Raw genomic sequence first — 56,592 nt, 5'->3', positions numbered from 1 at the left:
TTGGTCAGGCCAAGCGCGATCAGCAGCGACGGCAGGCCGGGGCCAAGCACCGCCATCACCGCGAGCGCGAAGATCAGCGAGGGGATGGCCAGCATCACATTGGTCAGCCCGCTCACCAGATCGTCCCACCAGCCGCCCCAGTAGCCGGCGGTCATGCCCAGCGTCACGCCGATGATCGAGTTGATGACCTGCGAGACGATGCCCACGGTCAGCGAGATCTGCGCGCCGTAGAGGATCCGGCTGTAGACATCGCGGCCCTGCGCATCGGTGCCGAACCAGAAGGTCGCGTTGGGCGGCATCTCGGAGTTCATCAGGTCGGCGTCGAGCACCGGATCGAAGGGCGCGAGCCAAGGGGCCAGCAGCCCGGCAAGGATGACCAGCGCGGTCAGGAAAGCCCCGAGGACCAGGTTGAAGCGGAGGCGCATCGCGGTCTATCCCTGCTTGATGCGCGGATCGATCGCGGCATAGATCAGATCGACGGCAGTGTTGATGACCAGGAACCACAGCACGATCACAAGGATGGTGCCCTGAACCACGGGGATGTCGCGGATCGCCACACTGTCGACCAGCAGAGAGCCGATGCCGGGCCAGGAGAATAGTTTCTCGATCACCACGGCCTGACCGATGAGCGAGCCGAACTGCAAGCCGACGGTGGTCACGATCAGCACCAGCGCGTTGCGCGCCACGTGCCAGCGCACCACCTGCGCCTCGCTCATCCCCTTAGAATGGGCGGTGCGGACGAAATCCGCGCTCATCACGTCCAGCACTCCGGCGCGGGTGGTCCGGGCCAGCAGCGCCAGGGGGGTCACGCCAAGCGTGATCGCCGGAAGGATGATGTTGCGCCAAGACCCGTCGCCATAGCCAAAACTGGGCAGCCAGTTCAGTTGCAGTGCAAAGACATACATCATCAGCAGGCCGAGCCAGAACTGCGGGATCGACAGACCCGAAACCGCGCCGATCATGGTAACGGTGTCGAGCAGCGAGCCGGGGCGCAGGGCCGCCAGAAACCCCAGCGGCACCCCCACCGCTACGGCAAAGACCATGGCCGCCACGGCAAGCTCCAGCGAGGCCCAGATGCGGCTGTTGATCAGTTCGATCACCGGCTGGCGGGTGCGGAAGCTGGTCCCGAGATCGAACTGTGCGAGATCGACGATATAGGTGATGAACCTCTCGAGAAGCGGCTTGTCGAGGCCCAGCTCGCGGTTGATCCGCGCCATCAGTTCGGGATCGGCAGCGGTCCTGCCGTCGGCGAAGAGGCTGGCGGCGAAACTGCCTGGGACGACGCTGAAGATCACGAAGATCAGCAGCGCTACCACGAAGACTGTGGGAACGATCTGCAGGATGCGGCGGAGGATGAAGAGAAGCATATACCCTTTCCGGACCCGGCGCGACAGCGCGCGGGCCGTGCGACGAGGCCGATAGTGAGCAGGGCGGTCGCTTCAGGGCAACTCCGATCGCGCCCGCCCCTCGTCTTCAGTTGCGCGAGTCTGGTGCGGTGTCGTCGATCCAGATCTCGTCATAGGGTTGCAAGGCGAGCTCGGTTGCATTCGGCACCAGACCGTGCACCCAGGGCTGATAGGCCATTACCGCCTTGTTGTAGTTGAAGAACCAGACTGGAGCATCATCCTGCACAATGTTGTTGGCCTGACGCAGCAGGTCGATCTGCCTGGCCGGGTCGCGTTCCTTCTGGGCTTCTTCATAGAGCGCGTCGAACTCGGTGCTGGCGTAGCTGCTGTAGTTGCACGCCGATTGCAGTGTCTTAGAGTAGAAGCAGCGCAGCGCGTTCAGCGGGTCGGGGCCGGACTGGTTCGACCAGATATAGCCTTGGAAGTCGTTCGACGTGATGGCGTCGCCAAGGGCAGCGCTTTCGACCGGACGCGGTCTGACGGTGATGCCCACCTTCTGCAACATCGGCAGGATGGCCTCGACAATCGGCACACCCCAGCTTTCGTTCGGGCTGGCGGTCACCTCGAAGGTGAAGCCTTCGGCATATCCCGCTTCGGCCAGCAGCGCCTTGGCCTTCTCGGGGTCGAAATCGTAGCCGGGCTTGTCCGCGTCGAAGGCGGGCGAGGAGACGGGCAGCCAGCCGGAAGCGGGATAGGCCTTGTTCTTCACCAGCCGCTCGATGATCAGCGGCGCGTTGATGGCATGGTTGATCGCCTGCCGGACGCGCTTGTCCTTGAACGGCTCGAAGGCCGGGTTGAAGCCGATGTTGCGGGTGAAGACCTCGGCCACTTCCAGAATGTGATCCTTCAGCGCGTCATCGGCCTGATAGGCCTGATACTGGGTCGGGCCAAGGATCGACACGTCGATCTCTTTGTTGCGGAAGGCCACATCGCGCGCGGCATCCTCCCCCATCAGGATCAGGTTCACCCGGTCGAGGTAGGGCCTGCCCTCCTCGTAATATTTGTCGAACTTCGTCACCACGACCTGCGAGCCGGGCACATGCTCCTGAAACTGGAAGGCTCCGAGGCCGACGGGGGCGGTTGCGAAGCTCGCCTCGTCCACATTCGAGGGAAAGATTGCCGTGGTGTTCATCATCAGCGCAAAGCCGGGGTTGATCGGCGCGACGAAGGTGACCTCCAGCGTGTGATCGTCGATCTTCTTCAGCCCAGAGATGCTGTCGGCGGTGCCTGCGGTGTAGTCGGCGGCACCGGCGATATTGGCGATATAGCTGGCACCCGGAAAGGCGTTCTGCGGCGCGGCGATGCGCAGGTAGCTGTAGATGATGTCATCGGCGGTCAGCGGCTTGTCGTTGTGGAACATCGCGTTCTCGCGCAGATGGTAGGTGTAGACGGTGCCGTCTTCCGACACATCGGCAGAGGTCGCCAGTTCAAGCACCGGCTCGTTCTTCAGCGAGTCCCAGCTGTAGAGCGAACGGTGGATCGCTTGGGTGATGAACTCTTCCTGGGTATTCGGGCTGGCTTGGCTGTCCAGTGTCGCGAAGCTGGAGCCATAGGGCGCGGTGAAGTTCAGGGTGCCCCCGGAGCGTTCCCCCTCCGCGATGGCGAGCCCAGAGGTGCCGAGGCACAGGATGGCGGCGAGTGACAGGCGTGTCAGCATGGGGTTCTCCTTGTTGAGATCGCGCCGGTTATCATCCGGCGTCTGGTCGGTGTTTCAGGGGCGCGCGTCGTGGACGATCTTTCCGGCCAGCAGCGTCATCAGGCAGCGGGTGTCGCTGAGCAGGTTTTCCGGCGCGGTCTCAATCAGGTCGGTGCTGAAGACGGCGATGTCGGCCCATTGGCCGGGGATCAGCCGGCCCTTCACGTCCTCCGCCTTCTGCGAGAAGGCGCCGTATTCGGTGAAGGCCTGCAGCGCCTCCTCGCGGCCCAGCGTTTCAGAGGCGTCCAGCACGGTGCCGCTGCCGGTCTGCCGCGTGATCATTGCGTGCAGGTTGGGGAAGGGGTTGGGCGAACAGACCGGCGAATCCGACCCAGTGGAGGGGCGCAGCCCCATCCGCTCCCACGTCCCGATGGGATAGGAGCGGCGGGCCCGCGCCTCGTCAAGCACGCTGACGTAGCTGTCGCCGAAATCGTGGATGAAGGCCATCTGGGGCGCGGGCAGGATGCCTGCCGCCAGCATCCGCGCTTCCTGCGCCGGAGAGGAAAAGCCGCAATGCTCGACCCGGTGACGGCGGTCGGGATCGGGCGAGGACACAAGCGCCTTTTCATAGGCGGTGATGATCTGCCCGATGGCCCCATCGCCGATGGCGTGGCAGGCCATCTGATAGCCGCGGTCATGGAAATCCTGCACCATCGCCTCGACCTGCGCATTAGGCAGCATCCGCACGCCGAAATTGTCCGGCTGATCCTTGTAAGCTTCGGTCATCCAGGCGGTGCGTCCCCCGGCCGATCCGTCTAGGAAGATCTTCACCCCGCCGATCCGCAGCATGTCGTCGCCCGCGCCGGTTACGAGCCCGGCGTTCCAGCAGTCCTCGACAATGGAGGTGCCCGGATCGCCCAGGAGCGTCAGCCAGGTTCGGACCGGCAGGCGGCCCGAGAGTTTCGCTAGTTCATAGGCCCTGATCTCGGCAAATCCGGCGACCTGACCCACCGCCGCATCCATGCAGCTGGTGATGCCGAAGGACAGCAGGTGGTTGCCGCCGCGTTCAATCCCGTCGATCAGCTCCTCCACCGAGGGCTCGGGTATGATGGACGAGATGAGGTTCTGCGCGTTTTCGGCGAGGAAGCCGTTCAGCCGACCCTCAGTGCGCCCGATCACGCCGCCTTCTGGATCGTTGGTGCCGTCTGAAACCCCGGCCAGCTGCAGCGCCATGGAATTGGCGATCGAGACATGGCCGCAGGCGCGGGTCACTAGGACCGGATGGTCGGGCACGGCGCGGTCGAGTTCGTCCCGCGTCGGGTGGCGGTTGGTGTCCAGCTTCACCTGATCATAGCCGCGGGCGCGGACCCAGCCGCCCTTCGGGATATTCTGCGCTCCTTCGCGCAGGCGATCCAGCAGAGCATCCGCCGTCGGCGCGGCCTGCGGCGTGATGTCGACCCATCCCATCACCAGCCCGGTGGAGATCAGGTGAAGGTGATTGTCTAACAGACCGGGACCGGCGAAGCGCCTCTCAAGGTCGACGACTTGGGTCTCGGCACCCTTCAGGACGAGCATCTCATCATCGGTGCCGAAGGCAAGCACCTTGCCCTGCCAGATGGCCAGCGACTGGCAACGCCCCTCGGCGCGGCCGCGCCAGATGTTTCCATTGATAAGTATGAGGTCGGCGACGACAGGACAGGCCAAGTGCAACTCCTCAGGTTCGGACAGTATCGGGGGGATCTGCCGCAGGGGGCCGGCGCGACGGCCAAGAGCCGCAGTGGTGAGCACCTCCCCTTGACTGTCTCTCCTCGCGCCCACCGTGGCGGAGAGGGTGCGGCATTGGCCAATTCGCTTTTGGCAAGACGTGATACCCAATTTGCATAATGTAATAAAATCATGCTACTGGTCGGCGGGCGGCCAAGCGGATGGAGGGTTGAAGATGGAAGTGAAGTGGCTGGAGGACTTCGTCACTCTGGCCGACACCACCAGCTTTTCGCGCGCGGCGGAGGCCCGGCATGTGACGCAATCGGCCTTTAGCCGTCGCATCAAACAGCTTGAGGCCTGGCTTGGCGCGACCCTGATCAGCCGCGCCACTATGCCCGCCGAACTGACCCCGGCGGGGCGGGCGCTGCTGCCGGTGGCGCAGGACACCATCCGCACTTTCTATGCTCTGCGCGAGACGCTGCGCCCTGCGGGAGAGTCTGGGCTGGTGCGCTTTGCCGCGTTGCATACGCTGACGGTCACCTTCTTTCCCAGCTGGCTGCAGCACCTGGAGGCCGATCCCGCGGGCTTTGCCACCTCGCTGATCGCCGACCGCGGTGGCATCGAGGCCAATCTGGAGGCGTTGATCAGCAACGAGGCCGATTTTTTTCTCACCTACGCCCATTCCGAAGTGCCGTTCCATCTGGACAAGACTCGCTTCGAAGGGCTGACCATCGGGCAGGACCGGCTGATGCCGCTCGCGGCCCCCGAGGTTCGGATCATGGGCGAGCTACACCGGGGGCAGGGGCTTCTGGACAGGGCGCTGCAGGACAAGCTGACCTTGCCGCTGTTAAGCTACGGCTACAGTTCGTTCTTCGGCGTGGCTCTTGGCCGGCTCTTTGCACGGCGCCCGTCGTTCAGGCATCGAACCCTGCACGAGAACTCAATCAGTGCCGGGCTGATGAACCTGGCTGTGACCGGCGCCGGGGTGTGCTGGCTGCCCAACAGCTTGGCGCGCGACGAGATCGCCGCGAACCGACTGGTGGCGGCCTCCGAGAACCCCGAATGGGAACTGGACCTCGACGTGAGGCTCTACCGCAACTTGGAGAAACGCGGTCGCGCGGTCGAGGCGCTGTGGCGGGCGGCGGTCCAGGGCAGTCGACAGACTGCCGTTCCTCCTCGGGTCTCAGAGACAGCCGTTCAGCCGGCACTGCCCTGAAGCCAGTCGGAAAGCGCGGGAAAATGCTGGCCCGCGCGACCCGGGGTGGCGGTGGCATGACAGAGGCTGTTCAACACAGCCTCCTGAGTGGCCTCGGCAGCGGCGCGAAAGGGCAGGTCGATGAGCCCATCCGAAAGCCGGCGCTGCGGGGCAAAGGCAGACTCCGGATCATGCAGGACCGGATCCGCCGTGGTGAAGGCCAGCGCGATGTCGCCCGACCCATGCCCCCAGAACGCCCCGAGCCGGGCCAGCCCGGCCCCCGCCCGTCGCACCACCCGCTGCAACTGGCGGTCGCCGAGCGGCAGGTCCGTGGCAAGCACAACGATCACCGAGCCACGCTCCGCTAGTGTCGGGCCACGGGGGTCGGGCCGCCGGCCATCTGGCAGCACCAGATCACCACGCGTGCCGAAATTGGCCAAGACAAGTGCGCCGAGAGTATAGTCCGCTCCGCCGATTTCCATCACCCGCGAGGCGCTTCCAATCCCTGCCTTGAAGCCGAAGGCCGTCATGCCAGCGCCCGCTCCTACACAGCCTTGCTCCACATCACCGCTTCGCGCCGCCTCGATGGCGATGATGGCATCGGCAGGGGTGAGCGCCAGAGCCTGGATGTCGTTGATCGCCCCGTCATTGCATTCGCAGACCACGGGGTTGACGGATGACGTCTCTCGACCGATGCGGGGGTTTTGCAGGATCGCGCGACGGATCAAAGCTTCTACACAGGCGGCGACGCCAAAGGTATTTGTCAGCAGGATAGGGGTTTCCAATGTCGCCAACTCAGCCACCTGCAGCAGCCCAACGGATTTTCCGAAGCCGTTGATCACCTCGACGGCTGCGCGCGGTTTCAGGCGGAAGAGGTCGCCGTCGTGCGGAAGGATCGCGGTCACACCGGTGGCTAGCTCGGAACCTTTCAAGGTGCGGTGCCCTACGGACACACCAGCTACGTCGGTGATGGCGTTCCATCTTCCGACCTGTAGGCCACCCGTAATCAGACCTATATCGCGTGCGCTCGTCATGATAATCCCCCATCTCAAGAACTTTATAGTTGTAGGCCTTTGATAATCTCCAGCCCCATCGACGGTGCGCTTGCATCGCTCGCGAGGGACCAGACGCGCGGAATGCTGAATGAAAGTTGGCGGCAGCGATGACGGCGGGCATCCGCGAGGTGGCGCGGGCCTCAAACCAGCATCCTATGATTGTGCAGGGGGTGAACTCGATGTTCCAGATCTTCTTCACCGATCGCGACGAGATCACCGATTTCCGCGATTTCTGCACCCATGTGGACCGAGTGATTCCGTGAGTTCGCGCTGCGCCTCATGGACAAGGGGATCTATATGAACCCCTCGGCCACGCTGCATTCATTGTCATCGATCGTTCATACCGAGGCCGACATTGCCGCCACCGCCCGCGCGATGGCCGAGGTGCAGGAGGAGATGCCGTGACGACCATTGGCCTTCTAGGCTGCGGGCACCTGGCGGATTTTCTGTAACGGGCGTCTCGCGCGCTTTGGACTACCGCTTCCTGCTACCGCGGCGCGGAGCAGGGGTGGTGGCGCGGCTGGCAGCGGCTTACGGGGCCGAGGTGGCAGCAGGCAATCAGGCGGTGGTCGATAGCGCAGACATGGTGCTGGTCTGCTTGCCGGCGAAGGAGGGCCTGGCGATCCTGAAGTCGCTGCAGTTCCGCAACGCGCAGAGCGTGCTGTCAGCGATGGCTGGCGTTGGTCCTGCTGGGGCGGCCCAAGCCGTTTTTCCGGCGGAGGCTCATGCCGCCATGATGCCCGGTCACGCGAATGCGAAGGGGGTTGGGCCCTGGATTCTGTATCATCGCACTCCCAGGGCCCTCTCTATCTTTCGTGCTGGGCCTTCTATTGTTTTTGCAAGAGTGGGTGCCGGGTTAGTTCGGCGTTGCTGCAAAACTCTGTCTCCCAAGGATTCACATCGTGAATCCATGCGGTTAGACGGGACACATGAGCAAGCCATCACCCGCCCGCTACCGCACGACGAACTGGCCCAGTTACACGGCGTCTCTGCGCAAGCGCGGATCCCTACTGATCTGGCTGGACAAGGACATGTCCTGGCTTGCGCCGCATGACGGCAGCCCCGGTCGGCCTGCGGTGTTTGCGGACGCGGCGATCCAGTTCTGCCTGACGATAAAGGTCTTGTTCAAGCTGCCGCTCAGGCAGACGACCGGGATGGTGGCCAGCCTGCTGAAGATGGCTGGCCTGGACTGGGCCGTGCCAGACTATACGACCCTGTGCCGGAGGCAGAAGACCTTGGCCGTCCAGATCCCCTATCGGCGCGCCGATGGCCCCCTGAACCTGCGCGTGGACAGCACCGGTATCAAGTTCCTCGGTGATGGCGAGTGGCAGGCCCGAAAGCATGGTGTTCAGGGCCGACGCCAGTGGCGCAAGGTGCATCTGGCCATGGACACCGCCACCTCGGACATCCGGGCGGTGGAGTTCACCTCCAGCAGCGATGGCGACAGTCCGGTCCTGCCGGAACTGCTCAACCAGATCCCCGAGGACGAAGACATCGGCACCGTGACCGCCGATGGTGCCTATGACACCCGCCGCTGTCACACCGCCATCATCGATCGCCAGGCCACCGCGATCATTCCGATCCGCAAGAACGGTCGACCCTGGAAAGCGAACTGCCCGGCCGCAATCGCCAGAAACGAAACCCTGCGTGCCTCCCGGCAATATGGCCGGGCATTCTGGAAGCGCTGGACGGGATACCATGTCCGCAGCCGCATCGAGGCGAAAATGCGGTGCCTCAAGGCCTTCGGTGAACGCATCGCAGCAAGAGACCCTGACCGCCAGACCGCTGAAATCCAGATCCGCATCGCACTGATGAACCGCTTCCCAGCCCTTGGAACGGCCGAGATCATTCGCGTGGCCTGATGCTGACGGGGAAAGGGGCCATCATGCCTCAGGCGTGACTTACGCAACAACGCCGATCTACCGTCGCAGAGGGCTCAGAGTTCAGACTCCGGTCTCACCCGAAAGGAAAGCAGTTAGTAAATCCTGCACCGGCGCCCGCATCGGCTCGTGGCGGCGATGGAACGCGATGATCGAGACGCTGGGCATGTCCTTGATAGGGCGCCAGACCAGCCCGTGCATACCGTAGTCATGCGCAGTCATTGCGTCGACTATCCCTATACCACCGCAAGCCCGGACCATGCTGCAGACGTTGGCGCAAAAGGGCACAACGCAGGCCGGATCGTAGTTCAGCCCCTGAGCTAGGAAGGCCTCGTGGATCTTGTTGCCCATCGGAGACCAGTCCTTGTTGTAGCAGACCAGCGGGAACGGCGCGATCGCCTCGCAGGTCAATTCCGGCAAGGTGGCCAAGGCATGCTGCTCGGGCAGCACTGCCACGAGCGGGATCTGTCCCACCACATGGGCTTGGAACTCGGCTCGCGGCGGCACCGCCATCTGCAACCCTATGTCGGCCTCGCCTTTGCGCAAATCGTCCTCCGGTGAGTGAACACGCAGGATGATGCGCTTCTTCCAGTTTTGATAGCCTGCCCGGATCAGGATCGGGCCGATGAAGCTCTCCACCAGCGCCGGCGTCGCCGAGATGGCAACCGGCCTTTCCGCCAAGTCGCGAAGCCCGGGAAGTTTTGCCCGGACATCGGCATGCGTGCCGAAGATTGGCTGCGCCATGGCGAAAAGCTCGTTGGCCTCGCGCGTAGGTTCCAGCCGGTTGCCGGTGCGATGAAAGAGCGAGAAACCCAGACGCGTCTCCAGTCGCTTTAGCTGCCCGCTGACGCCGGGTTGAGATATGCCGAGCAGCCGCGCCGTCTCGATCGTCGTGCCAACCCGCATCAGCGTGCCGAACAGTTCCAGTTCCCGTAGGTTCATCATCAATCCAGTGATAGTGGGCAGTATATTTACTATTATTCGGATAACTGCGGGGATGTCTAACATGATGTCGAAACTGGACACGGCTGCGCGATCGCTGTCCGGGACAAACAACAACGCGCTTCCCGACAGAAAATGGAGAACCAGTCGATGATCCCCGGAATGACGATGAAAGCGCTGCTGCTGGCCACTGCCGTCGCGATGAGCGGTCTGGCAGCCCAGGCCGAAACCTTGCGTGTGGCGATGGGGTTCGACCCGCTGAGCCTCGATCCGATCGCCACCAGCGACAACGGCTCGATCTGGACTCAATTGCTGATCTTTGACACGCTGATCCGCCCGGACCGGACCGGGGAGGGGCTGGAAGCGGGCCTTGCGGAAAGCTGGACGGTTTCGGAAGACGGGTTGACGCTGAACTTCAAGCTGCGTGACGCCAAATTTTCCGATGGCACCCCGGTTACGGCTGAGGATGTGCAGTTCTCCATCGAACGTGCCGCCTCGGAGGATTCGAGCTGGGGCCGCTTCTACCGGCCGATCACCGGCTTTGAGATCGTGAACGACCACGAGATCGTCATGACGCTGGCGGAGCCCTTCACGCCAGCCTTCAACAACCTCGCGCTCTTCGCCGCGGCGATCCTGCCGAAGACCAAGGTCGAGGCCCAAGGGGATACCTTCTTCGAGGCTCCGGTCGGCTCCGGGCCGTTCATGCTGAAGACGTGGGCCCGGGGCTCGAAGATCGAGCTGGAGAAGAACCCGCACTACTGGCAGGAGGGCAAGCCGCATGTCGACGCGGCCGTTCTGGAAGTTGTGACCGAGCCCTCGGCGCGGGTCATCAAGCTTGAGGCGGGCGAGGTAGATATTGCTCTAGATCCGCCGCTCAACCAGCTGGAGGCTCTAGATGCTGTTGAGGGCATCACCGTTGGCCAGACCATTCCCTACCGTGCCGATTTCGTGCAGCTGAACACCACGAAGAAGCCGTTCGACGACGAGCGGGTGCGCCAAGCTCTGAATCTGGCTGTCGACAAGGACGCCCTCGTGCAGGGCGTGCTTTATGGAGCGGGCAAGCCTGCCGCCTCCGCCATGCCGGTCATGGCCTATGCGGACCCTGACCTGACCCCCTATGCCTACGATCCTGCCCGGGCCAAGGAACTGCTGGCCGAGGCCGGCTATGCGGACGGCTTCGAAGCCGAGCTTGTGGTGGACTCTGGCGCCGCCACAAGCCGCAATGCCGCCATCGCGCTTCAGGCGATGCTGCAGCAAGTCGGTGTGAAGCTGAAGGTGCAGATGCTGGAGGGCGGCACGCAGTGGGAAACCACGAAGGCCGGCAACTACGAGATGTCCGTCTCCTACACCACTTCAGATACGATCGATCCGGACCAGATCATCGGCTTCGTCGGTGTGAACCCCGAGCGGGCGAATGCCTATCACACCGAGTGGCAGAGCGAGCGGTTGAACGAACTCTACGTGGCAGAGCGCAAAGAGCTCGATGGTCCCGAGCGGGGTGAAATGTTCAAGGAGATGATCCAGCTCTTGCATGACGGCGCACCCTACATTTTCCTTTATCATCCGGCTTCCGCTTGGGCAGTGAAGGATGGGGTGAAGGGGTTTGAAATTCTGCCGACGTCGAACTTCCGTCTCGAAGACGTGTCGATCGAGAACTGAGGCCTACCGCAGCCCCCGGCACGGGGGCTGCGGTCCGCACTTCGTCGCCCCCTTCACATGCGGGCCCCCTGCCGCGCGCTACGCTGATCCGAGAGCCCATGATCCTCGCCATTCTCAAGCGTCTGCTGATGCTCATTCCCGTGTTGATCGGGATCACCCTGGTCAGCTTTCTTCTGCTGCAGATCATGCCTGGCGATCCAGCATCGCGCGCCATGGGAACGCGGGCCAGCGCAGAGGATTTACAGGCGATGCGAGAGCTTTGGGGGCTCGATCAGCCGCTCTGGGTGCAATACCTCTACTTCCTGCGGGATTGCCTCACCGGCAGCTTCGGCATCTCGATCTTCCACAAGCAGCCAATCATCACTCTGGTCGCCGAGCGGCTTCCTTACACGCTGGCAATCGTCGCTTATTCAACGGTGATCGCGCTGGTCATAGCTTTGCCTGCTGCCATTCTCGCCGCAGCGAACCGTGGGCGCACGGTCGACGTGGTGATCCGGCAAGTCTTCGTCGTGCTGATCGCGGTGCCGCCCTTCTGGCTCTGTTACGTGCTCATCCTTTGGCTGGCTCTTGGGATGGGCTGGTTCCCAACCGGCGGCGTGGGCGTGGGGATTTCAGAGAACCTCTACCGGCTGTTCCTTCCCTCTCTAGTAGTGGGCCTCTCGACCTCTGCCCTAATTCAGCAAAGTCTGCGCGCCGCGCTGATAGACACGATGCAGGCCGACTACATCGATACCGCCCGAGCCAAAGGCCTGCGGGGGTGGGAGGTCTTCCTGCGTCACGTGCTGCCCAACAGCCTGATCTCGACGATCTCGATCATCGGTGTCCGGGTCAGCTGGATCATCGGAGGCACCGTGGTGGTCGAGAAGATCTTTTCGGCTCCGGGGCTCGGCTCCCTCCTGATCGACGCCATAGTCTCGCGGGATCTTCCGGTGATCAGGGGGCTTACCGTCTTCTTTGCCATAATGGTCGTGATGGTGAACCTGATCACCGACATTTGCTACGCGCTGGCCGATCCTCGCGTTCGGCTGGAGTGATCGATGACCGTTCTCAAAAACCTCCTGCGTAGCCCCGCCGGGGCGCTCGGCCTGCTGATGCTGGTGCTGACCGCTGCCGCGACCGCGCTGACCCCGCTGCTCTCGCCCCATGATCCCTTCGCCCTGGACTTTGCCAACTCCATGCAGAGCCCCTCGGCGCTGCACTGGTTCGGGACCGACAACTTCGGCCGCGACATCTTCACCCGGGTGATGGCCGGTGCAGTCTATGATCTCCGCCTCGCGCTGATCTGCGTCTTCGGCCCTATGGCGATCGGTGTGCTGATCGGCTTGACTGCGGGTTTTTTCGGCGGTCGTGTCGATGCCGCTCTGATGCGGGTGACCGACGTGGTCTGGGCCTTCCCGTTCTACGTGCTGGTTTTGGCGATCGTCGGCGTGCTCGGGCCCAGCGAGACCAACCTCTACATCGCCTTCTTCATCGTGAACTGGATCGGCTATGCCCGGATCGTTCGCGGCGAGACGCTGCTGATCGCACGGCTGGAGTTCATCGAGGCTACCCGGGTCCTGCGATACGGTCGACTGCGCGTCATGCTGCGCCACATTCTGCCGAATGCGATCACTCCGGCGCTGGTCTACTCGATGTCCGACGTGGTGCTGACTGTGCAGGCGGTGGCGGCCATGTCCTTCTTCGGCCTTGGAGTGCAGCCGCCGGCTCCGGAGTGGGGGCTGCTGATTGTCGAGAGCATCGACTTCATGCGCGAGGCCCCCTGGATGACCATCTTTCCCGGCCTCGCGATCATCTGGATCGGCATCGCCTTCTCGCTGCTGGGCGAGGGTCTTTCCACCGCGCTGAAGCCGAAGGGATAAGCGATGAGCCTTCTGAGCATCCGCAACTTGCAGACCGAGTTCCGAAGCCCCTCCGGTGTGGCGCGCGCAGTCGATGGTGTCAGCTTCAACGTCGAACCCGGTGAGATCTTCGGCATTGTTGGCGAAAGCGGCTGCGGCAAGTCCGCCACCTGCCGCTCCATCCTGCGGCTGTTCGGCGGAGCCCAAGCAAAGGTGGCCGGTGGACAGGTTCTGCTGGACGGCGTCGGTGATCTGGCCGCGATGCCGGAACGCGAGTTAGCGCAGGTCCGGGGCCGTGACGTGGCCTTCATCTTCCAAGACCCGCTGACCGCGCTGAACCCGACAATGCGGATCGGCAAGCAGATCGCGGAAGTGATCCTGCGCCACCGCAAGGTTGGGCGCATCGCGGCGCGTGCCGCGGCTTTGCAGCTCCTGCGGGATGTTCATGTCACTTCGCCGGAGCGGCGGCTCGATGCCTACCCGCACGAGCTCTCCGGCGGGCTACGGCAACGGGTAGTCATTGCCATGGCGCTGGCATTGCGCCCGCAGCTGATCATCGCCGACGAGCCGACCACCGCGCTGGATGTGACCGTGCAGGACCAGATCCTCCGGCTGCTTCGGGAACGCCGCGACAGTCTTGGGACTTCGATTATCTTGGTTACCCATGATCTCGGTGTGGTCTCCCAGATCTGCGACCGCATGGCGGTGATGTATGCGGGTCGGCTGGTAGAGACGGGCAGGGTGCGCGACGTCCTCGATACGCCCTCGCATCCTTACACCAAGGCGCTGCTGGCGGCCTTGCCGGGGCAGATCAGCCGGGACGAAGAGCTGACCCCGATCGAGGGCGCGCCCCCCAGCCTGATCAGCCCGCCGCCCGGCTGCCGCTTCGCCCCCCGCTGTGTATTCGCGCGTCCCTGCTGCACGGACGGAGGTCCGCCACCGCTTCGGCCGCGCGCCGGGCTTGCACCCGACCATCTTGACGCCTGCGTTCTGGACGAGGTGGCCCATGTCACAGCTTGAGTTCCGGCAGGTCGAGCGCCGCTTTCCGGTGAAGCGCGGATTGCTTGATACCCTCGCCGGGCGGCCGGGGATCTCGCTTCACGCGGTCCGCCGCGTCGATCTGGACGTGCGCCCCGGCGAGATCCTCGGTATCGTTGGTGAGAGCGGCTGCGGCAAGAGCACGCTGGCGCGGATCGGAGTCGGCTTGCAGCCCGCCGACGACGGCGCCGTGATCTTCGACGGCAAGCCGCTCAACGGTCCGGACCCTGCAGGACGGCTGCAGATGGTGTTCCAGGATCCGTATTCCTCCCTGAACCCTCGCATGACGATCGGCGCTCAGCTTGAAGAGGTGGTGGCGCGCTATCAGCCAGGTTTGTCCCGGGCTGAACGCCGCGCGAGGGTCCAGGATGTTCTGGCCGAGGTCAGTTTGGTGCCGGAGACCGCGTTGAAGTTCCCGCACGCGCTGTCGGGCGGCCAGCGCCAGCGGGTCTCGATTGCGCGGGCGCTGTGTCCCGGCCCGGAGATCCTTGTGGCCGACGAGCCGGTCTCGGCGCTGGACGCCTCGGTGCAGGCACAGATCATCAATTTGATGAAGCGGCTAAACCGCGATATGGGCCTGACGATCATCTTCATCTCGCATGACATGAACGTAGTGCGCTATCTCTGCGACCGGGTGGCGGTGATGTATCTCGGAGAGATTGTCGAACTGCAGGAAAGTGCGGACCTGTTCGCCGCGCCGGCGCATCCCTACACCCGGGCGCTGATCGCCGCCGTGCCGGACGTGCGCCGGAAGCAGTCCTTGGCCGAGCCCATTGTTGGCGAGATCCCGGACCCGTTCGCCGAGCTTCCGGGCTGTCGCTTCGCGACGCGCTGCCCGCTGGTCGAGGCCGCCTGTCACAGCCCGCAAGCCATGACGCCGACCTCACAGACGGGGCTTGTCCGCTGCTGGAAGGCCGCGAGTTTGCCTGACCCTTCTTTCCCGGAGAGACCCGAACATGTTCTTCAAAGATGACCCGGACTGGACTGCGCGCTGCGAGGGCCTTGCTAACGAACTGGTCCGGCGCCATCGCGACAAGGGATTGGACCCCGAAAATTTTGGCTTCGTCGCGTATCGCGAAAACGGTCCTGGGCAACGGCCCGACGGTTTCGCCTACCGTGGTGACTGGCGCTGCTATCCCTGCAGCCTCGTGAAAGCGTTTCACCTTGTCCATGTTCTGCACGACATCGAGCAGGGCCGCATCGCCGAGCACGAAGACCTCACGCGTGCGATCCGCGACATGATCCGGTGGTCGTCCAACACCGGCACCAATTACGTAATCGACCTGATCACCGGCACGACGGGTGACACCCTTCTGGCGGGGGCTGAGCTTGAAACCTGGCGAGATCGACGGGAAGGCCTGAACCGCTTCTTCACCACAGGAGTCTGGGCGGAGTTCGAAGCCGACTTCGCCCAGTGCAACATCTCACAGAAGCTCATGGACGACGCGCGCTATGGCCGCGAGTCGCAGTATGCAGGTCGCACTGGCGCGTATCTGAACGCGCTGACACCCCTCGCCGCGGCCCGGCTCATGTTCGAGATATTCGCCGGAGACGTGCCGCTCTCGCCCGCCGGGCGCGGTCGCGCGCAGGCAGCGTTGCTGCGGGACCGCAAGAGCGCGGAGGCGAAGATGCCGCATTTCCAAGTAGACAAGTTTCTCGGCGGCGGCATGCCATTGGAAGCGAAGATATGGAGCAAGGCGGGACAGAACTCTTGGACCGGCGACGAGCGCGCCTCCTATTACAAGCACGATCTTATACGCGTCGAAATGCCCGGTAGCGCACCGGTTGGGCTTTGCCTGATGACGCAGGGCAAGGGGATTTGCGAGGACAACCCGGGCGTTTTCCCCGAGATTGGCGCGCTGCTGTCGGAGCGTCTTTTGCTTTGATGGCACCTGCCCTTTTCTCTGCAGCAGCGGCGACGCGCTCAGTGTCGAAGCGCAAGAGTTAGGCGGTCAGCGGCATGCTGCTGCCCTCGTCAGCGGGTTGACCATTATAGACCCGCCCGGAAGATGCCTTGGGCGTCATCGCGCGTGCCCGCCAAAATGTCGTCGTGGGCGATCAGAAGCAACTGCCGCCGACCTCCTTTTTCGACCGTCTGGTGGATGAGGGCGAGAACCCCGAAGACGAGGAAGAAGAGATGCCGGTCGGCGCGACGGCGGCCGACATGGAAAGCATCCTGTCCTTGTGTGAAGCGCGTGGACTTCGGTCACGCATGCTGGAGTGGCACTATCGGTCGCGGGATCCGTCCCTGATCCGGGTCTCAAACGCCGAGTTCTATGGTGACAACCTGGTGTTGCCACCATCCCCGCTACAGCTCGATGAGAACTACGGGCTGAAGTTCAAGCGCGTTCCCGGCGTCTACGCGCGCGGCAAGGGCACTAGCATGAGGCCCGGCACCAACAAGATCGAGGCGCAGTTCATCGTGAAGGCGATGGCCGACCACGCCCGGACCAGCCCTGATCTGTCGCTTGGCGTCGTTGCCTTTTCGAAGGCGCAGTCCGACATGCTGACCGAGGTGCTCGAGCACGAGCGTCGTCAGGATGGAGTTCTGGACGCGTTCCTGCGCGAGGGTCGGGCCGAAGACGTCTTCGTTAAGAACATCGAGAACGTGCAGGGCGATGAGCGGGATGTCATCCTGATCTCAGTCGGCTACGGCCCGCAGGAGCCAAACGGTCGCCTGGCGTCCATGGCCTTCGGGCCGATCAACGGCGAGGGCGGGGAACGGAGGCTGAACGTGCTCTTCTCGCGCGCCCGCGTGCGGTGCGAGGTCTTCGCCTCGTTCGATCCCGGCGATATCGACCCCAGCCGATCTGTCCGCGCAGGGACACGGGTGCTGAAGCGGTTCCTCGACTATGCGAAGACGGGCATCATAGACGTGCGCACAGTCACCGGCCTTGAAGCGGACAGTCCGTTCGAGGAAGACGTGGCCCGCGTCATCAGGGACCTGGGATATGAGGCCGACTTGCAGGTCGGCAGCGCGGGATTTCGCATAGACATCGGCGTTCGCCATCCGGACCGTCCGGGCCAGTATATTGCTGCGGTCGAGTGTGATGGCGCCGCCTATCACGCGGCTCTCTGGGCCCGCGAGCGGGATCGTCTGCGACAGGACGTTCTAGAAAACCTCGGCTGGACGTTTCACCGGATCTGGAGCACGGACTGGTTCCTTCGGCGTGAGCACGAGATCCGCAGGCTGAGCGATGCGCTGCTGCGGGCGCGAGAGGAGGCCTCCGACGGGATCGCGGTCCGCGGCGCGAACATGGGCTGCCACCTGCAGATCCCGGTTGGTGATCCTGTGGCGGACGAAGCGATCGACATCGAGCACCTGACACTGACGGCCCCGCCCTATCAGCGCGCCCGGGTCATGTCGCATCGCATGGAAGAACCGCACGAGGCTCCCCTCGGCCATCTCGCCGATCTGGTCCAGCAGATCGTGGCAGTCGAAGGGCCGATCCACGTTGACGAACTGGCGCGCCGGGTCTCGACCGCGTTCGGCAAGTCCCGCACCGGCAATCGCATTGTCGAAGCGACGAGACGCGCGGTCAGTTCGGCGCGTCAGCGGGACGTCAACCTCCGGCAGGCCGGGGAATTCGTGCTGACGGCGGAGCAAGACGAGGCCCCGCCGATCCGTGATCGTCGGGCCGAAACGGGTGCCTTGCTGAAGGTGGAATATCTCCCCCCGATGGAGATCGCGGCGGCCGCGCATCGCGTCCGATCTGAGTGCGGGACGATGCCGCCCGACGAAATGACGCGCGCTGTTGCCCGGTTGCTCGGTTTCCAGCGGGTCGGCGCGGATCTTTCCAAGGCAATCCTTGCGGTGGTGATGCAGGACTGAGGATCCTCGCTGGAGACGATCGGCCGGAGGAGGAAGGCCCGGAGCGGAGATGCTCCGGAGCCGATGTCGGCACGACCGCGGACAGCCCAACAGTCTCGCGTAAGATTGCCCCATCAGAACAAGATAATCCTCAGATAGAGCAAGCTCCGGTCCAGCAGGATGCTGGCCGCAGGACCTGCGATACGGCGCAGCCGTAGAGCAGGTCCGAGGAGGGGATCGAACGGGGGTATCCCCCTTCGCGAGCAGTGTTGTTGCGATCCGGGCCTGCCCGGATTGCAACAACACTAGTGAGTAACGGACCGACAAATCCTGTCCGTGCCTGTGCGATGATTTTCTAGGGGTGACCTTAGCCTGAAGGAGAAGTTCTTCTTCAGCAAGGCCTAACTGTCATGAACGCCATCACCTCCATCACTGCGATCCAGTTCTTCCAGCCAGCCCCCGCAGTTGTCGAAGGCCCGCCAATTGTTCTGAGGTTCGAGAGCTTGCATCCTGGTGACCTCAGGAGGCTTGCTATGCATGACCAGCGTGCCGGTGGCGATCTCCTGCATGTTGACCTTGAACAGACCGAAGCAAATCGGACAGAGGTCGGTGAGACGAGCTGGATCGAGGATCTGAGGCTCGAAATTGATACCGCGTCACGCCAGAACCTTGATGCCCATCTCGATGCGCTCGTTGCGAAGTCACGGAAGAAGGACGCGGCCAAAGTCAGGGCGGCGGGTCTCTCTGACCCGTGGAAGCGTTGCACCGGCGGCCCGCTTCGGGAGGGTATTCTAACGGTCAACAAGGGGTGGTTCGGCGGAACAGGCTTGGGCGCGTGGAAGGGTGATCGGGTCGAGGACTTCCGCACCCATGCCGTGGATTTCCTGCATCAGCACTTTCCGAACGGACAGCTTCGGTTTGCCTCCTCGCATTCTGACGAGGAGGCGTTTCATCTGCACTTTGTCGTCGCGGTCTGGACCCAACGAGAGACCGCGAACCGCGGCGTGCAGCGGCTGCTGCAGGCGGCGGCAAATCCTCTGCTCGCCCACTATGAACACGCACAGGATATGGCCGGCCTCCATTTCGAACAGATTGGCCTTCGCCGCGGCGAGCGGCATGCCGCCGCACGCCGGGCCGCCCTAGCCGCTGGTGAGCCTCCGGAACCGAAGCGGCGGCATGTGCCGCCGAGCCAATATCGGGCGGAGGAGAAGCAAAAGGCGGAGGCGGAAAAGGCCCGGATCATGGCCGAAGCGCGCGTCCAGGCCGACCGTGTTGCTGAGAGCGCTCGGACGCTTGGCCACGCGGCCATCCGCAAGAGCCGTAAACGCGCGGTGCGCGAGGCGCAGGCTCGGAGGGCGGAATCAGGAAAGGAAGAAATCAGTGCCGTCCGCCGCCGCGATGCGGCGATGGCGGAAACACAGAAGGCAGAAGAGGCGGCTCGCGCCGCCCGACTCCGGAAAGAAGAGGATGAGGCGAAGGCCGCTGCGGTGATCTCCCGTGCTGGTGCTTATGTCGAAGCAGCCGAGGAGGCGGTCGGGAAGATGCAGTCCCTGAGGCAGGAGACTTCAGAGATGGAAGCGGCATTGATCTCGAGCCGGGGCGAGGTCGAAGCTGTCGAGCACAGGAACCGCGTTGCCCAGATGGAGCTGGAGCAGGCTGAGGCTCGGAAGAAGTCGGCAAATGAAGATGCAATGAAGGCGCGGATCGCGCAGCACCTGTCGGAGAAAGCGGTTGGCGACGCGAAGGCGGAGGCCCAGAAAATCCGCGTGGCCACCATGAGGGAGGCTCGGCGCGTCGATGCTCTAGCCAGTGGCCTCGAGCTGTTCAGAGCAGGTGTTCTGGCGTGGCGGCCTGCAACAGCGGAGCGCCCCGAGGGAATTGCATTCGGACCGGCAGTGCCAAAGGAGGAGAGCAAGCGGCAGGCGGTTATGGAAACGGTTGCGGGGGCGGGCCCCTGGCTGAGGCGGCTGATGCAGCTGGTTCGCTCGACCGTCGACGCCGTGCTCGGTGGAGAGCGCAAGAAACTCGCGAAGGATGCTGCGGATCTCGCCGCCGTCAGGGAGGAGATGGGTCTGTTGGCGGACGAACGTCTTCAGCGGATCCGTGACGCCCACAGTTCTGATGAAGACCCCGGGAAGGAGATGTGAGATTGGGGCAGGCGCTGGAAACCCATCCCCTGGAAGATTGGGGCTTCGGCATCTTGATGAGGCCGGGGCCGACTCACCGCACGGTCAGCGTCCCATCGGGCAGGGGCCGCTGCAGCATCTTGGCTTCGGCCCACTCGGCAGTAAGCCAGGTAATCCAATCCGCCGGATCCGTCAGGATAGCTGGCATCGCCTTCGGGTGGATCGTTGCCACCTCTGCATTTGGCGTCGTGGTCAGGAATGCATAGAGATCGTCTGTGGTCTCGCCGTCCTTGGCCTTGCGCGTCGAGGTCCAGCCCGGCACCTGAATACCGGCAAAGAACATCGGCACGTCGGCCGATGCGGAGAACCACGCGTTCCCAAGACCGGTCCCGCGCGGCTCGGCAAAACGGGTCAGGGGCACAAGGCAGCGGTTCGCGGGCCAAGCCAGCGGCGCCAGTGCGGGCTCGCTGTGTTGCGAATGTTCGTCACGCCGCGATCGGTCTTCTTGCCGATGAGATACTGCGGCGGCGTGGGAAGGCCCCAGCGCGCCATGGCAAGTTCCAGGCCGCCATCGGCCGCATGCCGAACAATCGGTGCCTTCTGGTCGGGAAAGATCTCGGGCAGCGGAGCAAGGTTGCCAGTCAGGTCAGTGAAGGGCAGATCGAAAAGCTGCCGCATCGCGTCCTGCGATTTCGTCTGGCTGTAGAGATTGCACACCTCTTCCTCCTCCCTCCGACCGAACGGCATATATGGCGAGGAGTATGTCGGGCTCATCGTTCCGTCTGCAAGCACCAGGTCCGGGTAGGCCTCACGGAACAAACGTGCATCCTCGATGTCGCGGAAATGCACCTCGAGTGCGTCGCCGAGGATCGATTGACCGGGTGTCGTCGCATACTCGGACTGGCCAACGGTGTGAAGCAGCCAGAGATGAGGGTCCCGAGCAGAGGTTAGGCTGAAGAAACCATGCTCGGGAATGAGCACGCGGAGCGTGACTGGCCAAGCATGCCGGTCATTTTTACCTGCGGTGTGGATCGACGACTCATGCGAGGCTCGGTTTGTTCATGATGCGTTCTATTTCATCCATCTCAGACGGCAAGGATGATTGAGGTGGCCTCGCTTCTGCCTGGCGCATCAATCCGTCGGTCCGGAGTGCCCATCTTTTGCGAGCGGGACTACCTTTGCCCGGAGCCCAAATACCACCTGCAGCGCCGTTCTGAGTGGCACCTATGAAGTAATCTCAATGTTGGTTGGCGGCTGCTCAGATAAAATGATGTTTACCCTGTCGTTACCAATGCCCGTATGGTCCACCGCACCCGCGACGAGGCGCAAGCCGACGTCTTCGACTACATCGAGAGCTTCTACAACCCGCGCAGACGGCAGTCGAGACTGGACTACCTCAGCCCAATGGAGTTCGAGGCCCGCGCTATGCTAGCTTTAACGCGCTGTCCACAAAGCCTGCAGCAGCTCAAGGTCTCCGGTTCCGGGGCACGGCCGCTGTTGAAGCAAAACCCATTGAGGTGGCCCGGGTCCGTCGCTCTGGAAGCCGGGCGGGACGCGCGCTATGCGCCGACACATGATGGACATGGAGAACGCGCTCACCAAAGCTCTGTTGCACAAATCCTGTCAAGGATCCATCTTGTGAATCCAGCGTGGTAGCTGGGATGCATGAGCAGACCGACGCCAACGACCTACAAGACCAGGAACTGGCCAGCCTATATCGAAGCGCTCAAGCAGCGTGGCTTGTTGACGATCTGGTTCGACCCCGGGATGAGCTGGGATGCGGCGCCGACAGGCAGGCGTGGCCGCCAGCGGACCTACAGTGACACTGCCATTCAGACGCGCCTGACGATGAAGGTTCTGTTCGGCATGGCGCTCCGGCAAACGACCGGTTTTGTCGAGAGCCTGCTGCGGCTAGTTGGCCTCGACTGGACGGTGCCCGACTCCAGCAAGCTGTCCCGTCGTCAGTAGACCCTGGCCGTCAACATTCCCTACCGTGGGTCGAAGAGCCCGCTGCACCTGCTCATCGACAGCACGGGCATCAGGGTCGAGGGTGAAGGCGAGTGGCACGCCCGCAAGCATGGTGGCCCAGACGGCGGGTCTTGCGCAAGATCCACCTCGGGATCGACGAGGAAACGCTGGAGATCCGAGTCGTCGAGATCACCGGGAGCCACATTGGTGACGCACCGGTCTTGCCCGATCTGCTCAGCCAGATCCCAATTGGCGAAGAGATCGGCTTGATGACTGCCGACGGCGCCTACGACACCCGCAAGTGCCTCGATGCCATCGCGGATCGCAACGCCCACGCTGTCATCCTGCCCCGCAATAACGCGAAGCCGTGGCAGACCGTCACCGCCGGTGCCGCCGCGCGAAACGAAATCCTGCGGACCTCCAAATACCTCGGCCGCGCTCTGTGGCGACGATGGAGCGGATACCACCGCCGGAGCCGCGTCGAGACGAAGATGCAGTGTGTAAATCTGCTGGGGCAGCGCCTCATGGCACGGGACTTCGATCGCCAAGTCGCGGGACTCCACGTGCGTGTCGCCGTGCTCAATGGCTACACAGCGCTGGGCATACCTGTCACGGAAGCTGTGGGATAAGCCCGTCCGGGAAAAAGGAAACCTCGGCCATCACCCGATATGTGCAAAAGAGCCCATGAGCCTCTTGGATCCTCGCCATTAAGGCCTTCTCCGCCGTGCGGCGCGGCTCTATAAATCTGGGAAGATAGCTGCCATTACGCAGCTTCGGGGTCTCCAGTGCGATCCGCCCCGCCCAAGTGTCCCAATCCCGTTCCCGGTAGCCGTTGCGCTGCACCTCGCGCAGCGGCGAGCTCGCCCTTCGCCGCGGCAGTGCGCAACTCTACTTCTACCTCCATGATCCGGTCGGCCGCAAAGGCCAGCATCTTGTGCACCAGATCACTGTCGGCCAGCTTTTCAATTAGTTCGATCAGCACCATTTTCTTGTCGGTCATCATCATCTCCGTCCTTGGTTTCGAGTGTCGCAACCCAAACCTTTCCCGAAGATCGACGGTGACCGTTTGCGTTGCCGTCGGTCGCGCGCTGCGCTACGCCCGAGGGCTTCGCGCACGGCCCTCCTACATCAACTTGGGACACGGCCCGGGCATGGGCATGCAGACCTTGGTCTTTCGGCATCCATTGGGGCGGATGGCAAGGTGATAACGGTGCTTTCTCACGGCAAGCAGACAGGAGCCGTTTGCCTCGCCCTCCGCTGCAGAGATGCTTTGCCTTCGAAAAGTTACGAAAAGTATCGATAAGAAACTATCTGAGTGATGTGCCTTGTCGAGGGGCCGGAGAAGCTTTGCCACTTTGCTCAAATATCTGGCCATTAGGCTTGTAGATGGACGAGGCTCCATTCGGATCGTCGGTCTGCGATTATTTTCGTTGTCACAATGACGAAAACGCGTAACGCTGTCGAACGGGGGCTCGGGAGCGAGTCTCTCCATCCGGGGGTGAACGTTGAGCTTCAAGCTGAGTGCGCGTTGGGTCTTGGCCCATGACGGCCGCGATCACGTGATTGTCGAGAACGCCGAAGTTGTCGTCGATGCAGGCAGGATCGTCAGCATTGCGCCACGAACCGAGGGCGAGGCGCGCGACTTCGGTCAGGCGCTGATCGCGCCCGGGTTCGTGGACCTCAATGCCCTGGCTGACGTCGATACCACGATCCTCGGTTTCGGCGGCTCGGCCGCGCCGGACGCGAAGGCGATGAAGCAGGACCATGTCGCCGTGGCGCAGGATGTGCTGACGACTGAGCAGATGGTGATGGCGGCACGGGGCGCCTTTTGTCAGTTGCTGCTGTCCGGTGTCACGACCGCACTCCCGGTCACCTCGCTTCTGTTCCGTCGCTGGGCCGAGACGGCCGAGGAGTTTGAGGCCATCGCGGCGCTCGCCGAGGAGCTGGGGCTGCGTCTGGTGCTGGGGCCGAGCTTCCGTTCGGCGGTGAATGTCGTCGCGGCGGATGGATCGGCGGGGCAGGTCTGGGACGAGGCGGCCGGTCTGGAAGGGCTGGCCGAGGCGGTTGCCTTCATCAAGGCGCAGCGCGGCGGTCTGATCTCGGGCCTGCTCGTGCCCTCCACCATCGAGACCTGTTCGGACATGTTGATCCGGCGCACGGCAGAGATGGCTGCCGAACTCGATGTGCCCTTCCGGCTACATTGCTGCCAGTCGCAAGTCGAAACCGAAATGATCTGGGAAAGGGCAGGGGTCTCCTCCATCGCCTTGTTGCGCGATCTTGGCGTGCTGTCTCCCCGCGCCCTGCTGCCGCACGCCAAGCTGCTGGGCGGGCCGGAGGGCGATTCGGCTCTGATCGCCGCAGACCGGCAGGCGCTAGCCGACAGTGGTGCGACGGTCGTGCATTGTCCGCTGGTGATCGGACGCGGTGGCAAGCGGCTCGACAGCTTTGCAGGTTTTTCCGCCCAAGGCATCCGCATCGGCATGGGAACCGACACCGCGCCTCCCAACATGCTGATGAACCTGCAGACCGGCCTCGGCATGGCCCGGATCACCGAGCCCGCAACCTGCCCCGCCGATCTGCTGCGGGCTGCCACGCTAGGCGGAGCCGGGGCGATCGGACGGCCCGATCTCGGGCGCCTCCAGCCCGGATCGGCCGCCGACCTTGTCGTCTGGGATCTCTCGGCTCTGGAGGCCCAGCCAGTGCATGACCCAGTCGAGGCATTGTTCCTGATGCCCCCGGGGCTGCGTCCGCGTCACGTCTTCGTGGCGGGGCGGCAGGTGGTGCGCGACGCCCGGGTGGTGGGGGCCGACGAGGCCGCCATCGCCGCCGCCATGCAGTCCATCTTCGAACAACTGCGCGACAGCTTTGCCGACCGCCACCCACAGGGGCTGGGGTGGCCCGCGCTCTTCCCCCCCGCCTTTCCGACCATAACCAAAAAAACGAAGATCCAACACGGAGGTTTATCATGAGGATACATCGAAGCCTGACAGCCGGGCTGATTGCCCTGACGATGGGGCTGCCCGCGCAAAGCATCTGGGCGCAGGATGCGGCGCCTGTCGTGATCGCATCCTCCGAGGACGTGATCAGCCTCGATCCGCACATGCTCGACAGTAACAATCCCACCGGGTCGGTCATCTGGTCGCTGTTCGACAGCCTCGTGCGCCGCGCGCCGGATGGCTCGTCCGAGCCTCGGCTGGCAACGGAGTGGGAGCGGGTGGATGACGTAACCTGGCGCTTCAAGCTGCGCGAGGGCGTGACCTTCAGCAATGGCGAGCCCTTCAACGCCGAGGCTGTCGCGGTGAACTTTGCCCGCATGGATACCGCGCCGTTCAATTCGGTGCAGCAGCTGCATGACCAGACCGGGCTGAGCGAAGTGCGGGTCGTCGACGATTACACCATCGAGCTGGTGACCGAAAAGCCGACCGTGAACATGCTCTACTGGCTGGCCGAGGCGTTCATCGCGGCGCCGGGCTATATCGCCGACACCGCCCCCGACGTGGTTGCGAGCGCGCCGGTCGGCTCCGGTCCCTACGTGCTGGGCGAATGGAAGCGGGGCGACTCGCTGACGTTGGTCGCCAACGAGAATTATTGGGGCGGCGCTCCGGACGTGAAGACCGTCACCTTCCGCGCCATCCCGGAAGTGTCGTCGCGGCTGAACGAGCTGCGCGCCGGCACCGTGGATCTCGTCGTCGGCATTACCCCGGATTCCGCCGAGCAGGCGAATTCGGACGTGAGCGATCTGGTGAAGATCGAGGGCCTGCGCAAGATGCACATGGGCATTTCGATCAAGGGCGAGCAGCCCGCGCTGGCCGATGTTCGGGTCCGTCAGGCGCTGAACCACGCCGTTGACGTGCCCACCATCGTGGCCTCGCTGATGGGCGGTTCGACCTCTCCGCTGGTCAGCATCGTCAACTCGCCAAACAACAATCCCGACCTGAAACCCTTCGCCTACGACCCGGAGAAGGCCAAGGCGCTGCTGGCCGAGGCCGGGTTCGCAGATGGCTTCCCGCTGACGCTGCAATGGTCGACCCGCTTCGACGGCGGCAAGGAAGTGTCGGAGATCGTCGGCGCCTATCTGGAACAGGTCGGCATCAAGCCCTCCTACGAAGCCGTCGAGATCGGCCAGTTCCGCGCCGGTCTCTCCTCGGCCTCGCTGAAGGGTATCTACTTCCAAGGCTGGGCTGCGCTGATCAACCCCTCGGTTGAGCTGGTGATCCTGACTTGCGGCCATGTCGACAACTCCAGCGGCTACTGCAATCCGGAGTATGACAAGCTGGTCACCGAAGCTGCGCAGACTCTGGACGATGCCGCCCGGCAGAAGCTCGAATTCGCGGCGCAGGAGATCATCTGGAACGACGCCCCGTGGCTCTATCTCTGGCGCCTGCCCAGCTTCTTCGGCATCTCGAAAGAGCTGAGCTACGAGTTCCGGGCCGACAACTATCTCGAGCCTTATCTGATCACCTACAAGTGACGGAAATTCCCTGCCCCGGAGCCCCGGGGCAGGGCAATCCGACAGGTCCGCTGCATGCCCTTCTTCCTCTTCAAACGCTTCCTGCAAGCGGTCCTCGTCCTGGTCGGCGTCTCGTTCTCGACCTTCATCGTGGCTCATCTGACCGGCGATCCGGTGGAGCTGATGGCACGCGAGAATGCAACGATCGAGGACAAGCAGGCCCTGCGGGAATTCCTTGGCCTCGACCGCCCGTTGGCCGAGCAGTATCTGAGCTTCGTCGGCAAGGCCGTGCAGGGCGATCTGGGCTATTCCTTCGTCCAGCGCGCTCCGGTGACCCAGCTGATTGCCGAGCGGCTGCCCGCGACGCTTCAGCTTGCGGCCGCCGGCTTCCTGCTGGCGCTGCTGATCTCGGTTCCTCTCGGCATCATCATCGCGTTGAAGCGCAATACCGTCTGGGATGTGGTGGTGACGGCGTTGGCCATGGTCGGACAGGCCGCGCCGGGGTTCTGGATCGGCCTCATGCTGGTCGTGCTCTTTGCGGTGGAGCTGAAGATCCTGCCCGTTTCGGGCTATGGCGGACCGCTCTATCTCATACTGCCCGCCATCACGCTGGCCCTGCAATCGGCCGCCCGGCTCACGCGTCTGGTGCGCGCAAGCATGCTCGAGGTGCTGAATGCTGACTATATCCGCACCGCACGCTCGAAGGGCCTGCGGGAGAGGACGGTCCTCTTCGTCCATGCCTTCCGTGGCGCGATGATCCCGGTCGTGACCATGGCGGGGCTGGAACTGGCCGAGTTGGTCTCGGGCGCCTTCATCACCGAGACGATCTTCGCTTGGCCGGGCGTTGGACGGCTGGCCGTCAACGCGGTCTACCAGCGCGATTTTCCGCTGATCCAAGGCGTTGTGCTGATGGCGGCCGTGTTCTTCGTGGTCATTAACTTCCTTGTCGATGTCCTATATGTCGTCATCGATCCGCGGGTGAAGCTGAAATGACCCGCGCCGCCGCAAAACGCTTCTTCGGACGGCACACGATCGGGCTGATCGGGCTGACCATCCTCGTCCTCGCCGTGGCCTCGGCCCTCTTCGCTCCCTGGATCGCACCGCACCCGCCGTCTGCGGTCAATCTGATGGCTCGCCTTGCGCCGCCTGCTTGGGTGGAGGGCGGCAGCCTGTCCCATTTCCTCGGCACCGACAATCTCGGGCGCGACATCCTGAGCCGGGTGATCTATGGCGCGCAGATTTCCCTGTCGGTCGGCGCGGGCGCAGTGGTCATCGGCGCGATCATCGGCTCGTCGGTCGGTCTCCTGGCGGGATACTTCGGCGGCTGGGTCGATGCCGTGCTGTCCTTCCTCATCAACGTGCAGCTCTCCTTCCCCTTCACGCTGCTGGCGATCTTCCTGCTGGCGACCTTCGGCGGCGGATTCCTCTCGGTCGTCGTGGTCGTGGCGCTGGCGACTTGGGTGAACTACGCCCGCGTGGTGCGCGGACAGGTGATGAGCGTGACCAATCAGGATTACGTCGAAGCCGCCCGCAGCGTGGGGGTGCCGACGCTGCGCATCCTGCGGCACTACATCCTGCCCAATATCCTGTCGCCCATCATTGTCGTTGCCAGCTTCTCTATGGCGCAGGCGATCCTCACCGAAGCCGCCCTGAGCTTTCTGGGCGTGGGTGTCGGCGGGACGCAGCCCTCTTGGGGCATGATGCTGAACGACGGGCGCAACTATCTACAGAATGCCTGGTGGATGACCGCCATGCCCGGCATCGCGACTGCGCTGACCGTGCTGGCGGGAAATCTCTGTGGCGACTGGCTGCAGGACCGCACTGACCCAAGGCTGCGAAAATGACCCAGATGATGCTCGAGGTGCAGAACCTATCCGTCACCTTCCAGGGCGACAGCGGCCCGGTCTATGCCGTGCGCGACCTGTCGCTGACAGTGGCGCCTGGCGAGGTGATCGGCATCGTCGGCGAAAGCGGCTCCGGCAAGTCGGTCACCATGATGTCGGTGCTGCGCCTGCTCGACTCCCGGCGCACGGACATTCAGGCCAAGCAAATGGCGGTCGACGGGCGATCGCTCCTAGGAATCTCGAACCGCGCGCTCCAGGACATGCGTGGACCGGTGGTGTCTTACATCTTTCAGGACCCGCTGACGGCGCTGAACCCGCTACTGACCGTCGGGCGGCAACTCACCGAGGGCCTGCGGCGCCATCGCGGCCTTTCTCGTCCCGAGGCGCGGGAGAAGGCGCTGGATCTCTTGCGTCAGGTCGGCATTCCGGCGCCGGAGTTGCGCATCGACCAGATGCCGCATCAGATGTCGGGCGGCATGCGCCAGCGCGTGATGATCGCGGTCGCGCTGGCCTGCGATCCCAAGCTGCTGATCGCCGACGAGCCGACAACCGCGCTCGATGTAACCGTGCAGGCGGAGATTGTGCGGCTGGTCCAGTCGATCCAAGCCGAACGCGGCATGGCGATGGTCTGGGTCACGCATGATCTGGCGCTGCTGGCCCGGCTCGCCGACCGCGTTGTGGTGATGTATGCCGGGCGGATCATCGAGGACGCGCCGGCCTCGACCCTTTATGCGGCTCCGGGCCACCCCTACACCGCCGGGCTTCTGGCCAGCACCTCGCGGATCGACGATCCCTTTACCGAGCAGGCCTCGATCCCGGGCACGCCGCCCGACCCGCGCGTCGTCGCTCCCGGATGCAGCTTTGCTCCGCGGTGCAGCCGTGCCACGCCGCGCTGCATGGTCGAACTGCCTGACCTCGCACAACAGGGCGACGGCCGCCGGCTCGCCTGTTTCAACCCCTTGCCGGGAGTGGGCGCATGACGGCCGTCAACGTGATCAGGGCTGAAGGCCTGACTGTGGAATTCGGCGTGCGGCGCTCGCTGATCACCGGCCGCAAGGCGGGTGCGGTGCAGGCCGTCAGCAACGTCGATCTTGCGGTGGAGCGCGGCGAGACGCTGGCGGTTGTCGGGGAAAGCGGCTGTGGCAAGAGCACGCTCGGTCGCGCGCTGCTGCGCTCGGTGCCAATTGCGGCCGGCAGGCTGGATTTCATGGGCCGCGACATCACCAGGCTGGAGGGCGAGGCGTTGCGCGCGGCGCGTCGCCAGTTCCAGATGGTGTTCCAGGACCCGTATGCCTCGTTGAACCCGAAGATGAAGATCTTCGACACCTTAGCAGAGCCGCTGCGCGTCCACACCCGAGACGATGCGGCGACTATTCGCAGCCGGGTGATGGAAACGATGGCCGCCGCGGGCCTCGCGCCCGATTTCGCCGACCGCTATCCGCACGAGTTTTCCGGCGGGCAGCGGCAGCGCGTGGCCATCGCGCGCGCCGTGATGCTGCGCCCGGATTTCATCGTGGCCGACGAACCACTGTCGGCGCTGGATGTGTCCCTGCAACTGCAGATCCTCACGCTGTTCCGCCAGCTGAAGCAGCAGTTTGCACTGACCTATCTGTTCATCTCGCATGATCTGGCCCGGGTCTTCGGCTTTGCCGACCGGATCGCGGTGATGTATCTGGGCAAGATCGTCGAGATCGGCACGGCGCGCGAAATCTACGCCGCTCCGGCGCACCCCTACACCCGCGCCCTGATCGCTGCCGCACCCTCGCCCGACCCCGCGCGCAGCACCGAGCGCGATGCGCAGACGCTGCGTGGCGAGCTTCCCAGCCCGGCCAATCCCCCGAGAGGATGCCGTTTCCACACGCGCTGCCCTCTCGCCATGCCGGTCTGCGCCGAGGTGGAGCCACAGATGCTGGGGATCGGCGGAAGGCATGCCGCGGCCTGTCACCTCGTCACTCCGGTCTGAGCGATGCGGTTGGGCCGATCAACGATGCGCCGCGCGCAGGGCTTCCCAGCGGTGCAGCAGGCGCTCTGTGACAGCCTCCGGTCCAAGGCTGTCCTCGCGCAGCAGGCGGGTGCGGATCAGGGCATCGGCCTCGCCGGACCAGCCAAGAAACCAGGGCGCGTGGGTCGGCGGCGATACCTGCGCCCCGGCCCGCGCCGCAGAAAGGCGCTCGACGCTTGCTTCGGCTTGCGGCACGGGAAAGAAACGGCGGAGGGCATGGCGGATCGTCGGATCGCGGTCCAGCTCGGGATAGGGCACGGCAAAGAGACTGTCGGTCAGCCAGCGGCGATGCACGCCGGGGCACCCGTCCCCGTCCCGGCCCCCGAGGAAGCACAACAGCGCCTCGGCCCTCGGACGCAGTGCCGGGTCGATATGGTTGTTCAGGCACAGCAGCGCATGTCCCGGAAGCAGCGCGGTGCCGCTGGCGCCGGGCAGGGGCAGCGGGAGGCTGACAGGACGTCCTGCGAGCGCCGCGGCATCTGCGGCAAGATAATCCATCGTGAAGGTCAGCGCATGCTGCCCGCTGGCCCAGCGGATCACGGCGGGCGCATCACCTCGATCCTCGAGCGACTCGGGCAGCACCAGATCTTCGCGCACGAGGCTGCGGAAGAAGCCGAGCGCCGCCGTCAACGCCCCTGCCGTCCCGGGATCATTGAAGCTCAGCACGCCCTCGCTCGCAAGATGGCACAGCAGGCTCCAGATAAGCCCCGTCTGCGTTTCATGCCAGCGCGGCACGAAGGGATGCGCCATGCCCCGGCCACGGAAGAGGCGCAGCGCGTCCAGCACCTCGTCCCAGTGCGCAAGATCGTGGGGTATTTCGATATCTGCATGACCGAACAGCGCGAAAGGCCCGCCGTTGTAATAGGTCAGCCCGATCAGCCGCCCTTTTGCAGTGCGGGCGCCGTCGACCAGCCGCCCCTCCATGCCGGTCAGCGACGCCGCCACGCCCGCCGACCCGTCCAGCCCCGCGAGATGACCCTGCGCGTCCCAATGGGACGCCTCGGCCCGCTGCGCGTAGAAGACCATCGGCGCCGTGCCCGCGACAAAGGCCTCGTCCATCCAAGCGCCGTAATCGCCACCGACTTCGTGGCACAGCACCTGCTCTCCCGCCTCGGCGGCGAAGCGCGCGATATTCTCTCTCACCACGTCGGGCCGCACGCTCCAGAACGCAAAGCTCAGCGGCGGGAAGGGCCCCGTGCCGATGATCGTGCTGTGAACCGACTGACCCATCCCGAAAGGACCCTCCCATGCGCGACCTCTTGATCCGCAATGGCAATCTACTGTTGTCGGCCGAACATGAAAACCTTTTGCAAGCCGATATCCTCATCCGAGACGGGGTGATCGTCGAAATTGCGCCGGGCACCTCGGCGGAAGTCGAGACGCTGGATGTCGCTGGCGATATCGTCATTCCCGGCCTCATCAACGCCCATGTCCACTCGCCAGGCAACTTCATGCGCGGCACGCTCGAGGGGCTGCCGCTCGAGGTCTTCATGCTCTACGAGGTGCCGCCCTTGGCCTCGGGGCAAGAAGATCCGGCCCGGGTGCGACTGCGCACGATGATCGGCGCGGCGGAGATGCTGAAGCTCGGCATCACCTCGGTGATGGATGACGCCTTCTTCGTGCCGCTGACTACCCCCGAGGCCATCGATGCCATTGCCGGCGCCTATGATGACATCGGCATCCGCGCGACGCTGGCGCTGGACCAGCCAATCGTGGTGGAATACGACAAGTATCCGTTCCTGAAAGATATCCTGCCAAGGAGCGTCCTCAAGACGATGGACGCCGCCCCGCGCGAGACCGCCGAGGGGATGCTCGCGCATTATGACCACCTGATCCGGCGGTGGCATGGGGCAGGGCAGGGGCGGATCGCCGCCGCCGTGTCCTGCTCGGCGCCGCAGCGGGCGACGCCCGACTATCTCCGCGCGCTGCACGACCTGTCGCGGACGCATGACCTCCCCTTCTTCTGCCACATCCTCGAAACCAAGCTTCAGCGCGTGCTCGGCATCGAGAAATTTGGCAAGTCGCTGATCCGCTACGTCGCCGAGCTCGGCATCCTCGACGAGCGGATGCTGGTGATCCACTCGATCTGGGTTGACGAGGACGACATCGCGATCCTCGGGGCCTCCGGCGCCAGCGTGGCGCACAACCCGGTCTGCAACCTCCGGCTCGGCAGTGGCGTGATGCCTTTCCGCGCGCTGCGCGACGCGGGCGTGCCGATCAGTCTCGGGACGGACGAGGCGGTGAGTGACGACAGCCACAATCTCTGGGGCGCGATCAAGACGGCGGGGATTGTCCATGCGGTGACGGGTGGCGACTATGCCACCTGGCCCAAGGCCGAAGAAATCCTCGCGGCCGTCTGGCAGGGTGGCAACCGCGCGATGCGTCGACCTGCGCCGCTGGGCCGGATCGAGGTCGGGGCGGCGGCGGATCTTGCGGTGCTCGACGCGAGCACCGCCACCTTCCAGCCGCTGCATGACATCCGCCGCGCGCTCGTGCTCTGCGAGGGGGGCCGCTCCGTGCGCCACACCATCGTCGACGGCGTCGTGGTGGTGCGCGATGGGCGGCTGACCCGGATCGACGAGGCGGCGATGCTGGATGACCTGCGCCGGATCGAGCCGGACCTGCGCGCCGAGGCCATCTCGCTGCGGACCGGGGCGCAGGAACTGGAGCCCTACTATCGCGAGATCGTGGCCCGCGCGGCGGCGACAGATGTCGGTTTCTCGCGCTGGGTGGGCCGATGACACCGCATCCGGATCGCGATTTTATCGGCTACGGCGAAACGCCGCCACGCGTCCGCTGGCCGGGCGACAAGGCGGTTGCCGTATCGCTCGTGCTCAATATCGAGGAGGGGGCAGAGCTTGCGCTCTCCTCCGGCGATTCGCGCAACGAAGCGGTCTACGAGGTGCACCAGGAATTGTGTGGCGCGCGTGATCGCTGCATGGAAAGCCATTTCGAATATGGCAGTCGTGCCGGCTATTGGCGCATCCTCCGGCTGCTCGACGCCTTCGGCGTCAAGGCGACGCTGAACCTTTGCGGGCGCACGCTGGCCGCGACCCCTTGGCTGGTCCGTCATGCGGTGGAAAACGGCCACGAGATCATGTGCCATGGCTGGCGCTGGGAGGATCAGGCACACATGCCCGAAGCCGAGGAGCGCGCCCTGATCCGGCGCTGCGCCATGGCCATCGAGGAAGCAACCGGACAGCGCCCGCGCGGCTGGCACGTGCGGAGCTATCCCTCCGAGAACACCCGCCGACTGTTGCAGGAGGCGGGCTTCCTCTATGACTGCAATGCCTATCATGATGATCTGCCGGTGACGATGCGCCGTGGCGAGCGGCCCTATCTCGTGCTGCCCTATGCATTCGACACCAACGACATGAACTTCTACAAGAGCCATCGTTTCGTGCATGGCCGTGATTTTGCCCGCTACTGCAGCGATGCCTTCGACTGGTTGGCGCGCGAGGCCGAGGCGGCGCCCCGGATGATGACCGTCGGTCTGCATACCCGGATCATCGGGCGCCCGGGGCGGATCGGCGGGCTGGAACAATTTCTGGCACATCTGGCCGAGGCCGGCACCGCTTGGGTAGCGCGCCGCGACCAGATCGCGCAGGTCTGGCTCGATCAGGGGCTTTAGACCGCCAGCGCCGGGTCCGCGTGGATCACGTCGGCGATCCGGCCGGGTGTCGTCAGCCAGACCCGGTCGCAATGCGCGGCGATGTGTTCCAGCGCCCGGCGCAGCGCCCGGAGCCGGAACGGCTGACCCGAAATAAAGGAATGCACGACGATGGGCATCACCAGCGGCTGGCTCTCGGACGCCTCCAGCATCTCGTCAAATTGGTCGATGATCATCTGCGCGAAATCAGTGGCGCTCGCCTGACGCCCGATGATGGTAGAGCTGTCGTTAATCTCCAGCCCATAGGGGATGCAGAGCAGCTTGCCGCCTGCCGCGTCAAGCCAAACGGGCTGATCGTCCATCCCAAGGTCCAGGACATAGCGGTATCCGGCCGCCAGAAGCAGATCCAGCGTGTTGTCGGTATGCGCGAGCCAGGGGCTCGACCAGCCCGCCGGGGCCGCGCCCTCACGGCTCCTTATCGCCTCAGCCACCTCCCTCAGATAGGCCGCCTCATCATCCGCTCCCCGGCCCGCGAGGGTATGCGAGTTGGTCAGCCCATGCGCCACGATTTCGCAGCCATGGCTCCGGGCGAAATCCACCAGATCCGGCGCGTGCTCGTACACCTCGGTGTTGAGCAGGATCGCGAGCGGAAAGCCTTCCTGCCGCGCCCGCTCGATCAGGCGGAAGCCGCCGACCCGGTTGCCGTAGTCGCGCCACGAGACATTCGCATAATCGGGTTTCGAGGCTCCGGGAAACAGGTCTTCCGTCATCCCCTCGCCGAAGATGTATTCCTCGATCCCCAGCGCGAGATAGACGGCCAACCGCTTGCCGCCCGGCCAGCGATAATCGGGCCTGCGGGTGATGGGGCTGTAGGCATAGCGGGTCTGGCGCGGCAACATGGCGGTCTTCCTATTGGCCGGTTCCGAGCAGCGACCGGCGGGTGAGCTTGCGGCTCACGGCAAAGCGGGCAGCGTCGTTCTTCAGATGCTCGCGTCGATTGGGATCGGTTCCGCTGGCGATGCCTAGATGATAGGCAAGAAGCTGGATCGCGATCGCCTGCGTGATGGCCGCCGTATCGGCAGCGCCGGGCAGGTCGAGCCGCAGGCTGGCGCTCGGCACCGACGCGCCTTCCGGCTCCAGAGCTACCGTCGCGACGCCGAGATCCGCAAGCGCATCGGCGGTCGCCTCGGCATAGGCCGCCGTCGCCGGATCGCCGGGCAGCAGCACGACCAGTTCCGACGGCTGCAGGCTCCAGTATTGCCGATGGGCGAATTCCTCGATGTCGTCGCTCCAAGCCGGAATCCTTGTCACTTCGACGCACTTGGCTGCGGCATAGTCGGCCGTGGCCACCGTTGTGCCCGCGCCGAGGAACCGCGCGCCGCCGCAGGCGCCGCCGAGCCGGAGGGCGACAGCCTGGGCGAAGCCGTCGGCCCGCTCAATCAGATCGGGCAGGCGCGGAAGGGCGGCCTCGAGGCTCGCCGCAAAGCGGGGCCAGGCGGAAACGAAAGCCAGCTGCAGCGTGGCAATAGTGGCGGTGTAGCTGGAGGTGCCGCAGAGAAACGGCGCGATGTCGGGAATTCCCAGTGAGAACCTATCGACGCCAAGCCCCCCGAGCCGTCCACCGCCCTCGTTGGTCAGCACCGCCACCTTCGCACCCGAGGCAAGCGCCTTTTGTGCGCCCTCCAGCGTGCGGTCGACGTTGCCGGACATCGAAATGGCCAGGGCGCGGTCGTCCGGTCCGAGGCGCGGCGCGACGTTCAGGGTGAAGTCGAGCCCCGAGGCCGCCCGCCCCGCCTCCGATCCCGTCAACGCGGCGCGTGCCGCAAACCAGCCATCGCCCGACCCGAAGACCCAGGTCCGGCCATCGCCCCGGGCCTGCAGGCTCGTCTCGGCAAATCCGCCGATCTCGGCCTGGCGGCCCAGAAGCCCGGCAAGAAGCTCAGGCTGGCGACGAATGTCGGCCAGCATCGATGGAACCACGGACTGCGGGCTGTCGGTCATGGGAATTTGTCCTTTCAGACCGGCAGACGCGCCGGAATGCGGAGAGGGTCGAGCTTTCCATGGGAAAAAACAAGAAAAATTTGCGATTATTTTTCTTTCTATATCTTACGAAGCAAACTTAGCCAAAAATCACGCCACCAGCACTTCCAGCCCCGCCGCCCGCAGGTCGCGCAGCACTTCGGTTGAGGTGTTGGAATCGGTGATCAGCGTGTCCACCTGATCAAGCATGGCAATCCGGGCCGTCGCGATATGGCCCAGCTTGGTGTGGTCAGCCAGAAAGACTACCCGACCAGCGGCGCGGATCATCGCCTTCTTGATCTCGGCTTCTTCCCAGTTCCCATTGGTGAACCCCTTCACCGGATCGACGCCGGCGCAGCTCATGAAAGCAATATCTGCGTTGATTTCTTTGAGGATAAGATCGCCGAAAGGCGAAATTAGCGAGTTCAGTCGCGGTCGCAGCGTGCCGCCCGTAACAATGACAGTCGCGCCTGAATGGTCGACAAGCTCGATCGCCACGGCGAGGGAATTGGTCACTATCGCGATATCGGTGAGGTCGTGCGGAAAGGCATTGGCCAATGCCGCCACGGTCGATCCCGTGTCCATGATCACCGTTTCACCATCACGGATCATCTCGGCGGCCAAGGCGGCAATGGCGCTTTTTTCCGCGCTGCGCAGCGAAGCGTTGATATCGACCGGACGCTCGTAGCGGCTGGGGCGCACGGCAATGGCGCCGCCCCGGATCCGCCGCAAGACCTGACTTTTCTCTAAAAAAAGCAGGTCGGCGCGAATGGTGACGGTGGAGACGCCCAACCTGTCCGACAGCTCCATCACATCGACCCGCCCATGGGCGCCGAGCTGCGCCATGATCTGTTGGTGTCTTTCGGTAGCTTTCAAAGCTGGCATCTGCTAAAAATCCTATGACTTTGATTCTTGTCTTGCTTGCCGCAGCATAAACGGTTTCTTCCTGCGGCACAGGCTGCTGGTCAACCGGGCTGCGGGGGGCTCTCCCGGAGAAACCTGATGCCCGTCCCTCCCGTCATCGCTGCCCTGCAACTTCCGCCGTTCAAGGGTGGCGCGACACGCTCCTTCGGTTGGTATGAGGACTTCCTGCTCTCCAATGCCCGGATCTTCGTTGAAGCCGGAATCACCGCGATCAAGGTCCAGGATGAAACCCGCGAGGAAGGCCCTGCGGCGATGCAGACCGTGGCGCGGATGGCTGCGCTCGGTCGCAGTTTCCGCAAGGAATTCCCTCAGGTCGGTCTTGGGATCATAGTGCAGGCGCATGACGCGGTCGGGCCGCTGGCCATTGCCGATGCCTGCGACGCTGATTTCGTGCGGCTGAAAGTATTCGTCGGTGCCGCGGTGAACGCCGAGGGGCTGCGCAACGCACTGAACATCCCGGCAACCCAGTATCGTGCCGCCATTGGACGGCCCGACATCCAGCTTTATGCCGATGTGCATGACCGCACCTGCGTGCCGCTGGCGGGCATGGCGCCGGAGACAGCGGCGGTCTGGGCCCAGTCGCTCGGCGCGGATGCGGTGATCCTGACGGGGTCGGGCTTCGACGACACGCTGTCCCGCATCGCCGCCGCGCGCAAGGCCGGCGTGGTGCGGCCGATCCTGATCGGCGGCGGTGTCACCACCGACAATGTCGGCGCTGCACTGGCTGCGGCGGACGGGGTCATCGTCAGCACCGCCCTGCTGCGCGATGGTGCCACGCCGGATGATTTTGCGTTGTGGGACCGGGAAAAGGTTCTGCGGCTGATGGAGGCGGCAGGCCGCGTTCCCGCCCGGACTGCCGTCTGAGTTACAAAGGAAAGCTGATGTCCTACGCCAATCTTACCCCGCTTCTGGCGGATGCCTCGCCTCTCAATGACGCACAGAAGGCGCTCATTGCCGATCTCTTCGCGCGTGAACAGTCGCTGATGGCAGCGCTGCCGACCGACGATCCCCTCGATCCCAAGCGCCGCCGCCGGGTCGATTTCACCCTGCCCGAAATTCTCGAGCAGCCCGAGGTTATCCGCACGACGCTGTCCCGCGAACGTGACGCCATCGCGGCAGCGGCGCGCAGCATCGCCCGATCCGGTCTACGCCGGATCTGCATGACCGGATGTGGCGATTCGCTTGCGGTCATGACCGGTGTGCGCAGCCTGCTCGAAGAGATGACGGGCCTGCCCTGCGAGCCAATCCAGGCGCTGGATCTGGCATATTATCAGCATCGCGTGCTCGGCCCGGATGTTCTGGTCGTCACCCTCAGTTCCAGCGGGACGACGACCCGCACGGTCGAGGCGCTGATGATGGCCAAGGCCCGCGGCGCACAGACGCTGGCGCTCAGCAACACGCCCGGCTCAGCGCTGATGGAGCAGTCGGATCACCGGCTGACGATCCATGCCGAACGCAAGGGCTGGCCGACGCAGGCCAGCACCGCGGCGCTGGCGCTGCTGTGCCAGTTGGCGCTCGACATCGGTGCAGCGCGGGGGCTGGACGTGGCGGACTTGCAGGCGGCCCTCGACGCGGTGCCGGACCAGATCGCAGAGGTGATTGCAACGCATCAGGTCCGGATCGCCGAAATTGCCGAGGCCGAGCGGGATCGGAGCGTCTATCTCTTTGCCGGTGGCGGGCCTTCCTTTGCCGCAGCCCTGTTCGGCGCGGCCAAGGTAAAGGAATGCACCCCCGACCATGCGCTTGCCATCCCGCAGGAGGAATTCCACCACTACAACTCGCAAAAGCTGGGCGACCCGCTGATGCTGGTCGCGCCGGCCGGCCCTTCCGTGCCGCGCGCCCATGACACGGCGCAGGAGGGACGGCGCTGGGGTGGGCAGATCTATGCGCTGGTCACCGAGAACGAGACGCGTTTCGACGGTGTGGCACATGCGGTTATTCGGCTCCCCGCGGTGCCCGAGGCGCTGTCGGCCTTGGTCTACACTATCCCGGTGCAGCTCTACGCATATCACCTTGCGATGGCCAAGTTCCGTGCCGCGGAAGCGCAGGCATGACGCCGCCGCGCCTCATCTGTCTTGGCAATTTCACCATCGACGATGTGGTCCTACCCGATCTCAGCGAACGTCCGGGCTGCACCGGCGGCGACGCGCTCTATGCCACGCTGGCCGCCCGGCCCTGGCAGCCCGCGACCGAGCTTGTGGCCCCGATCGGTGCAGATTTTCCGGCGTCTATCGCAACGGCGATGGCAGGGCAGGGGTTGAGCGACGCAGGCTTCGCGCGCCGCGACCTGCCGACGCTGCACAACAGGGTCGAATATTTCGTGGACGGCAGCCGCAAGTGGACCCTTTTCGCCGAGGACAGCGCCTTTGACTCGCTCTCACCGTCGCCGTCCGATATCCCGGCGGAGTTCAGGCCGGCCGAGGCCTTCCTGATCCTCGCCATGACACTCGCCGCCCAGCAACGTCTGGTGGCCGACCTGACGGCCGCTCGGGGGGCCTTGGTTGCGCTCGATCCCCAAGAGGATTACATCGCGGGCAACGAGGCCGCGATCCTGCGGATGATCGGAGCAGTCGATATTTTCCTGCCAAGCGCCGAAGAGGTGCTGCGGCTGCTCGGCACCCGCGACTGGCTGGCCGCGGCACGGCAATTCGCCAGCCTCGGGCCGCGGCTCGTGGTCATCAAGCTGGGTGCCGAGGGCTGTCTGGTGCACGAGCGTGACACGGGCCGCACCACACATGTGCCGGCCTATGCCGTGGAGACTGTCGTGGATACCACGGGGGCGGGCGACAGCTTTTGCGGGGGCTTCATGGCGGCTTATCTGCAAGAGCCCGATCCCGTCCGCGCCGCCCGTGCCGGGGCCGTCGCCGCATCCGTCACCGTTCAGGGCTATGGTGTCGATCCGCTCTTCGCCGCAGACCCAGCCGAGATCCGCCGCAGGTTCGAGAGCTGGACCCCGGAGTGCCCGGAAATCGTTCACCCCTCGGGCAGCAACCCGGCGTAGACCCCGGTCAGTCCCTTCACCGGCGGCGGCGCGAAACTCGACCGCTTGCTCGTGCGCAGGCCGAGCGTCACCAGCCCCTCGGCCAGCTTCAGCCCGGCCATCACCCCGTCGATCACCGGCACGCCAAGTGCCCGGCTCAGTGGATCCACCAGCCCGCTGAGCCCTGCGCAGCCCAGCACGATGGCTTCCGCATAGTCTTTCTCGAGCGCCCGCTGACCTTCGGCAAGGAATGCGGCAAGAACCGCCTGCTCCGCGTTGAGCAGGTCGAGCACCGGAAGGTCGATGGCGCGGAGCACGCACCGATCCGTCATTCCAGTTTCGCGCAACACCCGTTCGCTGTGTATGCGGGTGCGGGGCGGCAGGGTGATGACACTGAACCGCGCCGCGACCAGTGCGGCGGTGTAGAACGCCGCTTCCGTCATGCCGACGACCGGCGCCGCGGTGATCTCGCGCGCGGCCGCCACTCCGGTATCGCCGAAGCAGGCGATGACATAGCCATCCACCCCCTCGCGCTCTCCGGCCACCACCTGCTCGATCACCCCCAGCGCACCGATGGCTTCCTCGACGTGGCTTTCAACGCTCGGCGTGCCCTGGGTCGGGCTGCGGGCATCTACGACCGTCCCGGGCGCGGCGCGGCGCGCGGCGGTGGCTGCAAGCTCTTCGGTGAAGGCGAGGGTCGTGTTGGGATTCAGGATGCGGATAAGCACGGAAGGTCCTTTGCGAGTTTCGTCGATCCATCACCTGATCGGCCGGAAGGTCAAGGGCAGCTAGACCTCTGAGGTGAAAGCCGTCATTTTGAGGAGCGGTCTGGAGCTAAGGTCGTCGGCGCCGGGTCACGGTGACAAAGGGCGGAGCCAGGTCCTGATGCTCAAGGTGCAGACATTCGGAGTCGATTGCGCGATGGTGCATCGTGACGGCTTGGGGCAGACCTAGTCGGCGCCGAGCCGTCGCCCGAGCCGGACGGCAAAGGTCCGGAGGTGTAGATCGTGGGCGGCCGCATGAAGCCGCCGCCAACGCGCTCTTATTTGGTCAGAGTGTCAACCGGCCCTTTAATTGCCGTTCCTCGTCAAGCCTGTTTCTATGTCCGTGCCGGTCCGAAAACCAAAGCTGCCTAAAGCCACCTTTTGTAGCGATTTGCGTGCTTCGGAAGGAACCGCTGAGATTAAAGGGATCTTGAGCACAGCGCGGGACACCATTGTGTCCCTTGTGGCTGCGAGCCCCCCTCGCTCGTCCCGCGCAGCGCTTCAGGATGTCACGCTCCGCCCGGAGCCGGGCGACCTCCTTCTTCAGAGCTGCAGTCTCGACCAGATCGGCCGGCATCTGACCGTTGCCGGGAAAAGCTTCGGCAGGGGCTGCTTCCCGCATCCAACGGCGCAACACGCTCTCCGCCACATCGTGTCCACAAACCCGGCAGCAGCTCAGAAGAGGGCAACCGTCGCTCGTTTGCCCATGAAACAACGTAGCAATAGACTGATTCAGATGGAAAAGCTCAGAAGGTGTAGCGCAGGCCGGCGAGCAGGTCGAAGGTCTCGAGCTTGCCGTCGAAGTTATCCCCGCCGGGGCCGTCGAACCTGCCCGACTCAGTCTGGAACCAGCGTCCTTCGGCAAAGAGGGTGATCTTGGGGTTCAGTTCGTAGCCAACGCCGCCGATCAGCTGGTAGGCAAGCAACGTATCGGCGTCGTAATTCTGGCCCGGGACGCTGGTCTCCACGTTGACCCCGCCGATGCCGCCGCCGACATAGGGCCGGATCGCCCCGATCGCGCCCATGCCGTCGAACATGTATATCGCGTTGAACATGAGCGCGTTGGCAGAGGTGTCGCCGTTCGCCCTGCTGCTTTCGTCATCCTCATCACGGTCCGTGATGGCGGCATCGGCGCTGCGGTAGGCGTATTCGATCTCCATCGATATATTCGGTGTGAAGGCCGCGCCGACCGCGACGCCCAGAGTATACCCGGTCTCGTAGTCGAAGCTGGGGCGGGCGATCTGCTCGCCGTCCTCCTTGAGGGTAGTGTCGAAGTTCGACGGCCAGGTCGCGCCTCCAAAACCTTTGACGTAGATATCTCCCTGCGAAAGCGTCTGAGCGGACGCCATCCCCGCGCCCCCCGCCAGTGCCGCGATTGCCACGGCCGCCGCCCACCTTGCCTGTTTCATGACGAACTATCCCCAATCCACGTCTTAGCTTGAAAGGCCATCCACCAGTGACGTTGTATAAATCGACTTTCCTCAAGTAGAACACCCACCGTTTCACGGTGCACCCACTTCGCGCACCGGTCAAGTTTCAAGGGACCGGTGTGCCATAGTCGTAGAACCTGGAGCCAGAACCAAACGAGTTTTTCGGTCATGTCTCAGATTCCGACGTTCGTGGCGATGAGCTGACGGCCCGACACAGCTGACGCGGCAGTATAGGGCCAGCTCGACTTTCCGCACCAAGCCGGCCGGATGAACCTTGCATCTTGCACCCGCGAAAACCTCTGCGACGAGCTCGGCATGTTTGGGCTCGGCTCGGCCTGTTTCCACGCTGCATTCGTGGCACTCGGCGTCCGGCTGCGCCCATTCTCCGCGCGGCGAGTTCCGGCCCATAGCGGCCCTTCGTGCTCGTCGCAGCGAAGGGACGGAGGCAGCCCAGCTTTTCACGGGCCTTCCAATGCGGCAATGGATGTTTTGCATAGGATCTCTGGGTAGATTTCCTGCTGAGGGGACAAGATTTTAGCTTCATCAGAGTCCGCCTTACCTCATGCGCCCGACCAGCGAGTATTCGCAATCAGCCCGCAGCGATCGTTGTTCATTAGGCACTTCACTCCTCGGCCAACCGATACCCCACCCCGGGTTCGGTGAAGATGAAGCGGGGGCTGGTCGCGGCGTCGCCCAGTTTCTGGCGCAGCTGGCGGATATAGACGCGCAGATACTGGCTGTCTTCGGCATGAGCGGGACCCCAGAGTGCTTTGAGGATCATCTCTTGAGTCACCAGCCGACCGCGATGGCTGGCCAGCATCCACAGCAGGTCGAACTCGCGCCGGGTGAGGTGCAGGGGGCGGCTGTCGAGGCTCGCGGAGTGGTCCGCGGCGTCGATATGCAGGGGACCGATATCCAGCACGGACGGCGCCGCCTCGGCCCCCCGGTCGCGCAAAAGGCCGCGGACGCGGGCGAGGAATTCCTTCATGCTGAAGGGTTTGACCACATAGTCCTGCGCCCCGGCATCCAGTGCCGCGACCTTGCCGGCCTCATCGGCGCGGACCGAGAGGATCAGCACGGGAACCGCGCTCCACCCCCGGATCTCGCGCAGCACGTCCAGCCCGTCGGCATCGGGCAGGCCGAGGTCCAGCACCACCAACGCCGGGGACTCGAGCGCGGTGGCGGCGATGCCGTCGCGCGCCGTGCTGGCCTCAGAGACCAGATAGCCCTGCGCCTCCAGCGCCACGCGCAGGAAACGGCGGATCGGGGCCTCGTCGTCAATGATCAGGATGCGGGCAGATCCCGTCATGCAGAGGCCTCGAGGTTGTGGAGGGGCAGCGCCAGCACAATACGGGTGCCGCTACCATCGGGCCAGCCGGTTTCGACTCGGATGGTGCCGCCCATGGCTTCGACGAGCCCCCTGCAGATCGACAGGCCAAGCCCCGTGCCCGCCCGCTGACGGTCACCCCCGGCGACGCGGTAGAACATGTCGAACACCCGCGCCTGATCCTCGGCGGGTATGCCCGGCCCCTGGTCGAGGATTGAGAGTTCGACCCGCGCCCCGCGCAGGGCGGCCGTCACCGCGATCTCGGTGCCGCCGGGCGCATATTTGGCGGCATTGTCGAGGATGTTGACGATCACCTGCTCCAGCAGCACCCCGTCGGCGAGGATCAGCGGCAGGCTGCTCGGCAGGTCGATCTGCAGGTTGTGGGAACGCAGAACGCCCTGCATCCTCTGCCGGGCGGAGCCGAGGATCTCGCCCAGATCGACGGGAGTCAGCCGCGGTTTCAGCGCGCCGTGCCCCAGCCGGGTCATGTCCAGCAGGTTCTGCACATAGCGATCCAGCCGCTCGCCTTCTTCGCGGATGTTCTCGGCCAGATCGCGGCGCGCGGCGGGCGGCAGGTCTGTCTCGGCAAGGCTGCCCGCTGCGCCAATGATGGTGACCAGCGGCGTGCGCAGGTCATGGCTGACGGAGTTCAGCAGCGCGGTGCGCAGCCGCTCCGTCTCGGCCGCAAGCTGGGTCGCGGCAAGGTCTTCGGTCAGCCGCAGCCGCTCCAGCGCCAGTGCGATCTGGTCGACCAGCGCATCCAGCAGCCGGCGGTCGGTGCGTGGTAGCTGGCGGTCATCGGCGGGCGCGATGCCAAGCACGCCCAGTTTGCGCTCGCCCGCCACCAGCGGCAGGAAGAACCAGCGCGCGGTCGGCAGGGTGGTCGAGCCATGACCCGCAGCCTCGCCCCGCTCCCACGCAAACTGCGCGGCGGACTGGTCGCGCAGGTCCAGCCGGTCCTCGGGCGGGAAGCCGCCCACCACGGCAAGCTCGGCGCCTTGGGGCATCAGCAGCACCGCCTCGCAGCGCAGCGTGGTGGCGACATGGCTGACCGAGGCCCAGATCACATCATCGGCGGTGGCGGCTGAGGCGACGCGGCGGCTGAAGTCGTAAAGCTTGTTGGTGCGCTCGGCGATGGCGGTCTGTGCCTCGATCCGTGCGCGCAGCCGGGCGGCAAGGTTGCCGGTGATCAGCGAGGCGACCATGAACAGTCCAAGCGTCAGCAGCTCGCCCTGGCGCGAGACATGGAAGGTGAAGCGGGGGTGGGTGAAGAGGAAGTTGTAGGCAAGGAATCCCAGAACCGCCGCTGCCATCGCCGGGCCAAGTCCGCGGCGGCTGGCGACCACCACCACGGCGGTCATGTAGATGACCGACAGGCTGGCGACGGGAAACATCCGCTCCGCCCCCCAGGCGAAGGCCGAGGCGAGGACGACCGACAGCAGCACCTCGCCCCAGGCCTTGGGCTCAGCGCCAAGCACTGGCAGGCGGACCGGATTGCGCGGGGATTTCTCGTCCGGGGCCGAGGCGACGGTCACTTCGAACGGGCCGGAGCGGTGCAGCAGGCCGCGCGCAACATCCTCGGAGGTCAGCTGTGCCCAGAATGGCCGGGCGCGGGGGCGGCCGATGACGATCCGGCGCACATTGCGGTCGCGCGCGAAGCTAAGGATCGCATCGGCCAAGTCATGCTCTGCCTCCAGCGTCGCCAGTTCCGCCCCCAGCCGTTCGGCGAGCCGCAAGGTGCCGGCCAGCCGGTCCTTGTCGGCCTCGGGCAGCGCCTCCATCCGGGTGGAGGCGACGTTCAGCGCGATCCATTCGGCGCGGGCGCGGTCGGCGCTGCGCTTGGCAACCCGGATCGCCTCACGCGCGGCGGGGCTTTCGTTGATGCAGACAAGGATGCGTTCCTGCGTGGGCCAGGGGCCGGCAATCGCATTGGCAGCCATGTGCTCGCGCAGCTGCGCGTCCACCAGGTCGGCGGCGGCGCGCATCGCCAGCTCGCGCAAGGCGGTGAGGTTGCCCTTGACGAAGAATGAGCTCAGTGCCCGCGAGGCCTGGTCGGCGGGATAGACCTTTCCCTGCTTCAGCCGCTCCAGCAGCTCATCGGGCGGCAGGTCGACCAGCTCGATCTCGTCGGCCATTTCCAGCACGCCGTCGGGCACGGTTTCGCGCACCCGCACGTCAGTGATCCGGGCCACGGTCTCGTTCAGCGTCTCGATATGCTGGATGTTCAGCGTGGTGTAGACGTCGATTCCGGTGGCCAGCACCTCCTCGACATCCTGCCAGCGCTTCTCGTGGCGGCTGCCTTCGGCATTGGTATGGGCCAGCTCGTCGATCAGGGCGAGCTGGGGGCGCCGCGCCAGCAGCCCGTCGATATCCATTTCTGTCAGCGCGCGGCCCCGGTGGATCATGGCCTTGCGAGGCAGCTGTGGCAGGCCCGCAAGCTTGGCCTGAGTTTCGGCCCGGCCGTGGGTCTCGATCAGCGCGGCCAGCACATCCACGCCCTCGCCGCGCTTGCGGTGGGCATCGTCCAGCATCGCCCAGGTCTTACCCACGCCGGGGGCGGCGCCCATGAAGATCTTCAGCCGACCCCGCCCCTCGCGCGCAGCCTGGCTCAGCAGCGCGTCGGGCGAGGGGCGGATGTCGGCGCCAAGGCTCATTCGGTCGCGTTTCCGTTCGTGTCACGGTTTTCGGCAGCGGGCGGCATCGGGAAGGCGGCGTCAAGGGCGATGTTGGTGGCCAGCACGTTCACCCGGGCCTCGCCGTAGAGGCCAAGGAGCGGGCGCTCGGCCGCGCCGGCGATCAGCGCGCGCACCGCGGCGGGATCGGCCCCGCGGGCCGCAGCGATCCCGGCGGCCTGCGCCAGTGCATTTCCGGGGCTGACATGCGGATCGAGGCCGGAGCCGGAAGCGGTGACCGCGTCGATGGGCGCCGCCGTGCCAGTCGCCGCCTCATAGGCCGCGCGCCGTCCGGCCACCTGCGCCGCCAGTTCGGCAGAGGTGGGGCCGAGGTTGGAGGCGCCGGTGCCGGCCGCATTGAAGCCGCTCGCCGAGGGGCGCGGGTGCAGGTAGCCCACCCCCGCGAAAGGCTGGGTGATGAGGGCAGAGCCGATGACGGCGCCGCCCTGTTCGATCAGCGAGCCATTGGCCATGCTCGGAACCAGCGCTTGGGCAATGCCGGTCATGGCCAGCGGATAGGCAAGGCCGGTCAGCAGCGTGAACAGAAGCATCAGGGCGATAGCGGGACGAAGATGGGTCAGCATGTGAATTCCTCTCAGGCAAGGTTCAGCGCGACAAGCGCCATATCGATGACCTTGATACCGATGAAGGGCACCACCAGCCCCCCGAGGCCATAGACCAGCAGGTTGCGCCGCAGCAGCGCCGCGGCCGAGGCCGGGCGATAGGCGACCCCGCGCAGCGCCAGCGGCACCAGCGCCACCAGGATCAGCGCGTTGAAGATCACCGCGGCCAGGATGGCCGAGGTCGGCGAGGCCAGCCCCATGACGTTCAGCACCCCCAGCCCCGGATAGGCGGTGACGAAGATGGCGGGGAGGATGGCGAAGTATTTCGCGACGTCATTGGCGATGCTGAAGGTGGTCAGCGCGCCGCGGCTGATCAGCAGCTGTTTGCCCACCATCACCACCTCGATTAGCTTGGTCGGGTCGCTGTCGAGGTCGATCAGGTTCGCCGCCTCTTTCGCCGCAGGAGTGCCGGCGTTCATCGCCACCCCCACATCGGCCTGCGCCAGCGCCGGCGCGTCGTTGGATCCGTCGCCGCACATGGCGACCAGTCGCCCGCCCGCCTGTTCCTGGCGGATCAGGTCGAGCTTCATCTCGGGCGTGGCTTCAGCGAGGAAATCATCCACCCCCGCCTCGGCCGCGATGGCGGCAGCGGTCAGAGGGTTGTCGCCGGTGATCATCACCGTGCGGATCCCCATGGCGCGCAACTCGGCAAAGCGCTCGCGCACGCCGGGCTTGACGATGTCCTTTAGATGCACCGCGCCCAGGATCTGGTCGCCCTCGGCCACCAGCAGCGGGGTGCCACCGGAGCGAGCAATGGCATCCACCTGCGCCGACAGCGGGGCGGGCGGGGTCTTGCCGGTCAGGCGGATCACCGCGTCGATGGCGCCCTTGCGGAACTGTCGCCCGTCCGGAAGGTCCAGCCCCGAAAGCCGCGTCTGTGCGGTGAAGGCCACAGGCTCCGCCCCGACGGGCATGGCGGGAATGGACCCCAGCATCTCGCGCGCTTTCTCGACGATGGATTTGCCTTCGGGCGTTTCATCCGCCAGCGAGGCCATTGCGGCGGCCTCGGCCAGCCAGCGTGCATCTACACCGGGCGCCGGGACCAGCGCATCAGCCATGCGGTTGCCGAAGGTGATGGTGCCGGTCTTGTCCAGCAGCAGCGTATCCACATCCCCTGCCGCCTCGACCGCGCGGCCGGACTTGGCGATGACATTGGCCTTCACCAGCCGGTCCATGCCAGCGATGCCGATGGCGGACAGCAGGCCGCCGATGGTGGTGGGGATCAGCGTCACGAACAGCGCCCCCAGCACGATGACCGGAATGGCGGTGCCCGAATAGCTGGCAAAGGCCGGCAGCGTGACGACCACGAACAGGAAGATCAGCGTCAGCCCTACCAGCAGGATGTTCAGCGCGATCTCGTTCGGGGTCTTCTGCCGTTCGGCGCCCTCGACCAGGGCGATCATGCGGTCGAGGAAGCTCTTGCCCGGCTCGGCCGTCACCTTGATGACCAGCCAGTCCGACATGACGGTCGTGCCGCCGGTGACGGAGGAGCGGTCGCCCCCCGCCTCGCGGATCACCGGGGCGGATTCGCCGGTGATGGCGCTTTCGTTGACGCTCGCCACGCCGCGCACCGCCTCGCCATCGGTCGGGATGATCTCTCCGGCGGCGACATGGACGAACTGGCCGGTCTTCAGCGCGGTCGAGAGAGTATCCGTGCCTGTCGCCGGGTCGTCATGCGGTGCGGACATCACCCGCACGCGGGTCTCCGACTTGGTGGCGCGCAGCGTGTCCGCCCGCGCCTTGCCGCGGCCTTCGGCCAGCGCCTCGGCGAAGTTGGCGAAGAGGACGCACAGCCATAGCCATGCAGAGATGTGCAGCGCGGTGCCCGCCCCCGCCGCCCCGATACCGAGGTCGCGCAGGCCAAGAATAGTCGTCATCGCGGCGACCACTCCCGTGACGAACATCACCGGGTTGCGCCACAGGGTCCGCGGGTCGAGCTTGACAAAGCTCGCGCGGGCCGCCGCCGCATAAAGGCCAGAAGTCCCGGCGGCTGTTTCAGGTTTCGACATTGGAATGCCCCTCAGAAGGCCTGCCCGGCCACCCGCGCGGTTTCTTCCGCGATGGGGCCAAGGGCGAGGACGGGAAAGAAGGTCAGCGCGCCAAGGATCAGCACGGTGAGGATCAGCAGCGTCACGAACAGCGGCCCGTGGGTGGGGAAGGTGCCGCTGGTGACGGGCGCCTGCGTCTTGCGGATCATCGACCCGGCGATGGCCAGCATTGGGATGATGATCGCATAGCGCCCCAGCAACATGATGATCCCGAGCGCCGTGGTGTGCCATGTCAGCCCCGCGCCGAAGCCGCCGAAGGCCGAGCCGTTGTTGCCGGTCGCACTGGAATAGGCATAGAGGATCTCGCTCATCCCGTGCGGGCCGGCGTCCTGCACCGCCGCCAGAGCCTGGGGCACGGTGGCGGCAACCGCGCCGCCGACCAGAATGCCAAGCGGCATCGACAGGAAGGCTAGCATCGCAAGCGTCACCTCGCGCGCCTCGATCTTGCGGCCAAGGTATTCGGGCGTGCGCCCGACCATCAGCCCCGCCAGGAACACCGCCAGCACGACGTAGAGCAGCATCCCGTAAAGCCCGGCGCCAACGCCGCCAAAGATCACCTCGCCAATCTGCATGTTCAGCAGCATCACCAGCCCGGAGAGCGGCATGAAACTGTCATGCATCGCGTTGACTGAGCCGTTCGAGGCGGCGGTGGTCGAGGCCGCCCAGAGTGCGGACAGCATGGCGCCGAAGCGCTGTTCCTTGCCCTCCATATTGGCGCCCATGCCCAAGGCCGGGTTACCCGCGACTTCATAGGCATGGATGACGCCCAGACCCACGACAAACATCACTGCCATTGCTGCGAATATCGCGAGGCCCTGCCGACGGTCGCCCGCCATGCGGCCGAACAGGAAGCAGAAGGCGATGGGGATCAGCAGGAGCGACAGGCTCTGCGCGAGGTTCGAGCCAATGGTCGGGTTCTCGAATGGGTGGGCCGAGTTCACGCCGAAGAAGCCGCCGCCATTGGTGCCAAGCTGCTTGATGGCGATCTGCGCCGCCACCGGGCCGCGGGCGATGACCTGCTCTTGCCCCTCGATCCCCGTGACCGTGACCGCACCCAGCAGGGTCTGCGGCACGCCCTGGGTGGCCAGAAACAGCCCGAGGGCCACCGAGAGCGGCAGCAAGATCCACAGGACCGAGCGCGTCAGGTCCACCCAGAAATTGCCAAGTCTGGTCCCCTTGGCCCAGACGAAGCCGCGGATCACCGCGACGGCAACCGCCATGCCGGTTCCGGCGCTGACGAAGTTTTGCACCGTCAGCCCGGTCATCTGCGACAGGTAGGACAGCTGCGCCTCGCCCGAATAGGCCTGCCAGTTGGTGTTGGTCACGAAGCTGACGGCGGTGTTGAAGGCAAGGTCGGGGGCCATGCCGTCGATCCCGTCCGGGTTCAGCGGCAGCGCGCCTTGCGTGCGCAGGATCGTGTAAAGCATCACGAAACCCGCAAGGTTGAAGGCCAGAACGGCAAAGGCATAGGTGCCCCATGTCATGCCCCGGTCGGGGGAGGCGCCGCAGAGGCGCAAGACCGCCCCCTCTAGCCGGAGCAGGCCAGAAGGCATGGCGCCGGAGTAGACGCGCGTCATCCAGACCGCCAGCATCCACGCCGCGCCCACCAAGACCGCGAAATAAAGCGCATAGGCAATCAATGTCATCGGGGGCGCCTCCTCAGAACCGTTCGGGACGCAGAAGCGCCAGCCCGAGATAGAAAAACAGGCCCGCCGCAACGGCGAGGCCAAGGATCACATCGAACATGTTCGCCCCCTACATCCGTTCCGCGGCACGGACCGCGACGGCAAAGGTGACTAAAGCGCCGATGCCAAGCGCCAGATAAACAATGTCAGCCATGTTCAGCTCCTTCAGCTTCTGAAGAGAACTGTCACCGACGGGGGCGTAAGGCGGATATGCGGAAGGTCGCCGAACGCGTAAAAGCCGCGTAAAGAGGTCAGCAAAGCGTCGGAAGCTGGGCCTCCGCCAATCCCTCAATTGACCAGCGTCTGGCGCCGCGTGTCGCCGACCATCTATTCATTCACTTGTTCACGTCCCGATGGCGAGAGTGCCTGACGCGTGCAACGAGGCCTTGGAAACGCGGAGTGGAAGACGCCCGCTGGCGCGCAACGAACAAGGCGTTTGATATTTGCCACATGATGGTGATCTTACCATCCTAATTGTGACGACAAAGGGCTGGCTCCTGTCACGCCGAGACTGCTGTGCTGCACCGCCGTCGGTCGGCTTTCCGCCCTTCCTGATCGGGCATGCCGTCATGCTGCGCAGAGCGCGTCCGGCAACTCAGGGCTGCAAGTGCCTCTGGCTGCGGCGATCTCGAAAGGCCGCCTGGGTGAGCGTCGCTCAGATGGTCGACCGACGGCTATGGGCCGCAAGACGTATGCGGTTCACGATCGCTGGCTTCAGGCGCTTCGGGGCGATACAAGAATCCATCGGAGGTCAGGGAAAGTCATGCCAACTATCGTATCCGTCCGGGATCTGACCAAGACCTACAAGTCAGGCTTTTCGGCGCTCAAGTCGGTCAATCTGGAGATCGAGGAAGGCGAGATCATCGCGCTGCTCGGCCCCAACGGCGCGGGCAAGACCACGCTCATTTCGACCATCTGTGGCATCGTGCGCCCCACTTCGGGCAACGTGACCGTCGGCGGGCATGATGTCGTGCGCGATTTCCGGGCCGCACGCGAGTTGATCGGCCTCGTCCCGCAGGAGATCACGCTCGAGCCGTTCGAGAAGGTAATCAACTCCGTCTCCTTCTCGCGCGGGCTGTTCGGCAAGGCGCCGGACCCGGCACAGCTCGAGAAGGTGCTGCGGCAACTGTCGTTGTGGGACAAGAAGGACAGCCCGATCCAGCCGCTGTCGGGCGGCATGAAGCGGCGCGTGCTGATCGCCAAGGCGCTGGCGCACCAGCCCCGCGTGCTGTTCCTCGATGAACCCTCTGCCGGCGTGGATGTCGAGCTGCGCAAGGACATGTGGTCGGTCGTGGCCGACCTGAAGGCGCAGGGCGTAACGATCATCCTGACCACCCATTACATCGAAGAGGCCGAGGCGATCGCAGACCGGGTGGGCGTGATCAACAAGGGCGAGATCCTGCTGGTCGAGGACAAGGTCGGGCTGATGACCCGGATGGGCCAGAAGCGGCTGCAGGTCGATCTGGCTGGGCCGCTGACGGCCGTGCCCGAGGCGCTGCACGGCTACGCCCTGGAGCTGGGACCGGGCGGCCGCAGCCTGACCTACACCTACGACACGAAGCGCGAGCGTACGGGGATTGTCACCTTGCTGGGCGATATGCGCGCAGCGGGTCTGCAGGTCACTGACCTCGCGACACGGCAAAGCAGCCTCGAAGACATCTTCGTCGGGTTGGTCAGGGGGCAGGCATGAACTTCCAGGCAATCCGGGTGATCTTCAACCGCGAAATGGCGCGATTCTATCGCACCATCATCGAATCGCTAGTCTCTCCGGTCATCTCGACCTCGCTGTATTTCGTGGTGTTCGGCGCCGCCATCGGCAGCCGGATCGAGACTGTGGATGGTGTGACCTATGGCGGTTTCATCGTGCCGGGGCTCATCATGCTGACGGTGATCACCCAGTCGGTGGCGAACGCGTCTTTCGCGATCCATTTCCCCAAGTTCATCGGTACGATCTACGAGCTCTTGTCCGCGCCCATCGGCACGGCAGAGATCGTCATCGGCTATGTCGGCGCGGCGTCGGTGAAATCCGTCTTGATTGGTCTGGTGATCCTAGCCACGGCGTTCCTGTTCGTCGACCTGCCGATCGCGCATCCGGTAGCGATGTTCGCGCTGCTGGTCCTGACCAGCTTCAGCTTCTCGCTGTTCGGCTTCATCATCGGCATCTGGGCGAAGGATTTCCAGCAGCTGCAACTGATCCCGCTGCTTGTTCTGACCCCGCTGATCTTCCTCGGCGGCAGCTTCTACAGCGTGAATATGCTGCCGGGGATCTGGCGCACCCTCGCGCTGTTCAACCCGGTGGTGTACCTGATGTCGGTCTTCCGCTGGTCGTTCTTCGACACAGCAGACGTGCCGGTGATGGTCAGCCTGCTAGCGATCCTGCTGTTCACCGCCGCCTGTCTCGCGGCGGTCTGGTCGATATTCCGGACGGGCTGGCGCATCCGGCAGTAGGGTTACGGGTCGGATCGCCTCGTCGCCAATGTGTGTTTACGGCCGGCGGCTAGATGTGAAGGTCCGCTTTGTCCGCATCAGCGATTTTGCTTGGTCTGGATCGCCGCGGCAAACATGAGTGGACCGTCTGAGGAAGCCGCAAGTGGCGGCGCAACCTCCCGGATGGCAGGTAAGGGCCGCCTTCGTCCTACTCGCTCGTCGCGAGCCGCGAAACTTTCCACTCCTCCTGCTGCCCTTTTCGTATATGAGCTGCAGCCAACTGGAAACCGCTTTGAGGCCAGCATCTCGGAGTATCGATCAGCAGCAGTTCGGCGACGCCAAAGCCGCCTTCGTCCAGATCTCGCAGACGCGCCTCGCGCAGCTCGCACCAGTGCCGCTCCAGACGGACGGGAAACTGCTCGAAGAAGGCGCCGGCCCCCCGTGCGGGGTCGAGAATGCTCCCGGCCATCTGAGGTGTGAAATGGTCAATCACCGCCTTCGCGAGGTCCGGTGGTGTCATGACCAGATCTCGTTCCGGCGCATTCGTCATAGGCACAAGGCCCCCAGCGGGCCGAGCCGTCGAACGCAATGCGCAGCGGAGCCCGAGTGCAGCCAGAGCCGCAAGTAAGGTCGAAAGGTTGCCAGACAGATTTCTCTCGAGTGCGATGATCGTGGGTCGCGAGCAGCCAACGCGGCCCGCCAGATCCGCTTGGCTCAATCCTTTCGCCCGGCGTCTGGCCGCGAGCGCCGGGCCTGCATCTTCGCCTTGTCGGACCCAGCCCCAGCCAAGCTTCAGGGTGTCCATCACCCGGATCATCGAACGGAGGTTGCCCGTGCCGCGCTCAAGATTGCGGATGGTCGGCACACTGACCCCAACTGCGTCGGCGAGATCCTCTTGGGAAATGCCCAGTGCCCGTCTCGTTTGGGCGACAAGCGGAAGAGATTGCACGTCAATATTACTTTGCTTTGCGGGGATCGGGATGCAAAGGAATATTGACATCATCTGCTGAGGGAAAGTGATCTTTTTGATAGAATCTCCTACAGGGCTCATCTGCGTTCACTCCGACATCCATAGTTGCTCCGCCCCGAGGCGCTGGAGGCTCTCGAAGGCGAAAATCGCATTCTGCACGCGGGCGACATAGGCGAGCCATTTGAAGCGCTTGCCGTATCGCCCCGGTGACTGATGTCGGCGGAAATTTCGACTGCGGCCTCTGGGCACAGGCCCTGCCTGAAGCGGTGAGCCTCTCCGCTTCGCCACGGCAGCCTGATCGGCGCGGCGGGATTGGCAGTGGAACGTCGAGCGGTCGAACCCGATGGCCCCACAAGCCGTCCGGATCGACACCGCCCAGTCGTTGCATATCCCGCGAACCACTTCGCGCAAACGATCAGGCTACAGAGCTTTCACTGCGTGGACCTTCGATTCGCCGGATCACATCCTGCAACACTCGCGATCAAGGGCAGGCGACCTGAGGTCTTATTCGGCGGGCCGGAGCCTGCTACCCTGAACTCGGCTGTCACAGAGGCCGATCGCAAGTCCGGGCCTTCCTCGTTAATCCCGAGCGGGCGGTTTTTGGAGGCCAGCCTTCGCCGCGAGCAGCTCTGCTTTTGTTGCCGCCACTGCTGGAGCGCTACCCGCGCCTCGGTCGAGGAACGCTGCGCGGCGATGGCTGAACAGAGCGTCCAGCTGGTTCAAAACTATCGCCGTCCGCCTGCTGCTTGCGGCAGTAGAAAGGGCAGGTCGCCCGGCGCGGTATTTACCCGCAGCGGCAGGCCATAGACCTTCGACAAGAGCGCGTCATCGAACACCTGCGCCGGGCGCCCTGACCCTGCCACCCGTCCGCGCGACAGCAGCACCACATGCTGCGCGAACATGGCGGTTAGATTAAGGTCATGCAGCACGGCTAGCACGCCACCACCCGAAGCGGCAAAGTCATGCGCAATTCGCATGACTTGCAGCTGGTGGCCGATGTCGAGGCTCGACACCGGCTCGTCGAGAAAAAGCCAGCGATGGCCCTCTGGCCCCGCGGGCGCGTCGACCTGGGCCAGCACACGGGCCAATTGCACCCGCTGTTGCTCGCCACCCGACAATTCCTGATATAGCCGCCCCTCGTAGCCCTCCAGATCGACGCGCCGTAAGGCATGACGCGCTGAAGAGATACCCTCGCGTCGGAGCAGGCCTAGCCGGACCACCTCCAGCACGGTGAAAGGGAAGGACAGGCTCGTGGCCTGCTGCAGCACGCCCCGCCGAAGGGCGAGGTTGGCGACCTGAATGGCAGCGATCTCCAGCCCGTCCAGCGTGGCACTGCCCGCATAAGCCAAATCGCCTGCCAGCGCCCGCAAGAGGGTGGTCTTGCCCGAGCCATTCGGTCCGACAATGGCGGTCAGCTGCCCAAGCTTGGCCGTCAGACGTATGTCGTGCAGCACCGGGTGGCGGCCCAGCGATACGCAGAGATTGTGCGTTTCGATCATCCGAGGTCAAGACCAAAGCCCTGCCGCAGCAGGATCCACAGGAAGACCGGGGCACCGATGACCGCGGTCAGGATGCCGATGGGCATTTCGGCTGGGGCTACGATCAGCCGCGCAATGACATCGGCTCCGACCAAAAGGGCAGCCCCGAGCAGCGCCGCGTTGGGTAGCAGATAGCGGTGGTCCGGCCCGGTCGCCAGCCGCAGCAGGTGCGGCACCACGATGCCGATGAAGCCGATCCCGCCAGCCATCGCCACCGAAGCTCCGGTGGCAGAAGCGACCCCTAATACGGCCAGCCGCTTCACCCGTTGCACCGGGATACCCAGATGCCGCGCTGCGGACTCTCCCAGAGCCAGCGCATTCAGGCCGCGCGCCATCAGCGGTGCCAGAAGCAGGATCGGCAGGATCATCGGCAGCGCCGCGCCAACCTTTTGCCAACTGGCCCCGGCCAGCGATCCCATCGACCAGAAGGTGAGGTCCCGCAGCTGCTGATCATCGGCGAGGTAGGTCAGCAGGCCCCGCGCCGCCTCTGCCAGAGCACCGAAGGCAAGCCCCCCCAAGAGCATGGTCGCGACCGAGGTCCGCCCCGCCCGCGTTGCAGTTCGGTAAAGCAGCACCGTCATCGCCCAGCCACCTGCGAACGCCGCGAGGGGCACAAGCCAGAGGGTCGGAAGAAACGCCGGCAGCAGCGGACCCAAGACAATTGCCAGCGCCGCGCCAAGACCTGCGCCGGAGCCGACGCCGACGATGCCCGGATCGGCCAACGGGTTTCGGAAAAGGCCCTGCATCAACACGCCGGAGACCGCCAGTGCCGCCCCGACGAGCAGCCCCATTGCCAGACGAGGCAGCCGGATCCCCCAGAGGATCAGCAGGTCCCGCGCCTCGATCTCTTGCCCTGTGGCAAGATCATGCAGCACATGCGGCAAGGACACGCCGGACGCGCCGCTCCCTACTGAGAGGAAAGACATCGCCATCACTAAAATTAGTGGCCTGCCCCTATGGAGTGGTCCGGGTTTAATCTTAGTGCATGACGGGTCTTGGCGCTACGGTTGGGGTGGCCGGC

At 64.7% G+C, this 56,592-nt stretch carries 47 protein-coding genes and 5 pseudogenes (1 of these 52 only partly in view); 26 read left to right on the top strand and 26 right to left on the bottom strand.

Annotation, left to right across the window (positions count from 1 at the left end; genetic code table 11):
* The 4 genes from AC3A5Z_RS22680 to AC3A5Z_RS22665 form a co-directional block, all read right to left on the bottom strand.
* Positions 1 to 425, bottom strand: the 5' portion of a protein-coding gene (locus AC3A5Z_RS22680) for an ABC transporter permease (RefSeq protein ID WP_487521542.1). It extends 397 nt beyond the left edge of the window; 425 of the gene's 822 nt are visible here — the first part of the coding sequence; it begins with the start codon at positions 423 to 425; its stop codon lies beyond the left edge, outside the window.
* 6 nt (positions 426 to 431) lie between these two features.
* Positions 432 to 1,367 (bottom strand): ABC transporter permease, encoded by a 936-nt coding sequence (locus AC3A5Z_RS22675; RefSeq protein WP_487521541.1) that lies wholly within the window; start codon positions 1,365 to 1,367, stop codon positions 432 to 434.
* 106 nt (positions 1,368 to 1,473) lie between these two features.
* Complete coding sequence (locus AC3A5Z_RS22670; protein WP_487521540.1) at positions 1,474 to 3,063, bottom strand: ABC transporter substrate-binding protein; 1,590 nt, start codon at positions 3,061 to 3,063, stop codon at positions 1,474 to 1,476.
* A gap of 54 nt (positions 3,064 to 3,117) precedes the next feature.
* Positions 3,118 to 4,746, bottom strand: coding sequence for an amidohydrolase (locus AC3A5Z_RS22665; RefSeq protein WP_487521539.1), 1,629 nt, complete (start codon positions 4,744 to 4,746; stop codon positions 3,118 to 3,120).
* Between the two features lie 235 nt (positions 4,747 to 4,981).
* On the opposite strand from AC3A5Z_RS22665, the gene AC3A5Z_RS22660 reads away from it, so the two are divergent.
* Complete coding sequence (locus AC3A5Z_RS22660) at positions 4,982 to 5,962, top strand: LysR family transcriptional regulator (RefSeq protein ID WP_487521538.1); 981 nt, start codon at positions 4,982 to 4,984, stop codon at positions 5,960 to 5,962.
* Here the strand turns inward: AC3A5Z_RS22660 and AC3A5Z_RS22655 are convergent.
* Entirely contained in the window at positions 5,944 to 6,975 is a 1,032-nt protein-coding gene (locus AC3A5Z_RS22655) for a DmpA family aminopeptidase (RefSeq protein ID WP_487521537.1), read from the bottom strand. The genes AC3A5Z_RS22660 and AC3A5Z_RS22655 overlap by 19 nt on opposite strands.
* A 116-nt stretch (positions 6,976 to 7,091) precedes the next feature.
* Between AC3A5Z_RS22655 and AC3A5Z_RS22650 the strand changes: the two genes are divergently transcribed.
* A complete protein-coding gene (locus tag AC3A5Z_RS22650; protein WP_487521536.1) occupies positions 7,092 to 7,259 on the top strand; it encodes a hypothetical protein in 168 nt (55 codons plus the stop codon).
* Between the two features lie 666 nt (positions 7,260 to 7,925).
* The gene (locus AC3A5Z_RS22645) at positions 7,926 to 8,858 is read left to right on the top strand and encodes an IS5 family transposase (RefSeq protein WP_487521535.1); all 933 of its coding nucleotides are present in this window, start codon (positions 7,926 to 7,928) and stop codon (positions 8,856 to 8,858) included.
* A gap of 81 nt (positions 8,859 to 8,939) precedes the next feature.
* Here the strand turns inward: AC3A5Z_RS22645 and AC3A5Z_RS22640 are convergent, their stop codons facing one another.
* On the bottom strand, positions 8,940 to 9,818 hold the full coding sequence (locus AC3A5Z_RS22640; protein WP_487521534.1) for a LysR family transcriptional regulator: 879 nt from the start codon (positions 9,816 to 9,818) through the stop codon (positions 8,940 to 8,942).
* Between the two features lie 168 nt (positions 9,819 to 9,986).
* Between AC3A5Z_RS22640 and AC3A5Z_RS22635 the strand changes: the two genes are divergently transcribed.
* The 8 genes from AC3A5Z_RS22635 (at position 9,987) to AC3A5Z_RS22600 (ending at position 20,311) form a co-directional block, all read left to right on the top strand.
* On the top strand, positions 9,987 to 11,477 hold the full coding sequence (locus AC3A5Z_RS22635) for an ABC transporter substrate-binding protein (RefSeq protein ID WP_487521533.1): 1,491 nt from the start codon (positions 9,987 to 9,989) through the stop codon (positions 11,475 to 11,477).
* A 98-nt stretch (positions 11,478 to 11,575) separates the two neighbouring features.
* On the top strand, positions 11,576 to 12,511 hold the full coding sequence (locus AC3A5Z_RS22630; protein WP_487521532.1) for an ABC transporter permease: 936 nt from the start codon (positions 11,576 to 11,578) through the stop codon (positions 12,509 to 12,511).
* A gap of 3 nt (positions 12,512 to 12,514) precedes the next feature.
* Positions 12,515 to 13,336 carry an ABC transporter permease gene (locus AC3A5Z_RS22625; protein ID WP_487521531.1) on the top strand — a complete coding sequence of 274 codons (822 nt, stop codon included), beginning with the start codon at positions 12,515 to 12,517 and terminating at the stop codon, positions 13,334 to 13,336.
* 3 nt (positions 13,337 to 13,339) lie between these two features.
* Positions 13,340 to 14,335: an ABC transporter ATP-binding protein gene (locus AC3A5Z_RS22620; protein WP_487521530.1), complete on the top strand. Its 996-nt coding sequence runs from the start codon at positions 13,340 to 13,342 to the stop codon at positions 14,333 to 14,335.
* Positions 14,322 to 15,326: an ABC transporter ATP-binding protein gene (locus AC3A5Z_RS22615; protein WP_487521529.1), complete on the top strand. Its 1,005-nt coding sequence runs from the start codon at positions 14,322 to 14,324 to the stop codon at positions 15,324 to 15,326. The genes AC3A5Z_RS22620 and AC3A5Z_RS22615 overlap by 14 nt, the downstream gene beginning before the upstream one ends.
* Positions 15,310 to 16,239 carry a serine hydrolase gene (locus AC3A5Z_RS22610; protein ID WP_487521528.1) on the top strand — a complete coding sequence of 310 codons (930 nt, stop codon included), beginning with the start codon at positions 15,310 to 15,312 and terminating at the stop codon, positions 16,237 to 16,239. Before AC3A5Z_RS22615 ends, AC3A5Z_RS22610 begins: the two co-directional genes overlap by 17 nt.
* 128 nt (positions 16,240 to 16,367) lie before the next feature.
* Positions 16,368 to 18,185 carry a DUF3320 domain-containing protein gene (locus tag AC3A5Z_RS22605; protein ID WP_487521527.1) on the top strand — a complete coding sequence of 606 codons (1,818 nt, stop codon included), beginning with the start codon at positions 16,368 to 16,370 and terminating at the stop codon, positions 18,183 to 18,185.
* 389 nt (positions 18,186 to 18,574) lie between these two features.
* Positions 18,575 to 20,311, top strand: a complete 1,737-nt coding sequence (locus AC3A5Z_RS22600) for a plasmid recombination protein (protein ID WP_487521526.1) — start codon at positions 18,575 to 18,577, stop codon at positions 20,309 to 20,311.
* A 73-nt stretch (positions 20,312 to 20,384) separates the two neighbouring features.
* Here AC3A5Z_RS22600 and AC3A5Z_RS22595 read toward each other — a convergent pair whose 3' ends face one another.
* The gene (locus AC3A5Z_RS22595; RefSeq protein ID WP_487521525.1) at positions 20,385 to 20,711 is read right to left on the bottom strand and encodes an SOS response-associated peptidase family protein; all 327 of its coding nucleotides are present in this window, start codon (positions 20,709 to 20,711) and stop codon (positions 20,385 to 20,387) included.
* On the bottom strand, positions 20,702 to 21,271 hold the full coding sequence (locus AC3A5Z_RS22590; RefSeq protein ID WP_487521524.1) for an SOS response-associated peptidase family protein: 570 nt from the start codon (positions 21,269 to 21,271) through the stop codon (positions 20,702 to 20,704). The genes AC3A5Z_RS22595 and AC3A5Z_RS22590 overlap by 10 nt, the downstream gene beginning before the upstream one ends.
* Positions 21,272 to 21,583: 312 nt before the next feature.
* On the opposite strand from AC3A5Z_RS22590, the pseudogene AC3A5Z_RS22585 reads away from it, so the two are divergent.
* Positions 21,584 to 21,724 (top strand): annotated as a pseudogene (locus tag AC3A5Z_RS22585) (IS3 family transposase); the annotation flags it as partial.
* A gap of 231 nt (positions 21,725 to 21,955) precedes the next feature.
* Positions 21,956 to 22,887, top strand: a pseudogene (locus AC3A5Z_RS22580) (IS5 family transposase).
* 49 nt (positions 22,888 to 22,936) lie between these two features.
* On the opposite strand, the pseudogene AC3A5Z_RS22575 reads toward AC3A5Z_RS22580, so the two are convergent.
* Positions 22,937 to 23,258, bottom strand: a pseudogene (locus tag AC3A5Z_RS22575) (transposase); the annotation flags it as partial.
* A gap of 505 nt (positions 23,259 to 23,763) precedes the next feature.
* Between AC3A5Z_RS22575 and AC3A5Z_RS22570 the strand changes: the two are divergent.
* Genes AC3A5Z_RS22570 through AC3A5Z_RS22545 form a run of 6 tightly spaced genes read left to right on the top strand, consistent with a single transcriptional unit; the run spans position 23,764 to position 30,515 of the window.
* On the top strand, positions 23,764 to 25,227 hold the full coding sequence (locus tag AC3A5Z_RS22570) for a chlorohydrolase family protein (protein WP_487521523.1): 1,464 nt from the start codon (positions 23,764 to 23,766) through the stop codon (positions 25,225 to 25,227).
* Positions 25,224 to 26,729, top strand: a complete 1,506-nt coding sequence (locus AC3A5Z_RS22565) for an ABC transporter substrate-binding protein (protein ID WP_487521522.1) — start codon at positions 25,224 to 25,226, stop codon at positions 26,727 to 26,729. The genes AC3A5Z_RS22570 and AC3A5Z_RS22565 overlap by 4 nt, the downstream gene beginning before the upstream one ends.
* 54 nt (positions 26,730 to 26,783) lie before the next feature.
* The gene (locus tag AC3A5Z_RS22560) at positions 26,784 to 27,701 is read left to right on the top strand and encodes an ABC transporter permease (RefSeq protein WP_487521521.1); all 918 of its coding nucleotides are present in this window, start codon (positions 26,784 to 26,786) and stop codon (positions 27,699 to 27,701) included.
* Entirely contained in the window at positions 27,698 to 28,552 is an 855-nt protein-coding gene (locus tag AC3A5Z_RS22555; RefSeq protein WP_487521520.1) for an ABC transporter permease, read from the top strand. The genes AC3A5Z_RS22560 and AC3A5Z_RS22555 overlap by 4 nt, the downstream gene beginning before the upstream one ends.
* On the top strand, positions 28,549 to 29,532 hold the full coding sequence (locus tag AC3A5Z_RS22550) for an ABC transporter ATP-binding protein (RefSeq protein WP_487521519.1): 984 nt from the start codon (positions 28,549 to 28,551) through the stop codon (positions 29,530 to 29,532). The genes AC3A5Z_RS22555 and AC3A5Z_RS22550 overlap by 4 nt, the downstream gene beginning before the upstream one ends.
* The gene (locus AC3A5Z_RS22545; protein ID WP_487521518.1) at positions 29,529 to 30,515 is read left to right on the top strand and encodes an ABC transporter ATP-binding protein; all 987 of its coding nucleotides are present in this window, start codon (positions 29,529 to 29,531) and stop codon (positions 30,513 to 30,515) included. The genes AC3A5Z_RS22550 and AC3A5Z_RS22545 overlap by 4 nt, the downstream gene beginning before the upstream one ends.
* A gap of 18 nt (positions 30,516 to 30,533) precedes the next feature.
* Here AC3A5Z_RS22545 and AC3A5Z_RS22540 read toward each other — a convergent pair whose 3' ends face one another.
* On the bottom strand, positions 30,534 to 31,784 hold the full coding sequence (locus tag AC3A5Z_RS22540; RefSeq protein ID WP_487521517.1) for a hypothetical protein: 1,251 nt from the start codon (positions 31,782 to 31,784) through the stop codon (positions 30,534 to 30,536).
* Positions 31,785 to 31,801: 17 nt separating this feature from the next.
* Here AC3A5Z_RS22540 and AC3A5Z_RS22535 point away from each other — a divergent pair, with 17 nt between their 5' ends.
* On the top strand, positions 31,802 to 33,295 hold the full coding sequence (locus tag AC3A5Z_RS22535) for an amidohydrolase family protein (RefSeq protein ID WP_487521516.1): 1,494 nt from the start codon (positions 31,802 to 31,804) through the stop codon (positions 33,293 to 33,295).
* The gene (locus AC3A5Z_RS22530; protein WP_487521515.1) at positions 33,292 to 34,185 is read left to right on the top strand and encodes a polysaccharide deacetylase family protein; all 894 of its coding nucleotides are present in this window, start codon (positions 33,292 to 33,294) and stop codon (positions 34,183 to 34,185) included. Before AC3A5Z_RS22535 ends, AC3A5Z_RS22530 begins: the two co-directional genes overlap by 4 nt.
* Here AC3A5Z_RS22530 and AC3A5Z_RS22525 read toward each other — a convergent pair.
* The 3 genes from AC3A5Z_RS22525 to AC3A5Z_RS22515 form a co-directional block, all read right to left on the bottom strand.
* Entirely contained in the window at positions 34,182 to 35,063 is an 882-nt protein-coding gene (locus AC3A5Z_RS22525) for a polysaccharide deacetylase family protein (protein WP_487521514.1), read from the bottom strand. The genes AC3A5Z_RS22530 and AC3A5Z_RS22525 overlap by 4 nt on opposite strands.
* 10 nt (positions 35,064 to 35,073) lie before the next feature.
* On the bottom strand, positions 35,074 to 36,165 hold the full coding sequence (locus tag AC3A5Z_RS22520; RefSeq protein WP_487521513.1) for an SIS domain-containing protein: 1,092 nt from the start codon (positions 36,163 to 36,165) through the stop codon (positions 35,074 to 35,076).
* A gap of 129 nt (positions 36,166 to 36,294) precedes the next feature.
* On the bottom strand, positions 36,295 to 37,068 hold the full coding sequence (locus AC3A5Z_RS22515) for a DeoR/GlpR family DNA-binding transcription regulator (RefSeq protein WP_487521512.1): 774 nt from the start codon (positions 37,066 to 37,068) through the stop codon (positions 36,295 to 36,297).
* Between the two features lie 117 nt (positions 37,069 to 37,185).
* Here AC3A5Z_RS22515 and AC3A5Z_RS22510 point away from each other — a divergent pair, with 117 nt between their 5' ends.
* The 3 genes from AC3A5Z_RS22510 to AC3A5Z_RS22500 are packed head-to-tail and all read left to right on the top strand — an operon-like array spanning position 37,186 to position 40,108.
* Complete coding sequence (locus AC3A5Z_RS22510; protein WP_487521511.1) at positions 37,186 to 37,971, top strand: BtpA/SgcQ family protein; 786 nt, start codon at positions 37,186 to 37,188, stop codon at positions 37,969 to 37,971.
* A 17-nt stretch (positions 37,972 to 37,988) separates the two neighbouring features.
* Positions 37,989 to 39,161: an SIS domain-containing protein gene (locus AC3A5Z_RS22505; protein WP_487521510.1), complete on the top strand. Its 1,173-nt coding sequence runs from the start codon at positions 37,989 to 37,991 to the stop codon at positions 39,159 to 39,161.
* A complete protein-coding gene (locus tag AC3A5Z_RS22500) occupies positions 39,158 to 40,108 on the top strand; it encodes a carbohydrate kinase family protein (protein WP_487521509.1) in 951 nt (316 codons plus the stop codon). The genes AC3A5Z_RS22505 and AC3A5Z_RS22500 overlap by 4 nt, the downstream gene beginning before the upstream one ends.
* On the opposite strand, the gene AC3A5Z_RS22495 is transcribed toward AC3A5Z_RS22500, so the two are convergent.
* The 9 genes and pseudogenes from AC3A5Z_RS22495 to kdpF all read right to left on the bottom strand — a co-directional run bounded on the left by AC3A5Z_RS22495 (position 40,081) and on the right by kdpF (position 50,697).
* Positions 40,081 to 40,815: an aspartate/glutamate racemase family protein gene (locus AC3A5Z_RS22495; RefSeq protein ID WP_487521508.1), complete on the bottom strand. Its 735-nt coding sequence runs from the start codon at positions 40,813 to 40,815 to the stop codon at positions 40,081 to 40,083. The genes AC3A5Z_RS22500 and AC3A5Z_RS22495 overlap by 28 nt on opposite strands.
* A gap of 532 nt (positions 40,816 to 41,347) precedes the next feature.
* Positions 41,348 to 41,503, bottom strand: a pseudogene (locus AC3A5Z_RS22490) (IS3 family transposase); the annotation flags it as partial.
* Between the two features lie 94 nt (positions 41,504 to 41,597).
* A complete protein-coding gene (locus AC3A5Z_RS22485; RefSeq protein WP_487521507.1) occupies positions 41,598 to 42,260 on the bottom strand; it encodes an outer membrane protein in 663 nt (220 codons plus the stop codon).
* Positions 42,261 to 42,903: 643 nt separating this feature from the next.
* Positions 42,904 to 43,590: a response regulator gene (locus AC3A5Z_RS22480; protein ID WP_487521506.1), complete on the bottom strand. Its 687-nt coding sequence runs from the start codon at positions 43,588 to 43,590 to the stop codon at positions 42,904 to 42,906.
* Positions 43,587 to 46,262, bottom strand: coding sequence for an ATP-binding protein (locus AC3A5Z_RS22475; RefSeq protein WP_487521505.1), 2,676 nt, complete (start codon positions 46,260 to 46,262; stop codon positions 43,587 to 43,589). The genes AC3A5Z_RS22480 and AC3A5Z_RS22475 overlap by 4 nt, the downstream gene beginning before the upstream one ends.
* The gene (gene kdpC / locus AC3A5Z_RS22470) at positions 46,259 to 46,864 is read right to left on the bottom strand and encodes a potassium-transporting ATPase subunit KdpC (protein ID WP_487521504.1); all 606 of its coding nucleotides are present in this window, start codon (positions 46,862 to 46,864) and stop codon (positions 46,259 to 46,261) included. Before kdpC ends, AC3A5Z_RS22475 begins: the two co-directional genes overlap by 4 nt.
* An 11-nt stretch (positions 46,865 to 46,875) precedes the next feature.
* Entirely contained in the window at positions 46,876 to 48,912 is a 2,037-nt protein-coding gene (gene kdpB, locus AC3A5Z_RS22465; RefSeq protein WP_487521503.1) for a potassium-transporting ATPase subunit KdpB, read from the bottom strand.
* Positions 48,913 to 48,923: 11 nt separating this feature from the next.
* Positions 48,924 to 50,597, bottom strand: coding sequence for a potassium-transporting ATPase subunit KdpA (gene kdpA, locus AC3A5Z_RS22460; RefSeq protein ID WP_487521502.1), 1,674 nt, complete (start codon positions 50,595 to 50,597; stop codon positions 48,924 to 48,926).
* A gap of 13 nt (positions 50,598 to 50,610) precedes the next feature.
* Complete coding sequence (gene kdpF / locus AC3A5Z_RS22455; protein WP_487521572.1) at positions 50,611 to 50,697, bottom strand: K(+)-transporting ATPase subunit F; 87 nt, start codon at positions 50,695 to 50,697, stop codon at positions 50,611 to 50,613.
* 702 nt (positions 50,698 to 51,399) lie between these two features.
* Between kdpF and AC3A5Z_RS22450 the strand changes: the two genes are divergently transcribed.
* Positions 51,400 to 52,326 carry an ABC transporter ATP-binding protein gene (locus tag AC3A5Z_RS22450; protein WP_487521501.1) on the top strand — a complete coding sequence of 309 codons (927 nt, stop codon included), beginning with the start codon at positions 51,400 to 51,402 and terminating at the stop codon, positions 52,324 to 52,326.
* The gene (locus AC3A5Z_RS22445; RefSeq protein WP_487521500.1) at positions 52,323 to 53,084 is read left to right on the top strand and encodes an ABC transporter permease; all 762 of its coding nucleotides are present in this window, start codon (positions 52,323 to 52,325) and stop codon (positions 53,082 to 53,084) included. Before AC3A5Z_RS22450 ends, AC3A5Z_RS22445 begins: the two co-directional genes overlap by 4 nt.
* A 187-nt stretch (positions 53,085 to 53,271) precedes the next feature.
* Here AC3A5Z_RS22445 and AC3A5Z_RS22440 read toward each other — a convergent pair whose 3' ends face one another.
* The 4 genes and pseudogenes from AC3A5Z_RS22440 to AC3A5Z_RS22425 form a co-directional block, all read right to left on the bottom strand.
* Complete coding sequence (locus tag AC3A5Z_RS22440) at positions 53,272 to 54,114, bottom strand: helix-turn-helix transcriptional regulator (RefSeq protein WP_487521499.1); 843 nt, start codon at positions 54,112 to 54,114, stop codon at positions 53,272 to 53,274.
* A gap of 195 nt (positions 54,115 to 54,309) precedes the next feature.
* A pseudogene (locus AC3A5Z_RS22435) lies at positions 54,310 to 54,453 on the bottom strand (IS3 family transposase); the annotation flags it as partial.
* Positions 54,454 to 54,758: 305 nt separating this feature from the next.
* Entirely contained in the window at positions 54,759 to 55,532 is a 774-nt protein-coding gene (locus tag AC3A5Z_RS22430) for a heme ABC transporter ATP-binding protein (protein WP_487521498.1), read from the bottom strand.
* Positions 55,529 to 56,548 carry a FecCD family ABC transporter permease gene (locus AC3A5Z_RS22425; protein WP_487521571.1) on the bottom strand — a complete coding sequence of 340 codons (1,020 nt, stop codon included), beginning with the start codon at positions 56,546 to 56,548 and terminating at the stop codon, positions 55,529 to 55,531. The genes AC3A5Z_RS22430 and AC3A5Z_RS22425 overlap by 4 nt, the downstream gene beginning before the upstream one ends.
* Positions 56,549 to 56,592: the final 44 nt, after the last annotated feature.

It is taken from the genome of Cereibacter sp. Soil_C_27, from assembly GCF_057657095.1.
Note: the sequence above shows the minus strand (reverse complement) of the source record. Positions and strands in the feature narration are given on the sequence as shown.

Bases quoted from the DNA above. Each gene is read 5' to 3' on its own strand.
- AC3A5Z_RS22440 (WP_487521499.1), bottom strand. From the start codon at position 54,114: ATGAGCCCTGTAGGAGATTCTATCAAAAAGATCACTTTCCCTCAGCAG.
- AC3A5Z_RS22600 (WP_487521526.1), top strand. From the start codon at position 18,575: ATGAACGCCATCACCTCCATCACTGCGATCCAGTTCTTCCAGCCAGCC.
- AC3A5Z_RS22500 (WP_487521509.1), top strand. From the start codon at position 39,158: ATGACGCCGCCGCGCCTCATCTGTCTTGGCAATTTCACCATCGACGAT.
- AC3A5Z_RS22550 (WP_487521519.1), top strand. From the start codon at position 28,549: ATGACCCAGATGATGCTCGAGGTGCAGAACCTATCCGTCACCTTCCAG.
- AC3A5Z_RS22610 (WP_487521528.1), top strand. From the start codon at position 15,310: ATGTTCTTCAAAGATGACCCGGACTGGACTGCGCGCTGCGAGGGCCTT.
- AC3A5Z_RS22505 (WP_487521510.1), top strand. From the start codon at position 37,989: ATGTCCTACGCCAATCTTACCCCGCTTCTGGCGGATGCCTCGCCTCTC.
- AC3A5Z_RS22615 (WP_487521529.1), top strand. From the start codon at position 14,322: ATGTCACAGCTTGAGTTCCGGCAGGTCGAGCGCCGCTTTCCGGTGAAG.
- AC3A5Z_RS22485 (WP_487521507.1), bottom strand. From the start codon at position 42,260: ATGAAACAGGCAAGGTGGGCGGCGGCCGTGGCAATCGCGGCACTGGCG.
- AC3A5Z_RS22555 (WP_487521520.1), top strand. From the start codon at position 27,698: ATGACCCGCGCCGCCGCAAAACGCTTCTTCGGACGGCACACGATCGGG.
- AC3A5Z_RS22675 (WP_487521541.1), bottom strand. From the start codon at position 1,367: ATGCTTCTCTTCATCCTCCGCCGCATCCTGCAGATCGTTCCCACAGTC.
- AC3A5Z_RS22520 (WP_487521513.1), bottom strand. From the start codon at position 36,165: ATGACCGACAGCCCGCAGTCCGTGGTTCCATCGATGCTGGCCGACATT.
- kdpC (WP_487521504.1), bottom strand. From the start codon at position 46,864: ATGCTGACCCATCTTCGTCCCGCTATCGCCCTGATGCTTCTGTTCACG.
- kdpF (WP_487521572.1), bottom strand. From the start codon at position 50,697: ATGTTCGATGTGATCCTTGGCCTCGCCGTTGCGGCGGGCCTGTTTTTC.
- AC3A5Z_RS22515 (WP_487521512.1), bottom strand. From the start codon at position 37,068: ATGCCAGCTTTGAAAGCTACCGAAAGACACCAACAGATCATGGCGCAG.
- AC3A5Z_RS22670 (WP_487521540.1), bottom strand. From the start codon at position 3,063: ATGCTGACACGCCTGTCACTCGCCGCCATCCTGTGCCTCGGCACCTCT.
- AC3A5Z_RS22445 (WP_487521500.1), top strand. From the start codon at position 52,323: ATGAACTTCCAGGCAATCCGGGTGATCTTCAACCGCGAAATGGCGCGA.
- AC3A5Z_RS22630 (WP_487521532.1), top strand. From the start codon at position 11,576: ATGATCCTCGCCATTCTCAAGCGTCTGCTGATGCTCATTCCCGTGTTG.
- AC3A5Z_RS22660 (WP_487521538.1), top strand. From the start codon at position 4,982: ATGGAAGTGAAGTGGCTGGAGGACTTCGTCACTCTGGCCGACACCACC.
- AC3A5Z_RS22640 (WP_487521534.1), bottom strand. From the start codon at position 9,818: ATGAACCTACGGGAACTGGAACTGTTCGGCACGCTGATGCGGGTTGGC.
- AC3A5Z_RS22480 (WP_487521506.1), bottom strand. From the start codon at position 43,590: ATGACGGGATCTGCCCGCATCCTGATCATTGACGACGAGGCCCCGATC.
- AC3A5Z_RS22560 (WP_487521521.1), top strand. From the start codon at position 26,784: ATGCCCTTCTTCCTCTTCAAACGCTTCCTGCAAGCGGTCCTCGTCCTG.
- AC3A5Z_RS22535 (WP_487521516.1), top strand. From the start codon at position 31,802: ATGCGCGACCTCTTGATCCGCAATGGCAATCTACTGTTGTCGGCCGAA.
- AC3A5Z_RS22620 (WP_487521530.1), top strand. From the start codon at position 13,340: ATGAGCCTTCTGAGCATCCGCAACTTGCAGACCGAGTTCCGAAGCCCC.
- AC3A5Z_RS22645 (WP_487521535.1), top strand. From the start codon at position 7,926: ATGAGCAAGCCATCACCCGCCCGCTACCGCACGACGAACTGGCCCAGT.
- AC3A5Z_RS22565 (WP_487521522.1), top strand. From the start codon at position 25,224: ATGAGGATACATCGAAGCCTGACAGCCGGGCTGATTGCCCTGACGATG.
- AC3A5Z_RS22545 (WP_487521518.1), top strand. From the start codon at position 29,529: ATGACGGCCGTCAACGTGATCAGGGCTGAAGGCCTGACTGTGGAATTC.
- kdpB (WP_487521503.1), bottom strand. From the start codon at position 48,912: ATGTCGAAACCTGAAACAGCCGCCGGGACTTCTGGCCTTTATGCGGCG.
- AC3A5Z_RS22635 (WP_487521533.1), top strand. From the start codon at position 9,987: ATGAAAGCGCTGCTGCTGGCCACTGCCGTCGCGATGAGCGGTCTGGCA.
- AC3A5Z_RS22525 (WP_487521514.1), bottom strand. From the start codon at position 35,063: ATGTTGCCGCGCCAGACCCGCTATGCCTACAGCCCCATCACCCGCAGG.
- kdpA (WP_487521502.1), bottom strand. From the start codon at position 50,597: ATGACATTGATTGCCTATGCGCTTTATTTCGCGGTCTTGGTGGGCGCG.
- AC3A5Z_RS22475 (WP_487521505.1), bottom strand. From the start codon at position 46,262: ATGAGCCTTGGCGCCGACATCCGCCCCTCGCCCGACGCGCTGCTGAGC.
- AC3A5Z_RS22530 (WP_487521515.1), top strand. From the start codon at position 33,292: ATGACACCGCATCCGGATCGCGATTTTATCGGCTACGGCGAAACGCCG.
- AC3A5Z_RS22625 (WP_487521531.1), top strand. From the start codon at position 12,515: ATGACCGTTCTCAAAAACCTCCTGCGTAGCCCCGCCGGGGCGCTCGGC.
- AC3A5Z_RS22450 (WP_487521501.1), top strand. From the start codon at position 51,400: ATGCCAACTATCGTATCCGTCCGGGATCTGACCAAGACCTACAAGTCA.
- AC3A5Z_RS22540 (WP_487521517.1), bottom strand. From the start codon at position 31,784: ATGGGTCAGTCGGTTCACAGCACGATCATCGGCACGGGGCCCTTCCCG.
- AC3A5Z_RS22655 (WP_487521537.1), bottom strand. From the start codon at position 6,975: ATGACGAGCGCACGCGATATAGGTCTGATTACGGGTGGCCTACAGGTC.
- AC3A5Z_RS22510 (WP_487521511.1), top strand. From the start codon at position 37,186: ATGCCCGTCCCTCCCGTCATCGCTGCCCTGCAACTTCCGCCGTTCAAG.
- AC3A5Z_RS22430 (WP_487521498.1), bottom strand. From the start codon at position 55,532: ATGATCGAAACGCACAATCTCTGCGTATCGCTGGGCCGCCACCCGGTG.